Annotated in this window: 51 protein-coding genes and 1 other RNA gene (1 of these 52 cut by a window edge); 33 read left to right on the top strand and 19 right to left on the bottom strand. The window is 68.4% G+C overall.

Going from position 1 to position 56445, the window contains the following annotated elements:
• A protein-coding gene (locus tag Q7W82_RS00495) for an SH3 domain-containing protein (RefSeq protein ID WP_242161191.1) crosses the window boundary here: on the bottom strand, nucleotides 1–1125 show its 5' portion. 270 nt of this gene lie to the left of the window's left edge; 1125 of the gene's 1395 nt are visible here — the first part of the coding sequence; it begins with the start codon at nucleotides 1123–1125; its stop codon lies beyond the left edge, outside the window.
• Between the two features lie 383 nt (nucleotides 1126–1508).
• Here Q7W82_RS00495 and Q7W82_RS00490 point away from each other — a divergent pair, with 383 nt between their 5' ends.
• The 14 genes from Q7W82_RS00490 to Q7W82_RS00425 all read left to right on the top strand — a co-directional run bounded on the left by Q7W82_RS00490 (nucleotide 1509) and on the right by Q7W82_RS00425 (nucleotide 17247).
• Nucleotides 1509–4253, top strand: a complete 2745-nt coding sequence (locus Q7W82_RS00490; protein ID WP_242161192.1) for a TonB-dependent receptor — start codon at nucleotides 1509–1511, stop codon at nucleotides 4251–4253.
• An 83-nt stretch (nucleotides 4254–4336) separates the two neighbouring features.
• Nucleotides 4337–5137 carry an N-acetylmuramoyl-L-alanine amidase gene (locus Q7W82_RS00485; protein ID WP_242161193.1) on the top strand — a complete coding sequence of 267 codons (801 nt, stop codon included), beginning with the start codon at nucleotides 4337–4339 and terminating at the stop codon, nucleotides 5135–5137.
• Nucleotides 5138–5250: 113 nt separating this feature from the next.
• Nucleotides 5251–6177 (top strand): hypothetical protein, encoded by a 927-nt coding sequence (locus Q7W82_RS00480; RefSeq protein ID WP_242161194.1) that lies wholly within the window; start codon nucleotides 5251–5253, stop codon nucleotides 6175–6177.
• A 388-nt stretch (nucleotides 6178–6565) separates the two neighbouring features.
• A complete protein-coding gene (locus Q7W82_RS00475) occupies nucleotides 6566–7351 on the top strand; it encodes a hypothetical protein (protein ID WP_242161195.1) in 786 nt (261 codons plus the stop codon).
• A gap of 155 nt (nucleotides 7352–7506) precedes the next feature.
• Nucleotides 7507–9411, top strand: a complete 1905-nt coding sequence (locus Q7W82_RS00470; protein WP_242161196.1) for a peptidoglycan-binding protein — start codon at nucleotides 7507–7509, stop codon at nucleotides 9409–9411.
• Nucleotides 9412–9875: 464 nt separating this feature from the next.
• On the top strand, nucleotides 9876–10181 hold the full coding sequence (locus tag Q7W82_RS00465) for a lysozyme inhibitor LprI family protein (RefSeq protein ID WP_019801080.1): 306 nt from the start codon (nucleotides 9876–9878) through the stop codon (nucleotides 10179–10181).
• A 69-nt stretch (nucleotides 10182–10250) separates the two neighbouring features.
• Nucleotides 10251–11612 carry a peptidoglycan-binding domain-containing protein gene (locus Q7W82_RS00460; protein ID WP_242161197.1) on the top strand — a complete coding sequence of 454 codons (1362 nt, stop codon included), beginning with the start codon at nucleotides 10251–10253 and terminating at the stop codon, nucleotides 11610–11612.
• Between the two features lie 194 nt (nucleotides 11613–11806).
• Nucleotides 11807–12496 carry a M15 family metallopeptidase gene (locus Q7W82_RS00455; protein WP_242161245.1) on the top strand — a complete coding sequence of 230 codons (690 nt, stop codon included), beginning with the start codon at nucleotides 11807–11809 and terminating at the stop codon, nucleotides 12494–12496.
• Between the two features lie 30 nt (nucleotides 12497–12526).
• Nucleotides 12527–12724, top strand: a complete 198-nt coding sequence (locus tag Q7W82_RS00450; protein WP_242161198.1) for a CPXCG motif-containing cysteine-rich protein — start codon at nucleotides 12527–12529, stop codon at nucleotides 12722–12724.
• A gap of 79 nt (nucleotides 12725–12803) precedes the next feature.
• A complete protein-coding gene (locus Q7W82_RS00445) occupies nucleotides 12804–13193 on the top strand; it encodes a hypothetical protein (RefSeq protein ID WP_242161199.1) in 390 nt (129 codons plus the stop codon).
• 224 nt (nucleotides 13194–13417) lie between these two features.
• Nucleotides 13418–13795, top strand: a complete 378-nt coding sequence (locus Q7W82_RS00440) for an EF-hand domain-containing protein (RefSeq protein WP_242161200.1) — start codon at nucleotides 13418–13420, stop codon at nucleotides 13793–13795.
• Nucleotides 13796–13992: 197 nt separating this feature from the next.
• Nucleotides 13993–14751, top strand: coding sequence for an HAD family hydrolase (locus tag Q7W82_RS00435; protein ID WP_242161201.1), 759 nt, complete (start codon nucleotides 13993–13995; stop codon nucleotides 14749–14751).
• Between the two features lie 150 nt (nucleotides 14752–14901).
• Nucleotides 14902–15492, top strand: a complete 591-nt coding sequence (locus tag Q7W82_RS00430) for a hypothetical protein (RefSeq protein WP_242161202.1) — start codon at nucleotides 14902–14904, stop codon at nucleotides 15490–15492.
• 393 nt (nucleotides 15493–15885) lie between these two features.
• The gene (locus tag Q7W82_RS00425) at nucleotides 15886–17247 is read left to right on the top strand and encodes a VOC family protein (RefSeq protein ID WP_242161203.1); all 1362 of its coding nucleotides are present in this window, start codon (nucleotides 15886–15888) and stop codon (nucleotides 17245–17247) included.
• A 486-nt stretch (nucleotides 17248–17733) separates the two neighbouring features.
• Here the strand turns inward: Q7W82_RS00425 and Q7W82_RS00420 are convergent, their stop codons facing one another.
• From Q7W82_RS00420 to Q7W82_RS00395, 6 genes are all read right to left on the bottom strand, one after another.
• Complete coding sequence (locus Q7W82_RS00420; protein WP_242161204.1) at nucleotides 17734–19104, bottom strand: leucyl aminopeptidase family protein; 1371 nt, start codon at nucleotides 19102–19104, stop codon at nucleotides 17734–17736.
• 49 nt (nucleotides 19105–19153) lie between these two features.
• On the bottom strand, nucleotides 19154–19867 hold the full coding sequence (locus tag Q7W82_RS00415) for an HAD family hydrolase (RefSeq protein WP_160945671.1): 714 nt from the start codon (nucleotides 19865–19867) through the stop codon (nucleotides 19154–19156).
• Nucleotides 19868–19965: 98 nt separating this feature from the next.
• Complete coding sequence (locus Q7W82_RS00410; protein WP_242084778.1) at nucleotides 19966–21078, bottom strand: AI-2E family transporter; 1113 nt, start codon at nucleotides 21076–21078, stop codon at nucleotides 19966–19968.
• A gap of 270 nt (nucleotides 21079–21348) precedes the next feature.
• The gene (locus tag Q7W82_RS00405; protein ID WP_242161205.1) at nucleotides 21349–21831 is read right to left on the bottom strand and encodes a hypothetical protein; all 483 of its coding nucleotides are present in this window, start codon (nucleotides 21829–21831) and stop codon (nucleotides 21349–21351) included.
• On the bottom strand, nucleotides 21828–22304 hold the full coding sequence (locus Q7W82_RS00400; protein ID WP_242161206.1) for a phage holin family protein: 477 nt from the start codon (nucleotides 22302–22304) through the stop codon (nucleotides 21828–21830). The genes Q7W82_RS00405 and Q7W82_RS00400 overlap by 4 nt, the downstream gene beginning before the upstream one ends.
• Nucleotides 22305–22311: 7 nt before the next feature.
• Nucleotides 22312–22683, bottom strand: coding sequence for a hypothetical protein (locus Q7W82_RS00395; protein WP_019801903.1), 372 nt, complete (start codon nucleotides 22681–22683; stop codon nucleotides 22312–22314).
• A 216-nt stretch (nucleotides 22684–22899) separates the two neighbouring features.
• On the opposite strand from Q7W82_RS00395, the gene Q7W82_RS00390 reads away from it, so the two are divergent.
• Both Q7W82_RS00390 and Q7W82_RS00385 read left to right on the top strand, forming a co-directional pair.
• Nucleotides 22900–22974, top strand: a non-coding RNA gene (locus tag Q7W82_RS00390) — sX9 sRNA.
• Nucleotides 22975–22999: 25 nt separating this feature from the next.
• On the top strand, nucleotides 23000–23227 hold the full coding sequence (locus tag Q7W82_RS00385; protein ID WP_160945667.1) for a hypothetical protein: 228 nt from the start codon (nucleotides 23000–23002) through the stop codon (nucleotides 23225–23227).
• A 10-nt stretch (nucleotides 23228–23237) separates the two neighbouring features.
• On the opposite strand, the gene Q7W82_RS00380 is transcribed toward Q7W82_RS00385, so the two are convergent.
• Nucleotides 23238–24674 (bottom strand): Do family serine endopeptidase, encoded by a 1437-nt coding sequence (locus tag Q7W82_RS00380; protein WP_160945666.1) that lies wholly within the window; start codon nucleotides 24672–24674, stop codon nucleotides 23238–23240.
• Nucleotides 24675–25166: 492 nt separating this feature from the next.
• Here Q7W82_RS00380 and Q7W82_RS00375 point away from each other — a divergent pair, with 492 nt between their 5' ends.
• The 3 genes from Q7W82_RS00375 to Q7W82_RS00365 all read left to right on the top strand — a co-directional run bounded on the left by Q7W82_RS00375 (nucleotide 25167) and on the right by Q7W82_RS00365 (nucleotide 29142).
• Entirely contained in the window at nucleotides 25167–27320 is a 2154-nt protein-coding gene (locus Q7W82_RS00375) for an adenosylcobalamin-dependent ribonucleoside-diphosphate reductase (protein ID WP_242161207.1), read from the top strand.
• 190 nt (nucleotides 27321–27510) lie between these two features.
• Nucleotides 27511–28215: a hypothetical protein gene (locus Q7W82_RS00370; RefSeq protein WP_242084785.1), complete on the top strand. Its 705-nt coding sequence runs from the start codon at nucleotides 27511–27513 to the stop codon at nucleotides 28213–28215.
• An 87-nt stretch (nucleotides 28216–28302) separates the two neighbouring features.
• Entirely contained in the window at nucleotides 28303–29142 is an 840-nt protein-coding gene (locus Q7W82_RS00365) for an NrdJb (protein WP_242161208.1), read from the top strand.
• Nucleotides 29143–29597: 455 nt separating this feature from the next.
• Here the strand turns inward: Q7W82_RS00365 and Q7W82_RS00360 are convergent, their stop codons facing one another.
• The 4 genes from Q7W82_RS00360 to Q7W82_RS00345 form a co-directional block, all read right to left on the bottom strand.
• Entirely contained in the window at nucleotides 29598–29798 is a 201-nt protein-coding gene (locus tag Q7W82_RS00360; protein ID WP_242161209.1) for a hypothetical protein, read from the bottom strand.
• 615 nt (nucleotides 29799–30413) lie between these two features.
• A complete protein-coding gene (locus Q7W82_RS00355) occupies nucleotides 30414–30797 on the bottom strand; it encodes a hypothetical protein (protein WP_242161210.1) in 384 nt (127 codons plus the stop codon).
• Between the two features lie 4 nt (nucleotides 30798–30801).
• The gene (locus tag Q7W82_RS00350) at nucleotides 30802–31017 is read right to left on the bottom strand and encodes a hypothetical protein (RefSeq protein WP_242161211.1); all 216 of its coding nucleotides are present in this window, start codon (nucleotides 31015–31017) and stop codon (nucleotides 30802–30804) included.
• Nucleotides 31018–31025: 8 nt separating this feature from the next.
• Nucleotides 31026–35537: an RHS repeat-associated core domain-containing protein gene (locus Q7W82_RS00345; RefSeq protein ID WP_242161212.1), complete on the bottom strand. Its 4512-nt coding sequence runs from the start codon at nucleotides 35535–35537 to the stop codon at nucleotides 31026–31028.
• Nucleotides 35538–35764: 227 nt separating this feature from the next.
• Here Q7W82_RS00345 and Q7W82_RS00340 point away from each other — a divergent pair, with 227 nt between their 5' ends.
• The 3 genes from Q7W82_RS00340 to Q7W82_RS00330 all read left to right on the top strand — a co-directional run bounded on the left by Q7W82_RS00340 (nucleotide 35765) and on the right by Q7W82_RS00330 (nucleotide 39554).
• Complete coding sequence (locus Q7W82_RS00340) at nucleotides 35765–37093, top strand: pyridoxamine 5'-phosphate oxidase family protein (protein WP_242161213.1); 1329 nt, start codon at nucleotides 35765–35767, stop codon at nucleotides 37091–37093.
• A 325-nt stretch (nucleotides 37094–37418) separates the two neighbouring features.
• Nucleotides 37419–37931 (top strand): CPBP family intramembrane glutamic endopeptidase, encoded by a 513-nt coding sequence (locus Q7W82_RS00335; protein WP_242161214.1) that lies wholly within the window; start codon nucleotides 37419–37421, stop codon nucleotides 37929–37931.
• 420 nt (nucleotides 37932–38351) lie between these two features.
• Complete coding sequence (locus Q7W82_RS00330) at nucleotides 38352–39554, top strand: EAL domain-containing protein (protein ID WP_242161215.1); 1203 nt, start codon at nucleotides 38352–38354, stop codon at nucleotides 39552–39554.
• 43 nt (nucleotides 39555–39597) lie between these two features.
• Here Q7W82_RS00330 and Q7W82_RS00325 read toward each other — a convergent pair whose 3' ends face one another.
• Nucleotides 39598–40302: an SDR family NAD(P)-dependent oxidoreductase gene (locus Q7W82_RS00325; protein WP_242161216.1), complete on the bottom strand. Its 705-nt coding sequence runs from the start codon at nucleotides 40300–40302 to the stop codon at nucleotides 39598–39600.
• A gap of 156 nt (nucleotides 40303–40458) precedes the next feature.
• On the opposite strand from Q7W82_RS00325, the gene Q7W82_RS00320 reads away from it, so the two are divergent.
• The 3 genes from Q7W82_RS00320 (at nucleotide 40459) to Q7W82_RS00310 (ending at nucleotide 43575) form a co-directional block, all read left to right on the top strand.
• A complete protein-coding gene (locus tag Q7W82_RS00320; protein WP_242161217.1) occupies nucleotides 40459–41379 on the top strand; it encodes a LysR family transcriptional regulator in 921 nt (306 codons plus the stop codon).
• A gap of 352 nt (nucleotides 41380–41731) precedes the next feature.
• Complete coding sequence (locus Q7W82_RS00315) at nucleotides 41732–42466, top strand: hypothetical protein (RefSeq protein WP_242161218.1); 735 nt, start codon at nucleotides 41732–41734, stop codon at nucleotides 42464–42466.
• A gap of 272 nt (nucleotides 42467–42738) precedes the next feature.
• Nucleotides 42739–43575, top strand: a complete 837-nt coding sequence (locus Q7W82_RS00310; protein WP_242161219.1) for a DUF6348 family protein — start codon at nucleotides 42739–42741, stop codon at nucleotides 43573–43575.
• Nucleotides 43576–43626: 51 nt separating this feature from the next.
• Here Q7W82_RS00310 and Q7W82_RS00305 read toward each other — a convergent pair whose 3' ends face one another.
• Nucleotides 43627–44409: a lysophospholipid acyltransferase family protein gene (locus tag Q7W82_RS00305; protein ID WP_311195522.1), complete on the bottom strand. Its 783-nt coding sequence runs from the start codon at nucleotides 44407–44409 to the stop codon at nucleotides 43627–43629.
• A 395-nt stretch (nucleotides 44410–44804) separates the two neighbouring features.
• Between Q7W82_RS00305 and Q7W82_RS00300 the strand changes: the two genes are divergently transcribed.
• Nucleotides 44805–45194, top strand: a complete 390-nt coding sequence (locus Q7W82_RS00300; RefSeq protein ID WP_242161221.1) for a ribonuclease domain-containing protein — start codon at nucleotides 44805–44807, stop codon at nucleotides 45192–45194.
• A 354-nt stretch (nucleotides 45195–45548) separates the two neighbouring features.
• Here the strand turns inward: Q7W82_RS00300 and Q7W82_RS00295 are convergent, their stop codons facing one another.
• Together Q7W82_RS00295 and Q7W82_RS00290 are read right to left on the bottom strand one after the other, a co-directional pair.
• Nucleotides 45549–46043 carry a hypothetical protein gene (locus Q7W82_RS00295; protein ID WP_242161222.1) on the bottom strand — a complete coding sequence of 165 codons (495 nt, stop codon included), beginning with the start codon at nucleotides 46041–46043 and terminating at the stop codon, nucleotides 45549–45551.
• A gap of 98 nt (nucleotides 46044–46141) precedes the next feature.
• A complete protein-coding gene (locus Q7W82_RS00290; protein WP_242161223.1) occupies nucleotides 46142–46348 on the bottom strand; it encodes a hypothetical protein in 207 nt (68 codons plus the stop codon).
• 74 nt (nucleotides 46349–46422) lie between these two features.
• On the opposite strand from Q7W82_RS00290, the gene Q7W82_RS00285 reads away from it, so the two are divergent.
• The gene (locus Q7W82_RS00285; RefSeq protein ID WP_242161224.1) at nucleotides 46423–47589 is read left to right on the top strand and encodes an exodeoxyribonuclease III; all 1167 of its coding nucleotides are present in this window, start codon (nucleotides 46423–46425) and stop codon (nucleotides 47587–47589) included.
• A gap of 87 nt (nucleotides 47590–47676) precedes the next feature.
• On the opposite strand, the gene Q7W82_RS00280 is transcribed toward Q7W82_RS00285, so the two are convergent.
• Together Q7W82_RS00280 and Q7W82_RS00275 are read right to left on the bottom strand one after the other, a co-directional pair.
• Nucleotides 47677–48495 carry an HDOD domain-containing protein gene (locus tag Q7W82_RS00280; RefSeq protein ID WP_160945652.1) on the bottom strand — a complete coding sequence of 273 codons (819 nt, stop codon included), beginning with the start codon at nucleotides 48493–48495 and terminating at the stop codon, nucleotides 47677–47679.
• Nucleotides 48496–48652: 157 nt separating this feature from the next.
• Nucleotides 48653–49126: a DUF1456 family protein gene (locus Q7W82_RS00275; RefSeq protein ID WP_242161225.1), complete on the bottom strand. Its 474-nt coding sequence runs from the start codon at nucleotides 49124–49126 to the stop codon at nucleotides 48653–48655.
• Nucleotides 49127–49268: 142 nt separating this feature from the next.
• On the opposite strand from Q7W82_RS00275, the gene Q7W82_RS00270 reads away from it, so the two are divergent.
• From Q7W82_RS00270 to glpK, 4 genes are all read left to right on the top strand, one after another.
• A complete protein-coding gene (locus tag Q7W82_RS00270) occupies nucleotides 49269–50126 on the top strand; it encodes a DeoR family transcriptional regulator (RefSeq protein ID WP_311195519.1) in 858 nt (285 codons plus the stop codon).
• Between the two features lie 301 nt (nucleotides 50127–50427).
• A complete protein-coding gene (glpD, locus tag Q7W82_RS00265; RefSeq protein WP_242161227.1) occupies nucleotides 50428–51942 on the top strand; it encodes a glycerol-3-phosphate dehydrogenase in 1515 nt (504 codons plus the stop codon).
• A gap of 160 nt (nucleotides 51943–52102) precedes the next feature.
• Nucleotides 52103–52924 (top strand): MIP/aquaporin family protein, encoded by an 822-nt coding sequence (locus tag Q7W82_RS00260; protein WP_017916383.1) that lies wholly within the window; start codon nucleotides 52103–52105, stop codon nucleotides 52922–52924.
• A 100-nt stretch (nucleotides 52925–53024) separates the two neighbouring features.
• Complete coding sequence (gene glpK, locus Q7W82_RS00255; protein ID WP_242161228.1) at nucleotides 53025–54524, top strand: glycerol kinase GlpK; 1500 nt, start codon at nucleotides 53025–53027, stop codon at nucleotides 54522–54524.
• A gap of 112 nt (nucleotides 54525–54636) precedes the next feature.
• On the opposite strand, the gene Q7W82_RS00250 is transcribed toward glpK, so the two are convergent.
• Entirely contained in the window at nucleotides 54637–54855 is a 219-nt protein-coding gene (locus Q7W82_RS00250) for a hypothetical protein (protein ID WP_242161229.1), read from the bottom strand.
• Nucleotides 54856–55021: 166 nt separating this feature from the next.
• Here Q7W82_RS00250 and Q7W82_RS00245 point away from each other — a divergent pair, with 166 nt between their 5' ends.
• Both Q7W82_RS00245 and Q7W82_RS00240 read left to right on the top strand, forming a co-directional pair.
• Entirely contained in the window at nucleotides 55022–55729 is a 708-nt protein-coding gene (locus tag Q7W82_RS00245; RefSeq protein WP_242161230.1) for an HAD hydrolase-like protein, read from the top strand.
• Nucleotides 55726–56184, top strand: coding sequence for a hypothetical protein (locus Q7W82_RS00240; protein WP_242161231.1), 459 nt, complete (start codon nucleotides 55726–55728; stop codon nucleotides 56182–56184). The genes Q7W82_RS00245 and Q7W82_RS00240 overlap by 4 nt, the downstream gene beginning before the upstream one ends.
• Nucleotides 56185–56445 lie beyond the last annotated feature (261 nt).

The following is a 56445-nucleotide window of genomic DNA, read 5'->3' as shown; positions in this document are numbered from 1 at the left end:
CTGCGGCAGCGGGTCGGTGGCGGTGTAGGGCACCGACGCCAGTGCCGGACTGCGCGCCTGGTCGCCGGTGTTGCGCGGCAGCTCGATGCCGAGGCTGCGGTGGAGGTCGACCACGAAGCCGCTGCAGTCGCGCGCGTCGTAACTGTTGCCCCAGCCGTAGCGCTCGCCGAGGAACTTGAACGCCTGCTGCAGCAACATCTGCGGCGTGGCCGGCAGCGGCGCCTCGGCGACGTCGGCGCTGCGCGGCACCAGTGCGGGCGCCAGTTGCAGCCGTCCGTCGCGGTCGCGCAGCGGCAACTGCACCACGTAGGCGGCCAGCGGTGACTGGCCGTTGACCGCCTGCAGCGGCGGCCAGTCGCGCAGCAGCGGCAGCGCGCTGCCCATGTCCAGCGCCACCTGCGAGGCTGCCGGCAACTCCGGGGTGAACACGGTGGCCGCGCGCGCGCCGGTGACCAGCAGTCGCGGCGTGCGCTGCGCGTAGGCCAGCACACTGGCGCGGTCGCTCTCGGCGATGCGATCGCGGGCGATCCAGGCGGCGTAGTTGTTGGCCAGCACGAACAGCCACTGCCCATCGGCACTGGCATGCAGGATCGCCACCGGGCTGCCCGGAGACAGCGCCGATTCCTGGAAACGGTCGATGTCGCGATCGTCGCGGTCGCTGAACACGCGTTCGGCGGTGGGGAAGCGCCGCAGGTCGGCGCGTTGCACCACCAAGGCGTAGCGCGGCTGCACCTGTGCCGGCAGCGCGTCCAGCGCCAGCGCGCGCTGCAGCGCCTGCAGATGCACAGCATCGAGTGCGGCACCCCGGGTGTCGTAGAGCGAGCGCGTCGGCGGTGCCGACAATGCCAGGATCTGCGCGCGCACCTGCGCGCCGGGCAGTTGCGCCGGCAGCGTGGCCAGATCGTGCATCGACGGATCGTCGTGCAGCAGTCGGGCGTTGAACACGGCGCGCTGCGACGCCTGCAGCAGCGGCGGCGATGCCGCCGGCAGCCGTGCGATCCAGTGCGCGGCCTGCAACTGCGCCGGCTGTGCCTGCAGCGGCATGGCGTCGGTGGCGCGTGCTGGTGCGATGCCGCCGCTCGCCGCCACGGCGAGCAACAGGCACAGGCCGCGCATCGTGATCATGGCATCCCGCTGTCTGGAAAGAAGGCCGGCGCGTGCTGCGCGCCGACGCCAGGATCTTCGATTCCCGGTTTTTTCCTGTCAAGGCGCTGCGTTGACAGGTTTTGCGAGCGCGTGGTACATCCGACTGCACAGGGGGAGAGCGGCGATGGCGCTGGGGAACGTGCAGGCACCGCACGGCAGCGCCGCGTCCGCTCGGCAAGATGCAGCACCGCAACACGATGGCCGCGTGCCGTGCACGCGTCATCGCCGTGTGCGTGGACGCCAGGGACAGGCGCGCGGCCGTGGCCACGCCCGCAGCGTTCGCGCCATCCACCCGCGCCATGCAGGAGAGCCGCGTGCCCATGCGAATCGTTCGTCGTCCCGTTTCCTTGCGACCCGTGCGCATGGCGTTGGCGTCGCTGACGACGCTGGCCGCGGCCTTGCCGGTATTGGCGCAGGAACAGGCGGCGACGCCACGCGATCTCGACGCGGTGCTGGTCACCGGCTCGCGCATCGCCCGCGCGCAGGTGGAAGGCCCGGCGCCGGTCACCGTCATCACCGCCGAGGACATCCGCAAGCAGGGCTTCAGCACGGTATGGGAGTCGCTGGGCACGCTAACCCAGTTCAGCGGCAGCACCTTCAACGAAAGCGACCAGACCGGCAGCTCACCCAACGGCCAGTACCTCAACCTGCGCGGGCTGGGGCCGGGCTACCAGCTGATCCTGCTCAACGGCAAGCGCATGGCCGATTATCCGCAGTCCTACGGCGCCAACGGCACCGCGGTCAGCCTGGGCAGCATTCCGGCGGCGGCGGTGGAGCGCATCGAGGTGATGAGCGGCGGCGCCTCGGCCATCTACGGCTCCGACGCGGTGGCCGGCGTGGTCAACATCATCACCAAGCGTGATTTCCAGGGCGACAGCCTGCGCGTGCGCGCCGGCACCACCACCCGCGGCGGCGGCGATACCGGGCAACTGCAGTGGACCGGCGGGCGCCGCGGCGAGGGCTGGAGTGTCACCTACGCCTTCGAGCGGCTGGACCGCGAACCCATCGTCGCCCGCCAGCGCGGCTTCATGGATTCCTACGACGACCATCCGGCCAACAAGGCCGATCCCAGCTCGCCCAACGTGTCGATCTCCGGCGTGTACCTGCGCCGCGGCACCACCTATCTGTGGCCGCAGGCGGGCACACTGTCGACCTCGCCGCAGGCGCTGGCCGCGGCCTGCGCCGCGACCAATCCGGCGTTCCGTCCCTACCGCACCAGCGACAGCCTGGCCGCGCCCAACCGCTGCGGCGCGTTCGACTACTACGCCGGGCGCTCGGTGCAGAACGGCTACGGCAAGACCTCGGCCTACCTGGCCGGCGATGCCGAGCTCGGCCACGACATGGTCGCCTACGCGCAACTGCTGGCCAACCATTCGCAGGACAAGAGCTCCAGCCAGACCCACTACTACATCGGCGAGGGCGCGTTCACCGCCTACGATCCGGACCTGGGGCTGGTCACCGCGCAGCGCATCTTCCTGCCCGACGAGGTCGGCGGCATCAAGACCATCGACTACGACGAGCGCAGTTGGAATCTCAACGCCGGCGTGCGCGGCAAGGCCTTCGGCGGGCGGTTCGACTGGGATGCCAGCGTGTCGCTGTCGCGCTACGACATCACCACGCGGCGCCCGCGCTTCCTCACCAATGCGGTGCGCGATTACTACTTCGGCCCTGTGCTGGGCTATCGGCCGGACGGCACCGAAATCCGCCGCGTGCGCCCGGACCGGCTGTTCGCGCCCGGCAGCCCGGCGCTGTACCAGCAGCTCACCACCGAAGTGGTCAGCCGCGGCGAATCGGCCACCGACCAGGCCCAGTTCGTGGTCAGCGGCGACCTGTTCGAATTGCCGGCGGGCATGGTGCAGGTCGCCACCGTGCTGGAAGCGGCGCGGCAGACCTACGACCTGCAGCCGGATCCACGCACCACCGTCGACTACACCGGCAGCGAGCGCATCTACAACCTCACCCAGACCCCGGGCGGCGGCCCGCGCAAGCGCTATGCCGCCGGCCTGGAGCTGCGCGTGCCGATCGCCAGCCGGCTCAGCGCCACCCTGGCCGCGCGCTACGACGCCTACGACGACATCACCGCGGTCGATGGCGCAGCCACCTGGCAGGCCGGGCTGGAGTGGCGTCCGTTCGACACCCTGCTGCTGCGCGGCAGCCATGCCACCAGCTTCCGCGCGCCGGACCTGCTGTGGATCTACGCCGGCACCAGCGCCAACAACCCCACCGTGGTCGACGAATACCTGTGCCGCCGCGACGGCCTGGATCCGCTGTCGGCGGCCTGCGCGAGCGCGCACGAGTACCAGACCTTCTCCACCCAGGCCTCCAATCCGCTGCTGCGCGAGGAGACCGGCAAGTCGACCACGTTCGGCGCGGTCTGGGACGCGCTGCCGGCGCTGTCGCTGAGCGTCGATTACTACCGCATCGAACTCAAGGGCCGGGTCGAAGCCATCTCCAGCGAAACCCTGCTGGAGAACAACGCCAACTGCCTGCTCGGCCGCGACCGCGCCGGCGCGGCGGTGGATACCGCCTCGGCGGCCTGCCGCTTCTACCTGGACGCGGTCACGCGCAGCCCCGGCACCGACCTGACCAGCGAAGGCCAGATCACCGCGTTCAAGACCTTCCCCATCAACCAGTCGCTGATGCGTACCGACGGCATCGACGCCAGCCTGCGCTACGACCTCGACCTCGGCGCCTGGGGCACGCTCGGCCTGCAAGGTGGCCTGACCCGGGTGCTGCGGATGGAGGTGGCGCAGTTCGCCGGTGCGCAGCCGGTGGACGTGATGAACGACGTCGACTACCTGGCGTTCCGCACGCGCAGCAACTGGCGCGCGAACTGGAGCCGCGGCGACTGGTCGGCCGGCGTGTACGGCTACCGCTACGGCTCGCGGCCCGACTACGCCGAGCGCGGCCGGGTCGCGCCCTACCTGGTGTGGAACGTCGACCTCGCCAAGCAGATCACCGACAAGGCCACCGTCGGCCTGAGCGTGCTCAACGTGTTCGACGCGCTGCATCCGCGCGACGACACCTACACCACCTGGCCGTATTTCCCGCGGGTGTACAGCGCGATCGGCCGGCAGTGGTACGTCAACTTCAACTACCGCTTCTGAGCGCGCGTGGCCGTCGACGCGCGTTTGCACGCCGCCGCCGCGCCGATTGCGTACGCTTGTGCGACCCCGACCAGGAAGTGTCCATGACCCGCGTTCCCGTGCCGTTCCTGTCCGCCGTGCGTCGGCTGCTGTTGCTGGGCATGCTGGCGCTGCTCGGGGCCTGCGCGCACGCGCCGCAGCGCAATCCGCTGGCCACCTGGGTGCCGTCGCCCAACTACGACACGCGCCGGCCGATCCTGATCGTCATCCACTACACCGACCAGCACTCGGTGCAGCAGAGCCTGGACACGCTGCGCTCGCACAACAGCAAGGGCAAGGTCAGCGCGCACTACCTGATCGGCCGCGACGGCACGCGCTACCAGCTGGTCGCCGACCAGGATCGGGCCTGGCATGGCGGCGCCGGGCGCTGGGGCACCATCACCGACATCAACTCCGCCTCGATCGGCATCGAACTGGACAACGACGGCAAGACCCCGTTCGCGCCGCAACAGATCGCCAGCCTGCTGGTGCTGCTCGAAGACCTGTGCACACGCCTGCGCATCCCGCGCACCCAGGTGGTCGGGCACGAGGACTTCGCGCCCTCGCGCAAGGTCGACCCGGGCCCGCTGTTCCCGTGGAAGCGACTGGCCGAGGCCGGCTTCGGCCGCTGGCCGGCCGCCGACACGCCGCCGGCCCCGCCCGGCTTCGATCCGTGGCAGGCGCTGGCGCTGATCGGCTATCCGGTCGACGACCGCGCCGCGACCCTGCGCGCCTTTCACCACCACTACCGCGGCAACGACGCCACCGCCTTCGATGCCGAAGACCTGCGCATCCTGTACGCGCTGACCCAGCCGCTGCTGGCGCGGCCGCAGCCGCTCCCGGCGATGGAGCCGGACGCGCCCTGAGCCGGTGCGCCGCGCCGCCAGCGTCGGTCTTGGCGGCGTGCACGCCTGTCACTTGGCGCCGCCGCGGTTCTTGATAGCATCGCGCGCCAACGGACTTCAAAGGACGCAGTGCGATGAGGCGAGGAACCACGGCCCTGTGGGCGGCCACCTTCCTGCTGTTGGGTGGGTGCAAGGACAAGACTGCCGATGCGCCGGCCACGCAGACCCCGGCGACGGCAAGCGCGGCCGCGCCCGCAGCGCCCGCCGACGCGACTGCGGCGGCACAGCCGGTCGCCGCCGAGGTGCCGGCGCCGGGCCAGGTGTTGGCCGACATCTACGGCGCCAAGGGCGACGGCTCGGCGTCCTACGCCATCGACAATGGCGCGGTGGCCAGCTTCTGGTACGGCTACCGCTTCGACCTTGGCGGCAAGCAGTACTACACCGGGTTCGCCAACGCCACCGGCGGCAAGTACGCCAAGCCTGGGGACCAGGGCAGCGACCAGGACATGCCCGACCCGGCCGCCACCGTCAGCATCAGCCAGGCCACCTACGTGCTCGACAACGCCGGCGGCACGCCGACCTGGACCCTGTTCCATGCGCAGCGCTGGGCCGGCGATTTCGGGGCCGACGGCAAGGCCGACACCCTGGACGAACAGCGCAAGCCGCAGAGCACCACCACCCAGGACGGCCACCTGCTGCTGGCGCTGCCGACCACCCGCTTCGCCGACGGCATCACCAGTGCCGGCTTCGCGATCTTCACCTTCGACCCGAACAAGAACGACCTGGGCGACTACAAGGGCTGGGTCTACCTGGGCACGGTCGCCGCCGGCGAGGACAACAGCGCCGCCTGCGACGACCAGGGCACCATGAAGTGCGCCACCAGCACCGGCACGCTGAGCTTCGTGCCGCCGGCCAGTGGCAACGTGCCGTCGCTGCGGATCGCCCTGCAGGGCACGGCGGTGGACGGGCCGGGCAAGGTCCGCACGCTGGGCCCGGCCGACGCGGTCACCTACACCTACGACCCCGCCAAGCAGCAGTACACCCCGCCGCTGGACCGCTGACGGACGGCGCGGGGAGCGGGCGCGGGCGCGCGTCGCCGCGGTGGTGTCGGGCGCGGGACCTGGTTTAAGATGCGCCCCACGGGGCCTGATGATCAGGCGAGTCATTCGCGAGCGGCATGGGATGCTGCACTCGCCCGAAATGCCGGTGTGGATTGCCGGCGTGCGGTTCGCCATGCGCGACCGCCATCACCGCCCCTGCTCGGGGCCGCAGTGCACGTCACCGTCGTTCCGTCCGAAACCGCGCCAGCGGGGCGTGTTCGCGCTCCGCCCCAGGCGTCGCGTCCGCCTCGTGCGCCGCCTGCGTCAGGGCGGACACGGCGGCGGGATGCGTCGGAATGTGGCAGGTGGGTTCTTCCGGCTTCTTCACCGAATACAGGATGTTCTGGACATGTCGAACGACAACACGCGCGCCGCCGCTCCCGAAGTGCCACCCGATGCGGGCAGCGTGCTGTACCTGATCTACGGCTGGGACGGCGATGGCGCCGTGTCCTACGAGATCGACAACGGCGCGGTGGTGAATTTCTGGGGCGGCCAGCATGTCGAACTGGACGGCAAGCGCTACTACACCGGTTTCAGCTATGCCACGCCGGGCCGGTACGGCATCGACGATGCGGAAACCTTCCCGAACCCGGGCGAGGGCGTCTCGCTCGGTGCCGCCACCTTCCTGCTGACCACGCCCGGCGGCGAGCGGCCGTGGATGGTGCTGCACGCGCAGCGCTACGTCGGCAGCTTCGGCGCCTACGCGCGCGCCGATGCGTTCGACACCACGCGCGCGCCGCAGCAGCATGCGCTGGACGACGGCCGGTTGCTGCTGGCCCTGCCCACCACGCGCTTCGGCAATGGCATCACCGAGGCCGGCTTCGCGTTGTTCGTGTTCGACCCGAACCGGCATGACCTCGGCGATTACCGCAGCTGGGTCTATTGCGGCACGGTGGCGGCCGGCGAGGACAACGAAGCGGCCAGCGACCCGGACGGCGTGGTACCGCACGTGTCCAGCACCGGCACCCTGGAATTCCAGGCGGTCCCCGGCCAGCGCATGCCGGCGCTGCGGGTGGCGCTGCACGGCACCGCGATCGCCGCTCCCGGCCGCGCGCGCCTGCTCGATGCCGGCGACGTGCTGCAGTACGCCTTCGACCCGGACAGCGGCCAGTACCAGCCGACGCCCGACGCATGACCCCACGGCGCGCGGCGGCGCGCCGGTGGACGCAGCACCCGATGTTCCGCAGTACGCAATCGTTCTGTTGACCGCGCACTAACAAGCTCACGGACGAGCTCGGTTGACCCAGGCGGCCGCGATGGCCGTACCTCAACCTCCAGGAGTTACACGAGATGGCACGCGATACCACCAAGGCAGAGAATCTCGACATCATCGAGCGGGAAGCCAGGCAGCGGCAGATTCCGGTCGACGACTTCATGCGTTTCGCCTACATCGAAACCGGCGGCCGCTTCGACGAGCAGGCCAGTCGCGGTCCCAACAGCGCCAAGGGCCTGTTCCAGTTCACGCCCGGGGCCGCCAGCGCCTACGGCATCCGCGGCCGCGAACTCGACGCGGTGGCCAACACCGATGCCGCTGCGCGCATGTACCAGGACAACCGCAACAGCCTGACCCGCCAGCACGAACGCGACGGCCGCGCCTACCTGTCCGGCAAGGCGCAGCCCGACGGCCTGGACATGTACATGGCGCACCAGCAGGGCGCCGGCGGCTACCGCTCGATCCAGGCCGCCATCGCCACCGGCCACTTCGAGCTGAAGGGGACCCGCGCCAACCTCCTCAACAACGTTCCCGGCGAAAAGGACGCGCAGGGCGCGCGCCAGTTCCAGGCCTACACCGGCACCTCGCTGGCCGACTTCAAGACGCTGTCCGACCAGGACATGGCCAAGGCCTTCGTGAAGTACTGGGACGCCAAGTACGACCACATCGCGATCCCGGAAAAGGGCATCAAGCCGCTCGCCGAGGGCCAGGCCGCGCCGGCACGCACGCCGACGCACGCTGGCGGCAAGCAGGGCGGCCACGACGGCATCGCGCTCAGCGCCGCGTACGACCTGGGCGTCAAGCACGACGACGTGAAGTACGCGATCAACGTCAAGAACAGCAAGTACTATCACCCCGGCGTGGACGGCAAGCACCTGTCGCAGGGCTACATCGATTGCTCCGGCTGGGTGACCGAGCTGCAGAACGCGACGATGAACGAGATCAACCGCAAGGCCGGGCGCGACGTGTTCACCCAGAAGGACATGCTGGCGCAAGGCATGTCCGGCTCCGGCGAGATCGTCAAGAAGGCCTTCGACAGCTCGGGCGTGCTGCTGCAGGGCAAGGACGTGTTCAAGCCCGGCGCGCTGAAGGAAGGCATGGTCATCGGCGTGGACTCGGGCAAGACCGCGCACGAACACTGGAAGGGCATCGACCACATCATGATGGTTGTGCGCGATCCCAAGAGCGGCGAACTGCTGGTCAGCCAGTCCACCGGCAGCAAGGGCGTCAACACCATGCCGCTGGACGACTACCTGGCCACGCACCAGAACGCCAAGCTGTTCGCTTCCGATCCGCTGGCCAAGGGCCGCGACCTGCTGCAGGACCGCCAGCAGACCCAGGCGCAGACGCAGGGTGCGCAGGAGCCGCGCACGGCGCTGAAGCCGGGCGAGCAGGGCGCCGACGTCAAGGCGATGCAGCAGCGCCTGATCGAACTGGGCATCAAGGACGACCAGGGCAAGCTGCTCAGCGGCACCGGCTACTACGGCGATCGCACCAAGGAAGTGGTCGCCAACCTGCAACGCGAGAAGGGCCTGGCGGCGACCGGCATCGCCGACAAGGCCACGCTGGAGGCGATCGCCAAGCAGCCGGCGCCGGCCAAGGCCGACGCGGCGGCGTTGGCCGACAACCCGCTTTACAGGCAGGCCATGGACCACCTGCAGAAGCAGGGACCCAACGGCGGCTTCAAGAGCGCCGAGGAGATGCAGCGCGCCGCCGGCCAGGTCGCGTTCGAGGCCAAGGTCAGCGGCATGAATCGCATCGACGACCTGGTGCTCAGCGGCGACCGCCGCGGCCTGATCGCGGTGCAGCGCAATCCCGACAATCCGCACGACGTCAATCGTGCCTACGTGGACAGGCAGCAGGCCGCGACGGTGCCGCTGGAACGCAGCCAGCAGCAACTGGCCGCCGAAACCCAGCGGCAGGCGCAGGAGCAACCGCAGCAGCCGGACCCGCAGCGCGAAAAGGCCCAGGCGCCGCGCTGATCGGTGCTTCCGGCCGCGACCGCCGTCGCGCATGTCGCGCGGCGGCGGTGGTGCGTGGCGATGGCGGCGGCCCTTGCCACGCATGCGTCGGCGCGACATTGCCCAACGCCGGCCAAACACGATCACCCGCCATCGCGGCGCGCGATGGACAGCGTGCGTCACGATCGATTAGAACCTCGCCTTTCCGCTCGCGCAAACGACAAGGACGCAACCCGACCATGGCCATCGCCAAGGCTTTCCACCGCTCTTCCCTGCTGCTGTTGTGCGTGGCCACTGCCGCGTGCAGTGCGCCGTCTTCCACGCCCAGCCAGACGCAGGCACCGGCCGCTCCGGCTGCGGACGCCGCTGCCGCGGCGGCCCCTGCCGCCGCGCACGAGGCCGGCACCCAGGCCGACGCGGGTGCCGCCACGCCGGCCGCGGCGCCGGCAGCGCCAAGCCCTTCCCACGCTTCAGGAGATTCCCCCGTGCTGCGACCGTCCTACGACACCTGCATCACCGCCGCCGGCGGTGCCACCCCGGCGATGCTGGACTGCATTTCCGACGAACACGCCTACCAGGACCAGCGCCTCAACACCGCCTACAAGGCGGCGATGGCCAAGCTCGGCGAGGCCGAACAGCACGCGCTGCGCGAGCGGCAGCGCAAGTGGATCGCCGAACGCGACGAGAAGTGCGTCGCCGATCCGGACGGCGGCCAGGCCGAGCGCGTGGATGCGGCCGAATGCCGCCTGGAAATGACCGCACGCCGCGCCGACGAACTCGAAGCGCACTGATTTCACCCTCTGCATTGAACCCCGACGCGCGGCGCCTTCCACGCCGCGCGTCCTGCCAAGGAGAACGCGATGAGCGACAAGGATTGGGAACTGGGCCAGACCTCCAAGCACTACGAGACCGGCGGCCGCGGCGCGTCGACGGTGTCCTCCGGCGTCGACGACCCGGGCGGCGTGTCCTACGGCTCGTATCAGATGACCTCGCAGACCACCACCCGCGAGGGCAAGGTCATCAACGGCGGCACCGTCGCCGCCTTCGTCAAGGACAGCAAGTACAGCGACGACTTCGCCGGCCTCAAGCCGGGCTCGGACGCCTTCAGCGCCAAGTGGAAGGAGCTGGCCAAGACCGACCCCGGCTTCGGCCAGGAACAGCACGACTACATCAAGCGCACCCACTTCGACAAACTGGTCGACCGGCTCAAGGACAAGGGCCTGGACCTGTCCGATCGCGGCCCGGCGGTGCAGGATGCGATGTGGAGCACCGCGGTCCAGTACGGCCCCGGCAGCGACAAGAAGCCCGGCGGCTCCGGCGTGTTCCTGCGCGCCATGGAGGAGAAGTTCGGCAAGCAGGCCGACCTGTCGAAGATCTCCGACAAGGAGATCGTCAGCGCGGTGCAGGACTACAAGGCCGAGCACGTCAAGGAGCTGTTCCCGCGCGTGCACAAGCAGAAGACCCTGGATTCGCTGCAGAACCGTGCCGAGAACGAGAAGGCCGACCTGCTCAAGCTGGCCGACCTCGGCAAGACCGTGGCCAAGCCCGGCGAGCAACGCGACGGGCACACGGCGCCGAAGCCGCAGGACGGCCATCGCGAGCCGGCCGCGCACGGCGTGCTGGCGCGCAATGCGCAGGGCGAGGCGGTGAAGGGCCTGCAGGAGAAGCTGGCCACGCTCGGCTACCTGGAGGCCAAGGATGCGATCGGCACCTACGGCCCCAAGACCGAAGCGGCGGTGGAAAAGTTCCAGCAGGACCAGCACCTGAAGGGCGTGGACGGCAAGGCCGGCCCGGAGACGCTGGCGGCGATCGAGCGCAGCGTGCAGCGGCAGCAGGGCGTGGAGCAGTTGCGGCGCGACAATCCGTTGTTCGACCAGGCGGTCGCGCAGTTGGAAAAGCAAGGGCGCAACGGTGGCTACGGCGACCGCGAGTCCATGCAGCGTGCAGCGGGGCAATTGGCGTTCGAGGCCAAGGTCAGCGGCATGTCGCGCATCGACGACCTGGTCGCCAGCACCGATGGCCGCGGCATGATCGCGGTACAGCGCAATCCGGAAAACGCGCACGACGTGCACCGCGCCTACGTCGATCGCCAGCAGGCGGCGACCGTGCCGCTGGAGCAGAGTCAGCAGCAGCTGGCGGCCGAAACCCAGCGCCAGGCGCAGGAGCGGCAGGTGCAGGACCAGCAGCGCACCCAGACCCAGGCGCAGACGCCGGGGCGTTGATGCGCACTGCGCAGGGCGGTCATCGGCACGCGCCGCTGGCCGCCCTCATTGCGCAGTTCGCATCGCGCACATCGCAGAAGCGCGGCAGGACAGCGGCAGCGGCCATGGCCTATGCTGCGCAGATGCCGCATGACCGCCGCTCACGCCACCACCATTCCTCGCGCCCCTGGCGTCGGCCTGGCGCGCTGCGCGCGCTGGGCCTGGCGTTCGCGTTCGTCGTCGCGCCCGCCACGTTCGCTGCGGAACCGATCACCTCGCCGGCGACCACGCCGGAGCAGGCGGGACTCGTGGACGTGCACGCGCTGGCGCCCGAGATCGCGATGGACATCCGCTACGCCGGCCACGACAACTTCACCGGTCGCCCGGTGCCGGGCTACGACGCGCCCAAGTGCTATCTGCTGGCGCCGGCTGCGCAGGCCCTGGCGCAGGTACAGCGTGATCTGCAGGCCAAGGGCTACCGCCTGCAGGTGTTCGACTGCTACCGGCCGCAGCGGTCGGTGCGTGCCTTCGTCGCCTGGGCGCGCGATCCGCAGGATCAGCTCGCCAAGGCGCGCTACTACCCGAACCTGGACAAGGGCGTACTGCTGGGCGACTACATCGCCGAGCACTCCGGCCACAGCCGCGGCGCCACCGTCGACCTGGGCTTGCTGGACTGCCGCCAGGGCGCATGCCGCGCGCTGGATATGGGCACCGGCTTCGACTTCTTCGACGCCAGCGCGCACACCGACACGCCGGCCATCGACGCCACCCAGCGTGCGCACCGTCGGCAACTGTTGAAGGCGATGGCCGCGCGCGGCTTCGTCAACTATCCGATGGAATGGTGGCACTTCACCTTCCAGCCCGAGCCCAGCCCCGGCGTCGCCTTCGACGTGCCGGTGCGCTAGCGGCGCCTCACCTTCGCCACGGACCCCTCCATGACCGGCACGCACCCGTTCGTCGACCTGCAATGCCCTTACTGCGGCGAATGGATCGACGTCGCGCTGGATCCGTCGGTGGACGTGCAGCAGTACGTCGAGGACTGTCAGGTCTGCTGCAAGCCGATGTTGATGACGGTGCGCTGGGACGAGGATGGTGCGCCGGTGGTGAGCGCGATCGCCGAAAACGCCAGTTGAGCCGCGCGCCGGCGCGCCATGCCGCACGCCGATGCGCGACACCCTCTAGACTTGTGCCCTTGCCGACCGAGGACACCCGATGAACCTGCCGCTGCACTTCGGCCTGCTGGGCTCGCTGGAAGCCGGGCTGATCGCCTTGGCGGTCGGCTTCCTGGTCTATGCGCTGTGGCAATGGTTGGGCCGGCGATGGGGCTGGTCCGAGGGCCAGCAACTGGGCGGCGCGTGCCTGATCGCGGTGGCGGTGTCGGCCGGCATCGACTGCTGGAACCTGTTCTACACCAGCATCGTCCGCCTGGAGTCGCCGCTGTACGCGCGCATCGCCCTGGCCAGCATCCACGACCCCGACGAACTGGGCGCGCGCGTGGTCCTGGAAGTGGCCGGTGCGCTCGCTGGCGTGGCGCTGGCCTGGGTTGCATTCAGGGGGCGTTCAAGCGAAAACGCTGGCGACGGCGGTCACGAAACACGCTGAAACAGACGTTTTCTTTCTGCAATCCAAACGTCTCGAATGGACGCCTTACCGCGCGCTGACGGAACCCTAACCATTGCGGTAGCGCGGCGTGCGCACGCCGTGGTTAACGATCCGTTTGGCGGCGTTTTTCGACAGGGAATGGATTCAGTCTGAGACCGGCACGGTAGCGCCGTGTTCCGGAATCGACCGGACATGCCACACCGAGAGCCAAGGAGAATCCACCCATGAACATTCGCACCCGCACCCCGCTGATCGGTACCGCCGCCCTCCTCGCCGCCGCGCTGGCCCTGCCGGCGTTTGCCCAGGATGCGCAGGCCGACGCCGCTGCGCAGGCGCAGACGCAGTCGTCCACCAGCGCCACCGGCCAGAGCGGGCAGGCCGGCGCGGCCTCGGGCGGCGGCCAGACCTGGGCCGATGTGGATGCCGACAAGGACGGCGCCATCAGCAAGCAGGAGGCGCAGGTCAACGCCGGCCTCAGCCAGATCTTCGCCCAGGCCGATGCCGACCATAATGGCAAGCTGACCCCGGACGAGTACAAGGCCTACGTCGCCAAGCAGCAGGGCGGCGCGGCGACCGGCAGCGACAGCAACGGCGGCCAGTAACGGGAGCGGTGCCGGCGCTGGCGGTTGCGCGACGATGCGCGCACCGCCTCGCCGGGACCGGACCTCCAGCGCATCACCGCGCGCGTCTTCCGATCGACGCTCCACCACGACGGCGGCCATGGGCCGCCGTCGTGCGTTTGCGCGGTGGGGCAGGGGTGTGTCTGCGGGTCGGGAGGCGCTGCTATGCTTGGGGGATGATGCCGACGCCGACTGCCTTGCGTGCTTCCCCCATCGCCCTGGTCGGTTTCGACGGCGACGACACCCTGTGGAAGAGCGAGGACTACTATCGCGATGCCGAGGCTGCGTTCGAAGCCATCCTCGGCCAGTACCTGGACCTGCACGACGCCCGCACCCTGCAGCACCTGCTCACGGTGGAGCGGCGCAACCTGGCGGTGTTCGGCTACGGCGCGAAGGGCATGACCCTGTCGATGATCGAGGCGGCGATCGAGCTGACCGATGCGCGGATCTCCGCGCGCGACATCGGGCGCATCGTCGAGATCGGGCGCAGCACGTTGCAGCATCCGGTGGAGGTGATCGCCGGCGTGCGCGAGGCGGTGGCCGCGATCGCCGCCGAGTTCGAGATCGTGCTGATCACCAAGGGCGACCTGTTCCACCAGGAAGCCAAGATCGCGCAGTCCGGCCTGGGCGACCTGTTCCCGCGCATCGAAATCGTGTCCGAGAAGGACCCGAAAACCTACGCCAAGGTGTTGTCCGAGTTCGGCATCGGTGCCGAGCGCTTCGTGATGATCGGCAACTCGCTGCGCTCGGACGTGGAGCCGGTGATCGCGCTCGGCGGCTGGGGCATCCATACGCCATACACCACCACCTGGGCGCACGAGGCCGAGCATGGGCTGTCGGCCGACGAACCGCGCCTGCGCGAAGTCGCCGCGGCCGCGGACTGGCCGCAGGCGGTGGCGGATCTCAACCGGCATGCGGCGAGCCTGCTGCAGGCCTGAGTGGATCCCTTGCCCAGCGGCGTTGGCATCACCGGCCGCTGGCCTTGTCGTGTAGGAGCGGCTTCAGCCGCGACACCGCCGAGGCCACGGCGTGCATACCTGCTAGCTTGCCGCGCTGACAGCGCTCACTGCCTCCGGCAGAATCGACGCATGCCTCTGCGTCCGTCTCCTGCCGGTCTGTTCCTGTGCGCCGCCCTGCTGACTGCCGGCCCGGCCATGGCGCAGGGGGCGGCGGCGCCCGCGCGCGCCCCTGCCTCTGACAGCGGGGAGACGGCACCGGTCGAGGTGCCCGGTACCGACGATGCCTGGATCGACCGTCAGTTGCTCGACATCGACCGCTACGCCGCGCGCTACCCCGACAGCTTTCTCGACGAGATCGCGCGCTACGCGCAGATGCCGCGCGGCTATGCCGAGGTCCTGCTGCGCGATCGGCGCTGGCCGCCGCGCGATGTCTATGTCGCGGCGTTCCTGGCCAAGGCGGCGGGGCGCCCCTACCGCGAGGTGGTGCGCGCACGCACGGCCGCCGGTGTCCCCGCCGGCTGGGCGGCGGTGGCGAGCGACATGGACGCGCCGCCCGGTTCGCTGGCCTATCGCACCCTGCGCCATGCCATCGTCGCCAGCTACGATCACTGGGATCGCCCGATCGTGCTGGACGCACTGTTGCGTCGGCAATTGGGCGACCGCGCCGCCCGCGACCGCGCCGAGGCGCAGCCGCAGGACGGATCCACGCGCACGCAATAAGCGCGGGGGAGCACAACGACACAGAGCGGCCGCCTGTACGTTCGCCCATGTCGTTGCGCGAACGTCCCGTTGTCCTGCACGGCATGCAGGCACCGTTATGCATCAACGTCAGCGCATCCCTAGCCCCTCTCCCCCCGGGAGAGGGGTTGGGGTGAGGGTCGGGGCGCGCAGCGCCTCATGCAGTTTGGGTGCACGAGGCTGCGCCCGGACCCTCACCCGCCCCTGCGGGGCACCTTCTCCCGGCGGGAGAAGGAGACAGCGGTGCAGGCCACTTCCGTGCCGCACCGATACGCGCCGCGCACCCCCCCCACACTGGCCGCGCCGCCGCCGCGGCGCGAGAATAGGCGTTCTGCCGGTCCTGCCGCCGGCGCCACTGCCGCTCCGGACCGCCCGATGACCAACGCCTTCGTTTCGCCCGACGCTATCCGCAGCCTGTTCGCGCAGGCCATGTCCGACATGTACCGCACCGAGGTGCCGCTGTACGGCACGCTGATGGAGCTGGTGGCGCAAGTCAATGCGCAGACCCTGGCCGCGGACCCGGCGTTGGAGGCGCAGCTGCAGCGCAACGACGAACGCGCGCGGCTGGACCAGGAGCGGCATGGCGCGATCCGCGTCGGTACCGCCGAGGAACTGGCCACCCTGCGCCGCCTGTTTGCGGTGATGGGCATGGCGCCGGTGGGCTATTACGACCTGTCGGTGGCCGGCGTGCCGGTGCACTCCACCGCGTTCCGCCCGCTGGATGCCGCGGCGCTGGCGCGCAATCCGTTCCGCGTGTTCACCTCGCTGCTGCGGCTGGAGCTGATCGAGGACCCGGCGCTGCGCGAACAAGCGGCGCAGATCCTCGCCAAGCGGCGCATCTTCACCGATGGCGCGCTTGCGTTGATCGCGCACTGCGAACGCGACGGCGGCCTGATCGAGGCCGATGCGCAGCGGTTCGTCGCCGAGGCGCTGGAGACCTTCCGCTGGCACAGCGACGCTACCGTGAGCCTGCCGACCTACCGCGCGCTGAGCGAGGCGCACAAGCTGATCGCCGACGTGGTCAGCTTCCACGGCCCGCACATCAACCACCTGACCCCGCGCACCCTGGACATCGACGCGGCGCAGGCGGAAATGCTGCGCCGGGGCATCGATGCCAAGGCGGTGATCGAAGGCCCGCCGCGCCGCGCCTGCCCGATCCTGCTGCGCCAGACCAGCTTCAAGGCGCTGGAGGAAACCGTGCGTTTCCCTGCGGGCGCGGACAGCGCCGAGGCCGGCACCCACACCGCGCGGTTCGGCGAGATCGAACAGCGCGGGCTGGCCCTGACGCCGAAGGGCCGCGCGCTGTACGACGCGCTGCTGGAGCGCGCGCGCGCGGCCGAGGGCAGCGCCGGTGCCGACTACGCCACGCGCCTGCAGGCCGCGTTCGCCGATTTCCCCGACGACTACGCCACCCTGCGCCGCGAGGGACTGGGCTACTTCCGCTACGCGCTGACCGACGCCGGTCGCGCTGCCGGCGCCGCCGCCCTGGCCGGCAAGCCGGCCGAAGCCTTGATCGCCGACGGCCTAGCCAGCGCCGATCCGATCGTCTACGAGGATTTCCTGCCGGTCAGCGCCGCGGGCATCTTCCAGTCCAACCTCGGCGGCGGCGAACAGCGCGCCTACGCCGCGCACGCCAACCGCGCCGCGTTCGAGCAGGCGCTGGGCGCGACGGTGCACGACGAATTCGCGATCTACGCCGGCATCGAACGCGATTCGCTGCAGGCGCTGGCGGGTTGAAGCGGGGATTGGGAATGGGGATTGGGGAATCGCAACAGCGGTTTCCCTTCGCCGTGTCCCCTCACGCACACGACCGATGTGGCGGTGCTGCGTGAGGGGACTTTAGGCCCGAGGGCGTCCGAAGACAGCAATGCTCACACCCCGGCGCGTCGCGGCTGAAGCCGCTCCTACAAGGGCGCGGTCGGCATGGTGCTGCATTGTGGGAGGGACTTCAGGCCCGGCGGCTTCCGAAGACAACAACGCTGCTCACACCGCCGCGTCGCGGCTGAAGTCGCTCCTACGAGTGCACGATGGGCATGGTGCTGCATTGTGGGAGGGACTTCAGTCCCGACGGTGTCCGAAGACAGCAATGCTCACACCCCCGCGCGTCGCGGCCGCAGTGGCTTACAAGGAATACGCGCGAGGCGCTGCACCGCCCGATGCCGCTCGACACCAGCCCTGCGCCTGCCTGCGCGATCTGGGGCGCGCAGGCAGATCGACCGCGGTTCACCCCGCGTAGCGCGCCTTGAGCATCGCATACGCCGAACGCAGCGCCAGCGCTTCGCCGCCGGCGGGGCGGCCGGGGCGGTCGCTGTCGTTCCAGGCATACACGTCCAGGTGCGCCCAGGCCTGCCGCGCCGGCACGAAACGCTCCAGGTACAGGGCGGCGGTGACCGCGCCGGCCATCCGCGAGCCGGCGTTGGCCAGGTCGGCGACCGAACTGGTCAGGTAGCGCAGGTAAGGGCGCCACAGCGGCATGCGCCAGACCGGGTCGCGGGTACGCTCGCCGGCGGCGATCCAGGCCTGCGCCAGCGTGTCGTCGTTACTGAACAGTGCCGGCAGGTCCGGGCCCAGGGCGATGCGCGCCGCACCGGTCAGGGTGGCGAAATCCAGGATCGCGTCCGGGCGCTGCTCGCCGGCATAGGCCAGCGCATCGCACAGCACCAGGCGGCCTTCGGCGTCGGTGTTGTCGATCTCCACGCTGGTGCCCTGGCGGGTGGCGATGACCTCGCCGGGGCGGAACGCGTCCGGGCCGACCGCATTCTCCACCGCCGGCAGCAGCACGGTCAGCCGCAGCGGCAGGCGCTGCGCCATCACCAGCCCGGCCAGCGCCAGGGCGTGCGCGGCGCCGCCCATGTCCTTCTTCATGTTGCGCATGCCGTCGGCCGGCTTCAGGTCCAGGCCGCCGGTGTCGAAGCACACGCCCTTGCCGACCAGCGCCACGTGCGGATGCGCCTCCTCGCCCCAGCGCAGCACCAGCAGCCGCGGCGCGCGGTGCGAGGCGCGGCCGACCGCGTGGATCGCCGGGAAGTTCTGCGCCAGCAGCGCGTCGCCGACGATGCTCTCGAACTGCGCGCCGTGTTCTTGCGCGATCGCGCGCGCGGCGTCTTCCAGTTGCTCCGGCCCCATGTGCTCGGTGGGCGTGTTGACCCAGTCGCGCACGCGCAGGCTGGCGGCGATCAGGTCGCGCACTTCCGCCTGCGGTGTGGCCAGCAACTGCGCCGGCAGCCGCGCCGGTTGCTTGTAGCGGGCGAAGCGGTAGCTGCCCAGGCCCCAGCCCAGGTGCAGCGCCGCCAGCGTGTCGGCGTCCAGCGCCGTCTCCACCCGCCAGGTGCTGCCGGCCGGCAGCGCGTACGGCGCATGCGCATAGGCATACGCATCGCCGCGATCGCCGACGCCCAGCACCGCGGCGGCCACGCCGTCGGCGCCCGGCAGCAGCAGCACGCTGCCCGGTGCGGCCACGAATTGCTGGGCGTCCATCCACGCCGCCCAGGCCGGCGCTTGCGCCGCGCGCCATTCGGCCAGGTGGTCGCGGTCCAGCACGTACAGCGGCAGCGCGTGGGACGAGGCGTCGGTGAAGCCGGTCGGCAGGGACATCAGCGGATCCTTGGAAGAGGGAGGTGGCCGGCGGGCCAGCGCGCGCGGGTCATGCGCGCGCGACGGCCGGCTGGGTCGCGTCCAGCCAGTCGGCCAGGCCGGTGAGGGTGTCGAAATGCAGGTCGGGTGGCGTCGGCGGATGCCAGGCCTGCGCATCGCGGTTGATCCAGCAGCCGCGCAGCCCGGCCTGCATCGCGCCGACCACGTCGATCTCGATGTGGTCGCCTACGTGCAGCACCTGCGCGCAGGGCAGGCCCAGGCGTGCGCAGGCGGCGCGGAAGATGCCCGGGTCCGGCTTGGCCGCGCCGTGCTCGCGGGCACTGAGCTGGAAGGCGAAATGCTGGTCCAGGCCGATCGTGGCCAAGTCGGCGTTGCCGTTGCTCAACGCCACCACCGGCACGCGCGCGGCGATGCGCTCCAGCGCGGCGATGCTGTCCGGATAGCACTCCACCTGGTTGCGCGCGGCATGGAACACCGCATAGGCCGGTTCCAGCAGGGCGGCGTCGGCGCCGCTCTCGTGCAGCGCGCGGCGCAGCGTCAAGCGGCGCAGTTCGCTGAGGTCGTGATGCAGGTGCGGATGCGCGGCGAACACGTCTTCGCGCAGCTGCCGCATCGCCGCGACCGGGAAGCGCGCGGCCGTGGCCGGGCTGTGCTGCAGCAGCCAGTCGTGCAGCACCTGCTCGATGCGCGCGCCGATCGGCGCGAACGGCCACAGCGTGTCGTCCAGATCCAGCGTGATCGCGCGGACGGGGAAGGAGGGCATGGAAGTCACCGGCGCATTTTACGCCAAGCGCCGCCGCCGCCGCGGGCCGCATCCGGTAGACAGCACGCCGTGGCGCTTCCGACTCCCGAATCCCCGCCTCACTCCAGCAGCCGTGCCCAGCGCTGCATGCCCTCCACCCGCGCCAGCACCATCTTGATGCACACCAGCAGCGGCACCGCCAGCAGCAGGCCGATCATGCCCCACAGCCAGCCGAACAGCATCAGCGCCAGGATCAGCATCAGCGGCGAGATCGCCATGCGCCGGCCGAGCACGATCGGCGTCACCACCTGGCCCTCGAGCGTGTGCAGGGCCAGGTACAGGATCGCCGGCAGCGCCGCGCTCAGCGGATCGCGGAAGGCGACGAACCCCATCAGCAGCATCAGCACCGCGCCGATCAGCGGCCCCACGTACGGCGCGAAATTCAGCAGCGCCACCACCGTGCCCCACAGCAACGCTTCCTGCGGCGGGATCTTCAGCAGGATCAGGATGCCGGCGAAGATCAGGCCGACCAGCGTGTTGATCACGGTGATGGTCAGGACGTAGCGCGAGACCTCGCGTTCGATCGAGCGCAGGATCTCGGTGGTGAACTTCTGTTGCTGGCGGTTGGGCAGCAAGGCGATCGCATGGCGCTGCAGGTTCTCGCCGAACACCATGAAGAAGAACGTCAGCAGGACCACCGCCAGTACCGAGGCGGCCAACCGCGGTGTCCGCACCAGCGCCTTGTACGGATCGTCCATCTGCGTGCGGATCACCTGCACGCGGCGCCCGCTCTCGCCGCCGGCAGCGCGGGCGAAGTTCTCCGCGGCCTGGTTGGCCTGCTGCATCGGCTTGGTCAGGTCGCGCACCTGGGTGGCGAGGTGGCGCAGCTGCGCCGGCGCCTGCTGCGCCCATTCGGCGGCGGGGCCGGCCAACTGCACGGTCAGGGTCGTCGCTACCGCCATGCCGGACAGCAGCACCAGCAGCGCGGCCAGGAAGCGCGGCAGGTACAGCCGTTGCAGCACGCGCAGGATCGGGTTGCCGATCAGGGCGAAGAAGGCCGAGAGCAGGATCGGCAGGATCACGTCCTGTGCCGCCCACAACGTGTAGCAGACCGCCAGCGTCGCCAGCACCACCAGCGAGACCGGGCCACGCGGGCGCGGTGCGGGCGGCGGGGGCAGGGCGTCGTGCGGCGCGTCGTCGGCGACGGCCGCGGAATCGGAAACTGTACTCATCGGACCTGCGAGACGGGGGCCGCGGCGCGCGCAGCAGTGCACGCTCCGGACGGCGTCGAAAAGGAAGCGAAGTGTAGGCCGATCGTGGCCGGGGCGGTATCAAGACCGCGTGGCCGCCGCGTGCGCGTGGCGTGGCGCCCATTGATCACACCGGCTGCAGCGTCCGTCGTAGGAGCGGCTTCAGCCGCGACAGCCTTTTGCGCGGGCGCCCGTCGCGGCTGAGCCGCGCCTACACCCGACACCGGGGCTCGATGTGCCTGGCTTGGCGCCCTAGCGCTCGGACAGATCGGTGGCCGCTTCCGCGGCGGCGGGGTGCCCGGGCCGCGAGGCCGTCGGCGGCCGCACCGCCTGCGGACGAGCAGGGGAGGGGGGAACCGGTGTGGCGGGCGGCGGTGTCTGGGTGGCGGCATCCACCGCCGCATCCTGCGCGGTATCCGCCGCCTCCTCGGCATCGTCGGAGGCGCGCTCGGCGTTGTCCGAGGCGCTCTTGGCGGTGGTGGCGTTGATCAGGCTGGAGACCGCGCTGAGCATCTGCAGCCAGCGTGCGCCGCCGAGCTTGCCGACCACGGCCGCCGGTTCGGCGCGCCCGACCAGGAAGCCGGTGCCGAGGCCAACGATCACGATCCGCCACGGCGTCCAGCCTTCGCGCCAGACCTGCTGCAGGGTCGTCCAGTGCGTGCGCACCTGCTCCTGGCGTCCTTCCAGCACCGATTCGGCGCGGGCGATGCGGTGCTGCAATTGCCGCAGGGTCATGGCGTGGCCTCGCGCTTGGCGACGTCTTCGTCGTTGTCTTCGTCATCGCCGCCGATGCCGAGCTTGGCCAGCTGGCGGCGGGTGGCGTCGAGCTTGCTCATGTCGAAGTAGCGCAACGCCTGCCAGGCACCGAGTGCGGTGACCACCAGGCTGAAGGCGGCCGTCGCCGAGATCGAGGCCAGCCACGACCAGCCCATGCGCTGCAGCAAGGCGATCATCGCGCCCATCAACAGCATCCAGGCCGAGGCGCCGAACGCCACCGACACGGTCAGCCACACCAGGGCCCGCGCCAACGCGGCGCGAGCCAGGGCCAGATCCGCGGCCACCAGCTTGCGCAGCGCGCGGCCGGTGTCCAGGGTGGCGGTGAGTCCTTCGCGGCCGGCGGTGCCGAGCGCGCGGAAGGATTCCTCCAGCGACGGTGCGGCCGCGGCGTCCGCCGCGGCACCGTCGGCGCGGGCCTGCTCCTCGCTCACGTGCGGCTTACTTGTCGCCGCCGCTGCGCGCCAGCTTGGCGATGATCCAGCCGGTGGCGAAGGCCACGCCGAACGAGGCCAGCGGACGCTCACGGATCAGTTCGGCAGCGCTGTCGATCAGGTCGCGGCCCTTGTCCAGCAGCACGTCCACCTGCTCCTTCGCCGCCGCGCCACCGAACTCGGCCGCGGCCAAGCCGGACAGGGCGCTATCGGACAGCTCGGCCTTGACGTTGGCCTTGCCCAGCTTCAGTTCTTCGCCGGCGGCACCGGCAGCGCCCTTGATCGCCTCGCCGGCGTAGCTGGCCGCGGACTTCAGGTGCGCGCCGGCTTCGCTCAGGTTGTCCTTGAGGTTCTCGGTATTGGTCGGGCTGGCATTCATGGGCATGTCTCCTCTGGGGTTTGGGGGCCTGCCGTCCGCCGATGCGGACGCTGCGCAGAACGGGGGCGACACCAATACCATCGGCGGGGTGTACGGGGTGTTAGCTCGTCGCCGCAGGTGATGCGCCATAGTGTCGGCGCTCGCCGGCGAACAGCCAAGAGCGGCCAACGAAACGACGGCGCAGCCACCGCGGGCGTGCACGTGCGCGGAACCGGCATGTAGCACGCGTACAAGGCGGCCCTCCGCGCCGTCCGCACCCACCTGGCGGCGGCTCGCGACGTGGTGTCAGCCACCCTGAAGCCCTGGAGGACCTGTCATGCACGCATACGGCAACCGGAGCGGCCATGCCGGGGTGGTCGCCTACGACAGCGGTCCGGACTGGATCGTGCTGCGCTTCGCCGATGGCGCCACCTACCGCTACGACCGCCATCATCCCGGCCTGCTCCACGTGCTGGAGATGCAGCGCCTGGCCGCGGCCGGGCGCGGCCTGACCACCTATCTCAACCAGCACGTGCGCGACGACTACGCCGCGCGGCTGGACTGAGGGCGCCGGCTCACTGCATGACCAGGTCGGCCTGCGCGCCGCCGCGCACCACACGCAGCACCAGCTGCGCCGGCTTGCGTGCGAAGTTGGCGCGGTAGCTGGCCAGGTCGGCGAACTCGCCGACCGAGGCGGCCACCACGATGTCGCCGCCGGCCAGGCCGTTGCGCGCCGCGCGGCTGCCGCGCGCCACGTTGCCGATCAGCACGCCGGAGATGCCGGACTGGCGCAGCGATTCGGGCAGGTCGGTGAAGGTGGCGCCGCTCAGCCGCGGGTCCAGCGATTCGCCGCTGACCGCGCGCGGCTGTTCCTTGAGCGCGACCTTGAGCTGCAGCGGCTTGCCGTCGCGGCGCACGTCCAGGGTCACCGTGCTGCCCACCGGCTGCAGGCCCTCGTAGTTGTGCAACGCCTCGGCGCTGTCCAGCCGCTCGCCGTTGGCGCCGACGACCACGTCGCCCGGCTGCAGCCCGGCGGCCGCGGCCGACGACCCGGCCAGCACCCGCGTCACCAGCGCGCCGCGCGGCGCCGACAGGCCCAGGCCCTGCGCCATCTGCGTGGTCAGGTTCTGCGTCTCGATGCCGAAGGTGCCGCGGATCATCACCCCGTTGTTCTTGATCAACTGGTCGACCACCGCGCGCGCCAGGTTCGACGGGATCGCCAGGCCCAGGCCGATGTTGCCGGCCATGCTGCCCTGCGGATTGAAGCTGGCGGTGTTGATGCCGACCAGTTCGCCGCGCAGATCCACCAGCGCGCCGCCGGAGTTGCCCGGGTTGATCGAGGCGTCGGTCTGGATGAAGTTCTGGTAGCCCAGGCCGCGGATGCCGTTGCGGCCCATCGCCGAGACGATGCCGGAGGTGACCGTCTGGGTGAAGCCGAACGGGTTGCCGATGGCGGCGACGAAATCGCCCACGCGCAGCTTGTCGCTGTCGCCCAGGCGGATCTCGGTAAGGTTGTCGGCCTTGATGCGGATCAGCGCGATGTCGGTGTCCGCGTCCGAGCCCATGAACTCGGCCTTGAAGCTGCGCCCGTCGGCCAGGGTCACCTGCACGTCGTCGGCGTTCTCCACCACGTGGTGGTTGGTGAGCACGTAGCCGTTCTTGGCATCGATGATCACGCCCGAGCCCAGCGACTCGTTGATGCGCTCCTGCGGGATGTCCGGGAACAGGCGGCGCAGGATCGGGTCGTTGAAGAACGGATTGCGTACCCGCACCACCTGCTTGGTGTTGATGCTCACCACCGCCGGCATCACCTTCTGCAGCATCGGCGCCAGCGACGGCAGCGGCTCGCCGGCCACCGAGGAGGGCAGCCGCGCGGCCCCGGACAGCGGCGGTGCCGCCGCCACCGGCGCGGCCTCGGCGCGGTTGTCCAGTTGCGCGTTGATCGCGGTGGCGGCGAAACCGCCGAAGGCAGCGGCGGCGGTCAGGGTCAGCAGCGTAGGCAGCGGTCGCATGGGTGGTTTTCCGGGGACGCGGGAGACGTGGGGCAGATGGGCGCGCGTGCGCGTAAATCAAGATGAACGCGCGCCGTTTAACCGCCAGTGAAAGCGCGCCGATGCCGCTTGCACAAGGCCGTGTACGCGCCCCGTGCGCGCTGCGTCTCGATGGCGTGCAATGGGCGTGCGGCGCCGTTGACAGTCGGCCTGCCCGGGGTTAGCGTTCACGCGTGCCGCAGCCACAACATGTAGCGGTAGCGCATCGGGATGGCACTAGACGTAGGGTTTTCTTCACCAGGGCTTCACATCCAGGGGCGCGCTCGGCGGTGCATGACGGGACGGTGACAGGAAACGTCGCGGATTCGGGGAATGTCGAACGGTCGAGGGCGGGCGCCGCGTGCGCTGCCGCGGCCGTCTCTGCCGTGCAGCGCAAGTGCGATATAGACAAGACACACGGCGGGTGACCACCCATCCGCCCCATCGGGACAGGTTCGAGGAGAACACAGCAGAATGAGTACGGTGCGCCTGGAAGTCGTCCAGACCGGATCCAAGCACGACCCCATCCCGATGCAGCCGGCGTCGCAGGACATCTGGGACAAGAAGTATCGGCTCAAGACCAAGCAGGGCGAGCCGCTGGATGCCGACATCGATGGCACCTACCTGCGCGTGGCGCGGGCGCTGGCCGATGCCGAATCCACCGACGAGTTGCGCGCCTACTGGTTCGAGCGTTTCGCCTGGGCGCTGCGCCGTGGCGCGATCCCGGCCGGGCGCATCACCTCCAATGCCGGCGCGCAGGAACACAAGCCGGCCACCAGCACGATCAACTGCACCGTGTCGGGCACCATCACCGACTCGATGGACGGCATCCTGGAGAAGGTCCACGAGGCCGGGCTGACCCTCAAGGCCGGCTGCGGCATCGGCTACGAGTTCAGCACGCTGCGCCCGCGCGGCGCGTTCGTGGCCGGCGCCGGCGCCTACACCTCCGGGCCGATGTCGTTCATGGATATCTTCGACAAGATGTGCTTCACCGTGTCCTCGGCCGGGGGCCGCCGCGGCGCGCAGATGGGCACCTTCGACGTGTCCCATCCGGACGTGAAGGACTTCATCCGCGCCAAGCGCGAGGACGGGCGCCTGCGCCAGTTCAACCTGTCGCTGCTGATCACCGACGGCTTCATGCAGGCGGTGGAGCAGGACGCCGACTGGCCGCTGGTGTTCCCGGTCAACCGCAAGGAAGAGGCCGACATCGACCTGGCCGACGCCAGCGCCGTGGTGTGGCGCGACTGGCCCACGCACCAGGACTACATCGTGCGCGACGACGGCCTGGTCGCGTGCAAGGTGTACGGGCACATCCGCGCCCGCCACCTGTGGGACATGATCATGGTCTCCACCTACGACTACGCCGAGCCGGGCTTCATCCTGATCGACCGCGTCAACGAAATGAACAACAACTGGTGGTGCGAGAACATCCGCGCGACCAATCCTTGCGGCGAGCAGCCGCTGCCGCCCTACGGCGCCTGCCTGCTCGGCTCGATCAACCTCACCACCTTCGTGCGCGACCCGTTCACCGAGCGCGCCCGCTTCGACTGGGAGGAATACAAGGAAGTGGTGCGGGTGTTCACTCGCATGCTCGACAACGTGGTCGAGGTCAACGGCCTGCCGCTGCAGCAGCAGCGCGACGAGATCATGCGCAAGCGCCGCCACGGCATGGGCTTCCTCGGCCTGGGGTCGACCATGACCATGCTGCGGATGAAGTACGGCAGCGCCGAGTCCTGCGAGTTCACCGAGGCCATCGCCCGCGAGATGGCCGTGGCCGGCTGGGAGACCGCGCTGTCGCTGGCCAAGGAAAAGGGTCCGGCGCCGATCATGCAGGAGACCTTTGAGGTCACCGCGGCGATGCTGCGGCAGCGCCCGGAGATGGTCCGCGACGGCTGGCGCGTCGGTGAGCGCATCGAGGGCCGGCTGCTGCACGCCAAGTACAGCCGCTACATGCAGCGCATCGCCGAGGTGGCGCCGGCGCTGGTCGAGGAACTGGCCGAGGTGGGCGCGCGTTTCACCCACCACAGCTCCATCGCCCCCACCGGCACCATTTCGCTGAGCCTGGCCAACAACGCCTCCAACGGCATCGAGCCGAGCTTCGCCCATCACTACAGCCGCAACGTGATCCGCGAAGGCAAGAAGAGCAAGGAGAAGGTGGACGTGTTCTCCTTCGAACTGCTGGCCTATCGCCACCTGGTCAACGCCAAGGCGATGCCGTTCGCCGAGGACGCCGCCGCGCGCCTGCCGGACTACTTCATCGCCGCCGACGACATCCACCCCAAGGAACACGTGGACGTGCAGGCCGCCGCGCAGAAGTGGGTGGACAGCTCCATCTCCAAGACCGCCAACGTCCCCACCGACTATCCCTACGAGCAGTTCAAGGACATCTACCGCTACGCCCACCAGCAGGGGCTGAAGGGCTGCACCACGTTCCGCTTCAACCCGGCCGCCTTCCAGGGCGTGCTGGTCAAGGAGGCGGACCTGGAGAACACCACCTACCGCTTCGAGCTGGAAGACGGCAGCGTGGTCGAGGTCAAGGGCAACGAGCAGATCGAATACGACGGCGAGATGCATACCGCCGCCAACCTGTTCGATGCGCTGAAAGAAGGGTATTACGGCAAGTTCTGATGCCGTCCCGTCTCCTCTCCGCGCCGGCGGAGGGGAGGGCGGCGGCGGGAGCCCGGGAGCGCGGCGCGCCGCGCTTCCTCAACGCTTCCCCACCGTCCGCCGCCTGTCGCCGTTTCCGGCTCCCCGCTTCGCTGCAATCGGTATAGCATCGCCCGCGTTACATAAACACTGACACCCTGAGGAGGGTTTTATGAGCACTGGGAATGGAGTCACGGCGACGCTGACGCAGGTCGCCGAGAACGTGAAAGAAACCGCCACCAACGTGGGCGAGACCATCGCCGCCACCGCCAGCGAGGCCGTCGCCAGCGTCAAGCAGACCGCCGAGAACGTGCAGAAGCGCGTGCAGGACCAGGTCGCCAAGACCCGCAAGGTGGTGAAGCAGGCCGAGAAGGCCGTCGCCAAGCGCGCCGAGAAGGCCGGCAAGGCCGTCAAGAAGACCGTCGCCAGCGCGCGCAAGAAGCTGGAAGCGGCCAAGGCCAGCGCCCAGGCCGAAGCGGCCTCGCTGAGCAAGGGCGGCAAGAAGACCGCCAAGAAGGCGGCTGCGAAGAAGGCGCCTGCGAAGAAGGCCGCCGCCAAGAAGACGGTCGCGAAGAAGGCCGTCGCCAAGAAGGCCCCGGCCAAGAAAGTGACCGCGAAGAAGGCCGCGCCGAAGAAGGCGGTCAAGAAGGTCGCCGCCAAGAAGGCCGTGACCAAGAAGTCGGTGGTCGCCAAGAAGAGCGCGGTGAAGAAGAGCGTGGGCGCGCGCAAGGCCGTGGCCAAGAAGGCCGTGGGCAAGGCCGCCAAGGCGGTCAAGAAGAGCACCGCCAAGGTCGCCAAGAAGAGCGCCGCGGTGAAGAAGACCGCCGTGCGCAAGGCCGCCGGCAAGAAGGCCGCGGCCACCCGCGCCAAGAAGTAAGCCGTCCCGTCGCACCCTCTCTCCCGCACGCGGGAGAGAGGCCGGGCCCACGCCCGTCCCGATCCGCATTCCAGGAACGCACGCCTCATGGCCATCAAGATCGACCAGAAAATCAAGGGCTACGCCGTCGTCACCCCCGAGGACAAGGCGCGCGACGCCGCCGCCGCGGTGCCCGCCTCGTCGATCGACCGTGCCACCGCCGAGGCCGAAGCGCCGGCCGACAACATCATCCACATGCACGAGCGCATCGAGCGCCCGGACGTGTTGATCGGCAGCACCTACAAGATCAAGTCGCCGTTGGTGGAACACGCCATGTACGTGACCCTCAACGACATCGTGCTCAACGCCGGCACCGAGCACGAACTGCGCCGCCCGTTCGAGATCTTCGTCAACTCCAAGTCCATGGAACACTTCCAGTGGATCGTGGCGCTGACCCGCATCATGTCCGCCGTGTTCCGCAAGGGCGGCGACGTCACCTTCCTGGTCGACGAAATGAAGGCCGTGTTCGACCCCAAGGGCGGCTACTTCAAGGCCGGCGGCGTGTACATGCCCTCGCTGGTCGCCGAACTGGGCAGCATCGTCGAAGAGCACATGAAGTCGATCGGCCTGCTGCACGACCCGGAGATGAGCGACCACCAGCGCGCGTTGATCGCCGAGAAGCGCAAGCAGTACGAAGAACGCTCAAAAAAAAACAGTGAAGTGAGCAAGACGGTTGCTTCTCCTGCGGGAGAAGCTGCCCGCAGGGCGGATGAGGGGACGGTTTCCGCCGACTCCACCGCCGACCACGAAGAGGACATCGCCGTCACCGGCGACGGCGCGAGCTTCCCGCCGTCGGCCACGATGTGCCACAAGTGCAATACCAAGGCGCTCGTCATCATGGACGGGTGTGCGACGTGTTTGAATTGTGGGTATTCGAAGTGTGGGTGAGTGCTGGGATTGGGGGGGGGCGGCTAGTTCCTGTAGCCCGAACTACTTCTTCGGGATAAACGTCATCTTGAGGCTCTCGTAGAGTTCCTTGTCCTGGCTGCTGCCCTTCTCAGCAGCCAATTGCCCCAGCGCAAAGCCTCTGGTCCATTGTCGTGCAAGACGCAATCAAGGCAATAGTCGCGCATCCCCCTGATCGCCGAAAGCTCGCCGCTCTCTGCCTTTGCACGAGTGGAATCAACATCAAAAGTCCTGCAGCTTTCGTCGCCTGAAACAGGGGGCGCCTCGATCTTATGATCGCTTCTGCTGCAGGAAATCAAAAGAGCCAAAAAAACCTAAAATCGAAATTTTCGACATTGCGGTCCATTTAACTGGGCCGTCAGTCCGAAGGGCCAAAATGCTGTATTTGCGTTCATATGGGTGGCGCGCGAATCATGACGATGATCTTAAAGCGGTGCTCATGGTCCCAATCCAACCGACATTGCGGTCACTTCATCGCCTTTCAAGAAAAAACAGATGTTTGAACCGCCTTCGGAGAATGCGCAAACGCGTTCGAATTCGTGCCCCCTGATTTTCTCTTTCGTTGTATCCACCGCGCCATAATCTTGAGCCGCTTTGATTGCCTTGGAGGTGGATTCGCCGATGGCCACGCCTTTCAATTTTAGTCCTTCCAGACTTTCTATAGTTCGAGGCGCGGTTTTATCCGTATTGCCTGATGAGATGCGAATCTCATCGATCGTCCTAAAGTGCGACGCGACGTCAGGATTAGATGTGATTACTACCTCCATTCCTGTAAATGTATCTCGATAAGTTCTTCGAATCAGGTCGGAACTATCGACCGTTTTGCTGCCTTCGCCATAGCGGTGAATGACATCGGATTCCTTATAAGCATTCGGAATGTAGGTGCCATCATGGAAGACTTTGGATACATAATAAAAATTTGACTGCCTCGCTTACAAATTGAAGATGGCTATGCACATGCTAATAAAAATCATACATCCGCATTTATTCATGCCATTGCACGCGCTTTTGAAGAAGGGATAGTCTCGGGCCTTTATAAGTGAGTCGGTAGCGCTATGGTGACGCCGGCCCGGAATATTAGATTGAACGCGAAGGCGGTAACGTCGTTATTTGGATCTCGAGAGTTTTTAAGGTAGGCGAGTTGCTTGGGTAATGGGAGAACGGTGCCCTGAGAAACCCATTCTTCGACCACTTGAGTAAGCGCCTCAATATCGAAAAAGTCCCGTACAAACTTAGAATTTCCTTCACGGCCTTCACTTCCTACAGGCCAAAAAAGCTTTTTCCTCAAAATGGTCATCTAGTTGAACGATCTTTTTCAGCTTATCAATCGCGCTGCAGTCTGGGGTCAATGAATTCGCTGGGAAAGAGTAAATCGCTTGGTCTTTATTTAACTGATTCAGCGCCCACCAAACACGCCCTCCCTCCGCGCGGAAGCGAACAGCGCTTTCATCCCCAACCTTGGCGACGAGTAGATCACTTTTGTCTTGTGCATACTGGAGATCAAGCGCCTGCAAGTTTCCATATACAGTCTTCTCGCTGATCGAGCAGCCAGCTCCACCAAGCAAAATTGCAACGGTCGCAGTCGCCATTGAAATTTCTAAAACCCAGCCAGCCAGATTGTCAGAGGACAAATTCAAGTATTCATCCTTTATATACAACAATGTCAACAGCCAGCTTAGACGATTTCAAAAAATCCTGAAGATGTGCGTGTTCCCATTGATCATTTGATTTCATCTCTGAATCACATTTTTCAAGAAAATTTATTACCTCTCTTAGTTCAGCTTTAGAAACTTGCAGCGTAACCTCAGCAAGCGAGAGTGGCAGTGCTTCCAGTTCACTCTTTCCGTATAGTTTCATGTTTGGTCCTAAATTTTAATAGTTGGATCTTCAATCACTTCGCCGCCCAATGACTTAAATATTTCGCACATCGAAAAATCACCTTTCATACATCTATCTCGCGCCACTCCCTTTGCGAGAAAAGTGGCGCCACCGCAAACGCTGACATTGAATCCATAACCTCTCAGAAAGGCGCGGACTCTATTCTTCAACTCTCGTGGATCTGTGCCATGACTGCCAGAGCCATCTTCGTTCACAACAATCTCCCTGCATCCGCGCTCACAGACATGTGCATGCCGCTGTTGGCCGTCCACGTGGGGAGCGTCAATTCTTACCGTTGTAGGGGTTCCGCCTGGAACTTTCGTAGTGGGAAGGGTTTTAGCCAAGCCAAACATATCAATTTGAGATAAGGAATTGGAGCCGGCGTAAGCAAAAGTCGAATTTCCACCTAGTAGTCCAAGCGGATCACTCTCCACATAGCGGCCAATTTGGAAATCATAATCTCTAAAGTAGTTCTGATTGAGTCCCGTGGCGCTGTCGTAGAACTGTCCCGGGAAGCGCAGGTTGAACACGAACGCCGCGCCGTCGTTGTCCGGGTCCTGATTCGGTGGCGTGTTGCCGAAGGCCTCGCCCTTGATGTCCCAGGTCCAGATGGCAACGTCGCGCGCCGGGTCGATCACTGCACGTGGCGTGCCCAGATGGTCCGGCTGCACGTAGTTCAGCGCGGTCCCCGCCAGCACGCCCACCGGTAGGTCATCGAGCCAGATCGCCTGCTGGAGGGCCTTGCCGTTGGTGTCGTAGTCGCCCATCCAGTGGCCGGCTTCGTCGTAGACGGTGTAGGTGTTGGTGGTGCCGAGGAACCGGCGCACCTGCTCGCCCCGGTCGTTGTAGCGATACTCCATCGCCAACGTGCCGCTGCGCGTGGCTTGGCTCATGCGCCCCGTCGCGTCGTAGACGAAGGTGCGGGCCGTGCCATCGATGGCCGTGGTGTTGCCCATCGCGTCGTAGCTGCGCGCGGCGCCGGCCACACTCGCCAGGCGGTGGCTGTCGGTCGGGTAGCTATAGGTCTGGCTGCTGCCGTTGACCTGGGCGCTGAGGCGATTGCCGGTGGCGTCGTAGCTGTAGCCGTCGATGACCGTGCCGGTCGGCCCGTCCTTGAAGGCGGTCAGCCGATTCAGGTTGTCATAGCCCAACTTCACCACGGGTGCGGTATTGCCCGGCGCGGTCAGCGCAGTGAGGTTGCCCGCCGGGTCGAAGCCAAAGCCGACGTTGAGGCCATCCTTACGACCGTCCTGTATCGCTAGCGGGCGGTAGTTCTTGTCCAGCACGCGCTGCAACGGCCGGCCGTTGCCATAGGCCCAGCCAGCGCTGGGGCCAAACGGGTAATAGGTCGCGCCGCTCAGCAGTTTTTGGCGCAAGCCGCCCGCGGGCGTGACGCCCACTTCCGTCGCCTGCCCCAGCGCGTTGCGTACGTAATCCACCACCGCGCCGTCCGGATAGGTAACCCGGCTGAGGCGATCGCCCTTGGTGTAGGCGTAGCGCAGCGCGAACGCCTTGCCGTTGGTGGTCTGCACCTTGCGTACCACGCGCCCGAACCGGTCATAGCAATATTGGGTCGTGCCGCTGCCGTCCTGCAGCCTGCTCAAGCGGCCCAGCGCGAAGGTTTCCCCAGCCGCGCACACGTTCTGGCTGGCATCGTAGGTGTAGGTGGCGATCAGCGCCTTGTCGGCATAGGTGGTCTTGGTCAGGCGCCCCAGCGCATCGTAGATGTAGTTGGTCTTGGTGCCGCGCGCATCGGTCTGCGTGACTGGGTCGCCGGCGCTGTTGTAGGTATAGCTGGTTACGCCCGTGTCGGGGCTGGTCAGCTTCAGCAGGTCGCCCAGGCCGTTGTATTGGTAGACCGTCGCCAGGCCCTTGGGATCGGTGACCTTGGCGATGCGGTCCAGCGCGTCGTAGTCGAACTGGGTCTTGGCGGCGATGCCGCCCACGTCTTGCGTGGTCTGCTTGACCCGGTTGAGCGGATCGTAGTCGGCCTGGGTCTTGTGCTTGAGCGCGTCGGTGACCAGTTGCACGTTGCCGTTGTCGTCGTAGCTGAAGTCGGTCGGATCGGCTTCGGCCGTGGCTTGCGTCGCCAACTGGCCAATTCGGTTGTAGATCCGCGACAGCGTGTGCGTGAGGGTGCCCGACGCGTCCTTGATGTCTTCCTTGGCCCGGTTGCCCGACGCATCCAGCGTGTAATGGATGGTGTTGCCGGCGCCATCGGTCACGTCGGTCAAGCGATGCGCAGCGTCGTAACTGTAGGTGACGAACGTGCCGTCGGGGTCGGTCACCTTTTTGACATTCCCTACTTCATCGTAGGCCACGACCGTCGTCTGGTCCTGGTCGGACGGCGTGCCATCCGCGTTCGCGCGAAGCGTGCTCGAGTCCGCCCAGCCGCGCGGCGTGTAGGTCAGGTCCCGGATCAGGCCGTTGGCATCCTGGGTGCGCGTCGGGCGCCCATTTCGGTCGTAGGCCACATAGGTGGTGGCCCGGCCCAGCGCATCGATGACCTGATACAGATCCCCCGCGCGGTGGCAGGCGCCGCCGATAGTGGTGCAGCCGGATTCGTCGGTGGTCAGGTAGTAGCGATAGGTGATGGTGTCCGCCACATCGGTGCGCGGGCCGTCCTGGCTCAGCACCAGGCCGATTTGCGGGCACTGCGTGCCGTCCACGGTGTCGCAGTAGCTGGTCAGCCACTGACGAACCCCAGTCGGGGCGCTGGCAGTGCTACCGCAGTTGTAGCTCATGGTGGTGGATACGGCCGGATCAACCTCGCAACGTGCCGTCTGCTGACCGCGGGCGTTGTAAGCCCACATCGTCTTGGCGGCCGTGGCGCCGGCCGCATCGAGCACCGTGCGCGTCAGCGGCACGCGCAGGCCGGTGTTCCAGGTGATGTTCATCGTTCGCTGCTGCGCAGTCCCTGACGCATCGATCTGCTGGGTCAACAGGCCGCTGGCCGTGTAGGTGGTCTTGGTGACCGTGCCTTTGAAGTCGGTCCTCGACGCCGGATACCCGTTGTCGTCGTAGGTCAGCGCCTTCCAGGGCTGATTGCATTGTTCACCGCACGGGACGCTGGCGCCGGTCGGCTTGAGCGAGCCGTAGCCGGTGTCCGTGTAGGTCAAAAAGGTCCTGAATCCCAGCGGCGAGGTGACTGCAGCCGGGGTGGCCCAGTTGGAGGTGGAGGCCGAATACTCGACCGAGATGGCATCGACATTGCCGGCGAAGCTCGACGCAATCGCATCGCCACTGCTGGCATAGCGCGTGGTTTCGAAGCGCACGCCTTTCTCGTCGATGACGCCGGTCAGCGCCGTCGGCTGACTCTTGTTGGAGGTGAGCGAGGCCTCGTTGTAGACGTATTGGCGCGTCTTGCCGTCCGGATACTGCACGGAGGTCAGGTTGCCGATGCTGTCGTAGCCGTAGGTCAGCGCGCCGCCGTCGGGCAAGGTGACGGTGGCCAAGCGGTTGTTGCTGTCGTAGGCGAAGCTCAGGGACCTGCCACCAGCATCGGTGACCCGCTGCAGCAGGTTCGGCGGCGGCTTGGTGCCGGCGACTGGCGGCAGGTCGCTGTAGTCCAGGGTTAGCACCGTCTGCCCCATGCGATCGAACACCGAGCGCAGCAGGCCGGCGGTGTCGTAGAGCTCGGTCTGCTGGGTCGCCGCGACCGCCAGGGAGTAGCCGAGCAACACGCCGGCGCTGTCGCGGCGCTCGGTCAAGGTATCGGCGATGTCCGGATCCGGCGCCCACGCGCCGTTGCTGGGACGAAACCGTTCCACCACACCGTCAGGCCGTTGGACATCGATAAAGCTGCCGCCATTGGCGACGCCCGACAGCATCAGATCCAGTCGACGCTCGAAGGAGTGGCGCCACTGCTTGCCCAGCGTCACCGCGGTCACGAAGGTCTTGCTGTTGTAGAAACGGCGCAGGGTCAGCCAGGTCGGCGAGTCGTAGTCGGTGTCCTGGCGGAACATGTTGCCGGTGGACGTGTTGATCGGGTCGCCTTCGAAGGCAGTTCCCCGATGCACCCCACCCTGCTTCAGCGCTGCGTTGCCGCTGCTGCCATGCGGGCCGGTGTTGTCGCCGGCCTGGCCCAGCCCGCCGGTGCACCCGGTGTTGCAACTACCCGTGTTCTTGACCGGCTGGCCTTCGCCCACAATCTTGTCGTTGGCGTAGACATCGCCCCACCAATGCCCGTTGGAATACACGCTCGCGGCCGAGAAGCCGTCGTTGTAGGACACGGTAAAGACGGGCGGTTTTTCGCAGCCATTGGATTGGCACACCCGCATGGCGCCATCGATGACGAACTGCACCGCCTCGTTCACGGTGGCAAACGATTGCGACCCATTGCTGGAATCCCCGACATACGGCGGCCCATACTGCCGCTTCGGGGTGACCGCCACACTGGGGAAGGCCGCCAGCGCGCCGGTAAGCAGCAACAGGCAGGCACCGCCGAAACGGCGGGCGGCACGAACGTGGGGGTTCGGCATAGCTTCGTCCTTGAGCATCGATTGAGTTGTGGGGCCCGCAGCCGCAACGTGCGGCTCCTTGGCGGCGCCAATCTTACCGGTCCTTGTTGCAAATTCTGAGACAGACGTTGGCTTTTCGTCTGCGGGGTCCTCGCCTGAAGGACAGAGCCAAACAGTCCTTTACCGATCTGGTCGCAACACCTTGCAGCAGTGCGATCATGCCGCCGGAGCCGGCTCTTCTAGCCTGGCCGAAGGAGGTCGCCGCCATGGATGCCACCAAGCCATCTCTGACGTTCGCGCTGTTGGAGCAGAAGATCGAGGCGATGCCGGAAGGGCCAGTGTCTGCCTTGTCCTCGCCGCGCTGGGTGCGGGTGCTCAATACGGTGGGATGGGCGGGAATCGTCATCGGCTTGCTGCCGTCGCTGCTATTGCTCTGGTTTGCACCGCAGCTATGGATGGTGACCCTGTCGCGGGTTGGGTTGGTCCTCACGTTGGCTTTTTTCCCCTATTTGCTACGTACGGTTTGGTTGGTCATTTACGAATTCGTCAATTCGCGTCAGCAGTTCGTCGAGCAGTTCGATCACGATGTGGCTCAACTGCGTCGGGTGTCGCAGTGGTTGCTTGCCTATCCGCGCGACGTGCTGGAGGACCAGTTGCGTTACGCCAAAATGGCGCAGGAACGTCTGGTCTCTAAACTTGGTCTGTTAGTTGGCGGCATGGACAAGCTGGGCTTGCTGCCGCTATGCCTGTCGTTGTTCGTCGTCCTGCGCAATTGGCGCGATCTGCTGGCCTTGCCCGCGTGGCTTTCGATTCTGGCGCTATTCGCTGCCATCTTGTGGATGATCAGCTGGCTGGGTGCGCATTTCCGTCTGCGTCTGCACCTTTACGAAAGCGTGCTCGCCGCTGCGCTCGCCAATGTTGGCGCTGCCAAGGCGGACGTGCCGACCGAGACGGCATTGCCTACCTCGCCGGCGGGGTACACCGCGCATCGCATCACCAGCCTCGACTCCCTCGAAGCCCTGTACGGCCAACCCGTCGAGCGCGCGCTACGCAAACAAATCGACCAGTTGAACGCCGACTATCAGGCGTTCGTGCACGCGTCGCCGTTCGTGGTGCTGGCCTCGGCCGGCGATGAAGGACTGGACTGCTCGCCGCGCGGCGACGCGCCGGGATTCGTGCAGGTGCTGGATGCGCGCACGCTGGCGCTGCCGGATCGGCCGGGCAACAACCGCGTCGATACGCTGCGCAATCTGCTGCAGGACCCGCGCCTGTCGCTGTTGTTCCTGATTCCCGGCATCGGCGAAACCTTGCGGGTGAACGGCCGCGCCGAGATCCGCGTCGATCCGGAGCTGCTGGCACGGTTCGCGGTCGGCGAGCGCTTGCCGCGCAGCGTGATCGTGGTACACATCGAGGCGGTGTACTTCCACTGCGCCAGGGCGATCGTGCGGTCGCAGCTGTGGGATCCGGCGCGGCACCTGCCGCGCGATCGCCTGCCCAGCCCTGGCACCATGCACGCGCATCTGGCCGATGGCGCATTCGACGCCGACGCCTACGACCGGGAATTGCCGCAGCGCACCCGCGACTCGTTGTACTAACGCGACCGGATCGGACGTGCGGGCGAGGCGTGCGCAGCGCCTCGCTGCGGGGAGCTGCATGCCGTCGGTATTCGACCACCGATGTTCCCGGTCACGCCGCCCTGTTACGGTGCGCCCCTGGTGGAAAGCGGCGGCGACGCCATTTCCTGGGCGCAGCGAACGGTAGGGGAGTGTGGATGCGGGGACGTGGGCAGCCGTCAGGCGGTTGGGGCGAGTTGCTGCTGGTCGTAGCGGTGGCGTTCGGGTTGCCGATCTATTGGAGTGCGCTGGCGGTGCTGGCGCCGGTGGGGAGCCTTCGCTCTCAGACGCGAGCCTATGGGGCACGGTGTTCTACGAACTGCTGGTGTTGGCGTTGTTGCTGCCGACGCTGTGGTTTCGCGGCTGGACGCCACAGGCGCTGGGGCTGCCGTGGCAGGCGCGCGACACCGGACTGGGCGTGGCACTTTTGGCCGCCTGCCTGGTGGCGACCTATCCGTTGCATCTGTTGAACGACAGCGTGGCGGCCGAGGTGAATCCGTCGATGGACGCGATGGTGGCTGGGCCGCTGTCGGTCGGCGTGGTCGTGCTGGTCTCGCTGCTCAATCCGATCTTCGAAGAGGTGTTCGTCTGCGCCTACGTGATCCGCGCGCTGGAGCGGCGGCACAGCCCGGTGTTCGCGGTGAACGTCAGTGTGGCGATCCGCGCGTCGTACCATCTGTACCAGGGGCCGGTCGGGACCATCGGCATCATAGTGGTGGGGCTGATCCTGGGCTGGTGGGTCGCGCGCACCGGGCGGCTGTGGCCGGCGATCGTGGCGCACGCCGGGCTGGATCTGCTGGGATTGATGGTCTACGCCTGATGTGCCGGACGTGTAGGGCAAGCTGACGTGCGCCAGCGGATCGCAGCGTCGGTAGCGCTCGACCGGGACCGACCATTGCACCCATTGAACTGCAGTCGGCCACGATGCTTGACCGACCGGCACCGCCGGTCATCCACCCGGTAGCTGAATTCGCGGCGGCGACCTCGCCGGTATGGTCGCCGCCGTAGACAGCTAGCTTCCTGAACACGCGGGTGCTTTCGCTGCTGTACATCACGCTTTACAGTCGAACGACAAGGACGTGTCGCCCGCTGGATAGCGCGGGGAACGTCCGGGGTTCCCCGTTGCTCGATCAGGTCGGTCACGGCTCGGCGCCGTGCGCGGCGCGAGCCGCGTGGGCCGCAACGCTTTCGGGGGAGAAGCGGGATGTCGTCGAGCGAGGGTGCGTCGGAATCTCATCCGTTGTTCGAGCTGTTGTCGGGCGAGATCAGCGACCGCGAGCTGCGCCGCTGCCTGCGCGTGGTGCGCCAGCACCTGGGCATGGACGTGGCGTTCCTGTCGCGCTTCCGCGCGACCGATCGCGTGCTCGACCACGTGGACGGTCCGCCCGGGTGCCCGATCCATGAAGGCCAGATCCTGCCGTTGGCCGACGGCTACTGCATGGGCGTGGTGCGAGGCGAGTTGCCGCAACTCATTCCGGATACTTCCCTGGTGCCGGCCGCGCAATGCATCCCGGCGACCTTCTCGATCCCGATCGGCGCGCACATGAGCGTGCCGATCCAGGTCGGTGGCCGGGTGTACGGCACGCTGTGCTGTTTCAGCTTCCTGCCCAGGCACGGCCTGGGCGAGCGCGACATCGGCATGTTGCGCGCATTCGCCGAGATTCTCGCCCTGCGCTTGCACGAAGTGGAGGCGCACAAGCTGGAGCGGCAGGCGATGATCGACGAGATCGACGGCGCCTTGGCGGCGGGCGCGCCGCGCATCGTGTTCCAGCCGTTGTTCGCGCTGGACGGCATGCGCCTGCATGGGTTCGAGTGCCTGTCGCGTTTCGACATCGCCCCGCAGCGTGGCCCCGACAAGTGGTTCCAGCAGGCTGAGCTGGCCGGCGTCGGCATGCGCCTGGAACTGCACGTGGTGGCCAAGACGCTGGCCTATCTGCGCCAGTTTCCCGCGACGTTCCGGCTTAATCTCAACCTGTCGCCGGAACTGCTGACGTCCGAGGCGCTGGCGGTGCTGCTCGGGGACGACATCGACGTCGCGCGCCTGACCCTGGAGATCACCGAGCACGCCATCGTGCGCAACTACCTGGAGCTGGCCGATGCGCTGTCGCCGCTGCGCGCGCGCGGCGCACGCCTGGCGGTGGACGACGCCGGTGCCGGCTACGCCAGCATGCGCCATATCCTGCGGCTGCAGCCGGACGTGATCAAGCTCGACATGAGCATCACCCACTGCATCGACAGCGACCGCAAGTGCCGCGCGCTGGCCAAGGGACTGACCAACTTCGCGCACGAGATCGGCTCGCACGTGGTGGCCGAGGGCGTGGAGACGGCCGAGGAACTGGAGACCCTGCGCGCGCTCGACGTCGATTTCGTGCAGGGCTATTTCCTGTCGCGGCCGCTGCCCGAGCAGGAAGCGCTGGCCATGGCACAGGCCGAAGGGGCGTGAGCGGGCGCCGCGCGCTGGCGCGTCACTGGCCTGCGGCGACCGGTTACCACGGCACCACGCGGCCCAGGTAATCCAGGTAGTGCAGGCCGCCCTGGCCGTGCGCAGCGTCGATGGTGTCGAGCAGGGGCGGGATGCTGTCGTCGATGGACAGGCGCGCCTCCGGGCCGCCCATGTCGGTCCGCACCCAGCCGGGCGCCATCAGCAACAATGTGTGCGTGCTCTCGCGATGGCGCGCGGCGAAGCTGCGCATCAGCATGTTCAGCGCCGCCTTGCTGCTGCGGTAGATCTCGTACTGGCCGTTGTTGTTGTTGGCGATGCTGCCTTGCCCGGACGACATCACGCCGATGGTGCCGGTGTCGCGCACCAGGCCGCGCAAGGTCTCGATGGCGCGCATCGGACTCAGCGCATTGGTGACCATGATCCGGACGAATTCGTCGGTGGCGACATCGGCGACGGTCTCGCGGTCGTCGTTCTTGACGCCGGCGTTGACGAACAGCAGGTCCAGGGTCTCGCCGTCCAGGCGTGCGCGCAGCGCGGCCAGTTGCGAGGGAACGGTGATGTCGACGCACTCGATGCGCAGCGCCTGCGGATGTGCGTTGGCCAGGCGGTGTAGCGCACTGGGCGTGCCGGTGCGCTCGGTGGCGATGACGCGCCAGCCGCGTCTCAGGTAGCCTTCGGCCATCGCCAGGCCCAGGCCGCGCGAGGCGCCGATCAGCAGGACGGTTTTGCGTGCAGGGGTGTCGATCATGGTGGGTCTCCTCGTGGCCGGCGCAGCCTCGGCACGCGAGGCCCACCGGCGGTCTGCGCACTCTAGGCGCGCGTGTCGCCCCGCGGAACGCGCGTCGGATGCATTGACGCCTTGCGTCGGACGCCTGTGTCCATTCGCCACTGTCGGGAAGCGCATATGCCGGAACCGGATCTGAATCTGTTGATCGCCCTCGACGCCTTGCTGGCGGAAGCCAGCGTCGCCGGCGCTGCGCGGCGGCTCGGGCTGAGCGCGTCGGCAATGAGCCGGACGCTGACCCGGCTGCGCGAGGCGACCGGCGATGCCTTGCTGGTGCGGGCGGGCGGCGCGATGGTGGCGACGCCGCATGCCTTGCAGCTGCGCGAGCGCGCCCGCGACGCGGTGGAGGCCGCACGCGCCGTGCTGCGCCCGGCGCCGGCCGCCCTGGAGTTGGCGGCGCTGCAGCGCACCTTCATCGTGCGCGCCAACGATGCTTTCGTGGAGGCGTTCGCGGCGATGCTGGTGGCCGCAGTGGCGGCGTCGGCGCCGCAGGTCCGCCTGCAGTTCGTGGCCAAGGCGCAGAAGATCGCGGCGCCGCTGCGCGAGGGCTTGGCCGATCTGGAAATCGGGGTGCTGAGCGAGATGGGGCCGGAACTGCGCGTGCAGGGGCTGTTTCGCGATCGCTTCGTCGGCGCGGTGCGCAGCGCTCATCCGCTGGCGCGCGACGGAGAAGTGAGCGCGCAGCGCTACGTGGCGTTCGGCCACGTCGTGGCCTCGCGGCGCGGGCGGGCGCACGGGCCGGTGGACGCGGCGCTGCAGCAGCTGGGCCTGGTGCGTCATGTCGCGACCGTGGTACCCAGTTTTTCCGCCGCGCTGGCGGTGGCACGCCACTCGGACCTGATCGCACTGGTGCCGGCCTCGTTCATGGCGGCGCAGCCCGACACGCTGCGCGCGCCGGCGCATACGTTCGCGCTGCCGGTGGTGACCGCGCCCATCACTGTGTCAATGCTGTGGCATCCGCGCCTGGAGCACGACGCCGCGCATCGCTGGCTGCGTGGACTGGTGCTGACCGAGTTCCGCGCACGGATGCCGCTGCGCTGAGCTGGAAGGCGGCAAGCGCAGGAAAGGAAATACTTGGCCCGCGCGCGGAACGCGTTGCGCCCGCGCCCGTAGTCCCGCAGATGCGCGCGCTGCCGCGATGGGTTGCGTCTGTCGCAAGGCCCGTCGGACGTTTCCAGTCCACTCTTTTCGCGTGTTGTGGCCAAGCGCATGCCCTGGTGCAACTGCGCCATGAAGTGCACAGCGCGATACACCGCCGCGCCTTGGCCAGGTCGATGTCACCGGCGCGGCCGCCGTGCACAGGCCGTCGCTGCAGGGATGCGACATTGGCACTGGTTCGCCGCCGCGGCGATGGCGCACACTTGCCGGCTCTGATCGAAAGCAGGAACACGTAATGGTACGGCGATACGGATGGAGCGCGATGCTGGTGTGGCTGGTGACGTTCGGCGCGGCGGCAGCCGGCCCCACGCCCGGCGAATACAGCACCAAGGAAGGCTGGGGCAGCATGCGGGTCACCGAGAAGGGCGGGGTGCGCCAGTTCGACCTGTTGTCGGTCGGCGCCAATGGCCACACGTGCACGCTGTCGGGCACGCTGCAGGGCGACAAGGCGGAGGTGAACGACGCCGGCGACGTGCCCTGCAAGCTCGCCTTCAAGCCGGTGCCGGGCGGGTTCGACGTGGCCGCGTTGACCCAGGAAAGCTGTCGCGACTACTGCGGCATGCGCGCTAGTTTCGAGGGCGACTACCTGCGCTTGCCGGCCGGCTGCACCGCCGCGGCCAGCAGCCGGCGGCGCGAGGCGTATCTGCAGGACTACCGTGGCAAGCGCTATGACAAGGCGCTGGCCGGCATGCTGGCGTTCCAAGGCGAGTGCGGCGGTTTCCTCAACTGGCTCGATCGCGACCGCTTCGCCAACGACCGTGCCATCACCCTGCTGCGCCTGGGTCGGCCGCAGGAGTGCCTGGCGGCGCTGGACGGCACCATGGCCGGCCGCAGCCACGACGAGGCCTCGTTCCAGGCGGAACTGGAAAAGCAGAGCACCATGCTGCCGCCCAGCGACTGGGACGCCTACCTGCCCATTGCCAAGTCCACTTGGTTCAACCGCAAGCTGTGCGAGGCGGCCAAGGACTGAGCAGGCGCCAGCGCCAGGCGCGCGGCAGGACGCGCTGCGAGGGTGCCGCCTGCGTGCGGCGCGTGCAGCAGGGCCGGTGCGAGAGGCGATGCGATGGCGCTGCTGTGCCTGCGATCGATGGCGGCGCACGCGTGCAACGGCCGCCGATGCGATCGCGCCCGCCCGCGATCCGTCGCTGGCGATAAGGCGTGTCGCGTCTCCGGTTGCCGTCGCCGCGGGCGCCTGCGCATACTTCCGGCGGCCGATGGCGCGTTGGACGCTTTGGAGCAAGGATGATCGATCGACTGCGACGCCTGTTGTCCCGCACCCCGCCCCGCGGGGTCGACCCTGCCTCCGATACCCCAGGGTCGGAGCCCGCGCCCGACCCGCAACCGGGCCACGCACTGCAGCAGCTGTTGCTGCAGGTGCTGCAGCGCGAGGGCCATGCGGCGACCTTGCACGAGGATGGCGTCGTACTCGGCAATGGGCTGCACCTGCTCACCGAACTGGTGGACCTGGCCGAGCTGCGTCGCGGCGTGCGCACGGCCAGCTGCATCCGTGTGCATCACCGCAGCCTGTTCCCCGACGGGATCGTCGAGTTCCAGCATTCCATCGGCGAGGATACCGAGGCGAGTCTGGCCTCGGGCTTCACCACCTGGGCGCGTACCGATCTGGTGGCGCTGTCGGAGGCGGTGAGCGCTCCCGCCGAGGCCCGCTGCATGACCTTGCAGATGGAATTTCCTGTCAAGGCCGAGGCGCAGGCCGCGGTGCGGCGCACGGTGGTGCTGGGGCCGGTGGCGCATATGAACGGCGACGCGGCCCGGGCCGCGGCGGGCGACGACACCGAACACGCGTTCTGCCCGTGCTGCCTGTTCACCAACAGCCTGGATGCCTTGATGCCGCTGCTGCAGCGGGATCAGCGCATGCTCGGGATCCGCCTGTTCGCCTCGCGCGATGCCGACGGCGAGGTCGCGGCCGATTGCCGGGTCAACGGCGAGGACTTTCCCGACGGCGTGGCCTGCCTGCGCCGCTACGCCGAGACCTGGCCGGCGCTGGGCGCCATGGAGTTCCGCAAGCAGTACGCGGTGGTGCGCCTGCCGGAGCCGGTGGTGCCGGATACCATGCACTGACGCGCCAGTGGGCGTTGCCCGGGCGCGCGCCCATTCTTGCGCCGCCCTGGTCTAGGCCGCAGCGGCGTCCGCCGGCGCGGCAGGCAGTGCCGAGGCCACGATGCCATGCAACTGCGCAGCCAGCGCCTTGCGGTCGCTGCCCGGCGCCACCGCGATCGGAGCGTGGAAGGTCACCCTGACCACCGCACCGGACAGGCGCAGAAAGTGCGCGACGTGCGCGCCGGCCTGCATCTCGCCGTAGAAGGCGTAGGCATCGCGATCGCCGCTCTGCGCCAGCGGCTGCCCGTCGACGCTGCGCAACTCCAGCGTGAACGGCTGCAGCGTCCAGTGCCGCGCGCCGGGTTCGGCACTGAGGAACAGGGAGAACAGGCTGGACTTGAACGGCGCCACCCGTTCGCCGGAGGAAGTGGTGCCTTCGGCGAACAGCACCACGTCGTGATCCGGGCGCAGTTGCGCGGCGACCGCGGCCGCCACCGCAGCGGCATCCTGGCGGCGCCGGCTGATGAACACGGTCTGCGCCAGCGCGCCGATGTGGCGCATGCCCGGCCAGCGCTCCATGTCGTTCTTGGCGATGAAGCGTGCGCGCAGCAGACTGCCCAGCACCACGATGTCGAAGTGGGAGATGTGGTTGCCGACGAACAGCGTGCCGCCCGCCTCGCGCGGCACGCCCACTACCTCGACGCGGATGCCCAGGGCGCGCCGCAGGCAACCGAACCACAGCCGCGGCAGCACGAACGCGCCGCGGCCGTAGGTGAGGCGCATCAACAGCCACTGCGGCGGGATCAGCAGCACGCTGGCGACCAGGCAGATGGCCACGCGGACGACGGTGCGCAGGCGGCCGACGAGGGGGGCTGCGGCGGGGCGGGGCGAAGCGGCGTCGGGCATGGGCGGTGGCGGCTGGGGAGACGGTCGGCGCGCGCGCTGGCGTGGCCGCGGCGATGGTAGCCGAGGCCTGCGTCTTCGGCATCACACCGCCACCTCGTCCATGGCGTGTCGCGTGAGCGCATCAGGCGTCACGCCGTTTCCGCCTTCCCGATCCCGATGCCGTGCTTGCGCTCACGTCGTGCCTTCGCAGGTGTTTCAGATCCATGCCGCACCGGGGAATTGCATCTTCCGCAGATCAGCCAGCGCCCGATGGGCGTGGCGGTGACGCTTGCGCATTGTGGCTGCGTCCGCCGCGGCGCCGTTCGCCGTGGGGGCCATCCCGACCACTTCCAAGGAGCATGTCCATGCATCGTCCGATTTCCTATGCCCTGCTCGCCGCGCTGCTGGCGTCCACGCAGGCGCAGGCGCAAAAGGCGCCGCCCGCCTGCAGCGCACTGCCGGCCTACGTGCGCGATGCCGCGCGCGACATGGCGTACTGCATCACCATGGCCAACCCGATCGCCGCCTGCGGTTCCACCCAGGTGGACGTGCAGGTGTTCGGCAATGCCGAAGGGCGCCTGCCGAAAGCCGGCAAGGGACAGACCTACTACGAAGGCAAGGCGCGGCGCGATCCGGGCGGCGCGGCCGGCACCTATCGCCTGGTGTTCCTGGCCACCGACGGCAAGGCCAAGTCGACGATCGCGCAGCGCTACTACTCGGCCGATCACTACACCACGTTCTGCGCGGTGCAGTGAGGGCGTTCGGCTGGCGCCAGCCGCCACGGTGGGTGCCAGCCGATGCGACGCGCCAGCGGTGCGCGAGCATCAGGAGCGTCGCGTCAGATAGGCGGCGGCTGTGGTGCTTCCGCCCACGGATGCGTGACACCGAGGGGCGCGATGCTGTCGTTCGTGGCGGCTGAAAAGGGGTTCCAAACAGCACGACGAGGCGCACGCGTAGGAGCGGCTTCAGCCGCGACGAGGCGTTACCGGGGCAGCCGGTCGCGGCTGAAGCCGCTCCTACAGGGCAAACGTGTGTCGTGCCGAGGCGTAGCAAGGGCGAACGGCGATGCGACGCGGAGCCTGGCATACGCCGCGATGGCGACTGCAGCGTCAGTGCGTGCTATCGGCCTGCTTGCAATCCTCAGCTTGCGAGGTAGCAAACGACGTCAGGACCCACGCACCCTCAGGGCGTGCCTCGACGCCGTAGCGCCACGACTGGCGCACGTTGTCTGAGCAACTGGTAATGGCGATGCTGTCGCTGGTCGCGCCGTTGGCCGGCAGTGGCACGGGCGCGGGAAGCCGCTCGCTGGCGGGCGGCAGCGCTCGCGCGTAGCTCAGGACGATGGGACCGAGCTGGTCGAGATTGCCCATGCGCGCGCCGTCGCTGCGCGTACGGTGCTGCGCCAGCCAGTCGCGCACTTGCCGCCACTCGGGCGTGCCTGCGGCGTAGGTGTTGGTGCTGGACACGCGCAGGCTGTCTGGCGTACTCGGCGCGGCGTAGGCCGCTAGCGACGGCAAGGCAAGCAGCAGTGGGATCACGAGCCATCGCGCATGCCGGGGGCGCATCTGTCCGTTTTCGACCACAACATCGTTGCGCCTGTGCATCCGTCCGCTCCCTGCTGGTTGCCGATGGCGCGACGATAGCACCATCGGCGGCCACGTCCGCCGGCGTGCCGCCGCCAAGCCGCCCGCCGTGCCCGCGCTCAGCGTTTGCCGGGGCGATCGACCAGCGAGGCCTGCAAGGCGGTGGCCAATGCGGCGTCGCCGCTGACCAGGGCGCTCCAGCGCAGTTCCAGGCCCTTGCGTCGGCCCTTCTCGGTCAGCTTCAGGCCGTCCGGGTCCACGGTCAGGGTGTAGTGCACGCCGTCGATTTCCAGTTCGCGGCGCAAGGGTTTGTCGAGCGGGGTCATGCGGCGGCTCCCGTTTTCACGATGCGACGAGGGTAGCGGCGCCAAGGTGATGGCAGGTTCTGCAGGCGCGCCGGATGAAGACGCTCAAGATCGCCACCTACAACGTCAACGGCATCCGCAGCCGCTTGCCGCAGCTGCTGCAGTGGCTGCAGCGCGAAGCGCCGGACATCGTCGGGCTGCAGGAGCTCAAGAGCGTGGATGCGGGCTTCCCGCTGGCCGAGTTGCATGCCGCCGGCTACGGCGCGGTGTGGATGGGACAGTCGAGCTGGAATGGCGTGGCGTTGCTGGCCAAGGGTTGCGATCCGGTCGAGAGCCGGCGCGGCCTGCCTGGCGACCCGCGCGACACCCAGAGCCGCTACATCGAGGCGATGGCGCACGGGGTGCTGGTCGGCTGCCTGTACCTGCCCAACGGCAACCCGCGCCCGGGGCCGAAGTTCGACTACAAGCTGGACTGGTTCGCGCGCCTGCAGCGGCATGCGCAGCAGCTGGTGGCGTTGCCGCATCCGGTGGCGCTGATCGGCGACTTCAACGTGGTGCCCACCGATGCGGACATCTACAACCCGGCCTCGTGGCGGCGCGATGCGCTGCTGCAGCCGGAAAGCCGCCAGGCCTATGCCGAGCTGCTGGCGCAGGGCTGGACCGACAGCCTGCGCCAGGTGCACGGCGAGCGTCGCGTGTACACGTTCTGGGATTATTTCCGCCAGCACTGGCAGCGCGATGCCGGGCTGCGCATCGACCACATGCTGCTGAATCCGCCGCTGGCCGCGCGCCTGCGCGATGCCGGCGTGGACCGCTGGGTGCGCGACCTGCCGCATGCCAGCGACCATGCGCCGACCTGGGTCGCCGTTGGCGCATCGTCGGCCCGCGTTGCCACCGCGGCGTCGGCCAAGCCGAAGCGCGGTGACCGGAGCGCCGGAGGCAAGCCCAAGGGCAGCAAGGCGAAGAAGACCCCACGCACCGCCGCATCTGGCGCGACGGCGTTGGCGGAGAAGGCCGCAACGCGGGCCAAGCGCAAGACGACGGCCAGCGCCGCGGCGACATCGTCGACGCCAAAGCAGGCAACAAAGACGACACGCGCAACGAAGGCGACGAAAGCGACAACGCCGAAAGCGCAGACACCAAAAGCGCAGACACCAAAAGCGCGCAAGCCGCGTGCTGCGACCGAGGCGCCGCCGAAGCCCACGCGCGGCACCAAGCGCCGCAAACCACCCCTTCTCCCACCGGGAGAAGGTGGCGCGTAGCGCCGGATGAGGGGGCGGCGAAGCGGGGAGGGTGCCGATCCCCTGGCTACCGCCGCGCGGCGTGGCCGACGCGGCGTATGTCTTCCCTTACTTGAGCATCTCGGTAAAGGCGCGATCGGCCTCGATCACGTCGGGCAGCGCGGCGAACAGGGCGTCCAGGTCCACGTCGTCCATCAGCGGGCCGGTCACCGCCTGCCGTGCCTGCTCGTTGGCGCCGCCATGGCGTTCCAGCGCGTCGGCAACCAAGGCGGCCTGGGCGACGACCTTCGGCATCGGCTCGCCTTCCGGCGCCTGCAGCGGCCGCGCCTGGAAGGCGATGGCGGTCTGGATCACCTGCGGCAGGTGCCAGCGCCGCGCCAGCTCGGCGCCCACTTCCGGGTAGCCGAAGCCCAGTTGCACGGTCTCGTCGGCGGCGCGGCCGCTGGACGAGGCGTCCGGGTGCAGTTGCGCGGCGTAGTCGGGCGCGCCGGTCTGGATCAGTAGTTCGCCGATGTTGTGCATCATGCCGCAGGTGAACGCGGTCTCCGCGTCCAGGCCTTTCTGCCGCGCCAGCAGCCGGCACACGCCGGCCACTTCGAAGCTGTGCAGCCAGAACGCGCGCAGGTCGAAATGCGCCGGCGCATGGAAGGCGCCGGTCACCGAGGAGGCCAGCACCAGGGTGCGCAAGGTGTTGAAGCCCAGGCGTAGCGCTGCGTCTTCCACCGTGGTGGAATCGCGCGCGCCGCGGAAGCGCGCCGAATTGGCCAGCCGCAGCACCTTGGCCGCGATCACCGGGTCCCGTTCGATGTTGCGCGCCACCGCGTCCAGGCTGGTGCCCGGCGCATCGAACTGCAGGATCAGGTCCTGCGCCACCTGGGGAATGGTCGGCAGGGTGTGCAACTGGTCGAACAGCGCCTCTAGCTTCATGGGGACCCTCGGAACGGAACGGGAGGCGGGCAGGGCCGGCAGCCGGCCGCGCCGCCACGGTGGCGGACTGCGCGCATCCTACCGATTCGCGATGGCCGGCGTGTGGAAAACCGGCCTCGCGGCGACGGCCGCGCCCTGGTGCCGCGATGCGTGCGGCTCAGCCGGCGCCGCGCACGCGCAGGGTCAGGCCCTTGAGGAAGTTGCGCAGCAACTGGTCGCCGCACAGGCGGAAATTCTTGTGCTCCGGCTGCCGGAACAGCGCCGACAGCTCCGGCTTGGACACCGGGAAACCGGCCGCGTCGAAGATCTGGTGCATGTCCACGTCCTTGAGCTGGAACGCCACGCGCAGCTTCTTCAGCACCACGTTGTTGGTGACACGCGCTTCCACCGGGCGCGGCGGCAGGCTGTCGTCGCGGCCGCGGTAGTGGAACACCAGCCCGTCCAGCACGTGTGCGAGCACCGCGTCGCTGCATTCGACGAAGCCGTCCTCGTCCTCCTTCTTCAGCCACGCCGGGATCTGCGCCTTGTCGATCGCGAACGCGGGATCGGCGAGGTGCGCCAGATCGACGATCTTCTGGTCGCTCAGGTCGAGCATGTAGCGGATGGAGCGCAGGATGTCGTTGTTGAGCATGATCGGTGCGGGAGTGCCGGCAGGCCCGGCGAGGGGCGCTAGTCTAGGCGCTGGTCCGCATCAGTGCGTAGACCGCGCAACCCCGGGCCATGGCTGCGGTTCACCGAGGGTGTGCACGCGCTGCGGTTGCATCCACCGACGCATGCGCCATCATCGGCGCATGGACCATCCGATTCCCAAGCCGAACGCAGTCTCTGCGCTCAATCCGCGCCAGGAGCAACTGGTGGCGCTGGTGCGCCAGCAGGGCTATGCCGAGGTGGAAGGGCTGGCGGCGCGTTTCGAGGTCACGCCGCAGACCATCCGCCGCGACCTGACCCTGCTGTGCGAGGCCGGCGTGCTGCGCCGCTACCATGGCGGGGTGAGCCTGCCCTCGAGCGTGGAGAACCTGGCCTATGCGGCGCGCAAGTCGCTGCAGGCGCAGGAGAAGCGGCGCATCGCCACGCTGCTGGCGCAGCACATACCCGACGACGCCTCGCTGTTCATCAACATCGGCACCACCAACGAGGACGTGGCGCGCGCGCTGATGGGCCACAGCGGCCTGCGCGTGATCACCAACAACCTCAACGTCGCGGTGATGATGAGCGCCAATCCCAGCTTCGAGGTGATGGTGGCCGGCGGGCGCGTGCGCGGCCGCGACCAGGGCGTCACCGGCGAGGCCACCATCGAGCTGATCCGCCAGTTCAAGGTGGACTTCGGCGTGATCGGCATTTCCGGCATCGACCCCGATGGCACCCTGCTGGATTTCGACTTCCATGAGGTGCGGGTGGCGCAGGCGATCATCGAGCACTCGCGGCAGGTGTTCCTGGCCGCCGACCACAGCAAGCTCGGCCGCAACGCGATGGTGCGGCTGGGGCCGATCGGGCGGGTGCACGCCTGGTTCACCGACCGCGCGCCGCCGGCCGAGCTGGCCGCGGTGCTGGACGCGGCCGGCACCCGGGTGTTCGTCGCCGACGGGGCTGCCGCCGATGCGGCCGCGCGGCTGGACGCACCTGCGGACTGAGCCGTTCCGGCCTGGATCCGCACCCGGGTACAGGCTGGCGCCTTTGTTCGGATTGTTTCGTTAATGTTGCGTGACGTGGCGCGTTTGGCACGCCGCGCCGGCGCCGCTCTGGCGTTCTGCTGTCTGACGTACTGTCTGACGTATAAGCCATATAGCACTCCTGCCGTATTTCTACGGCACCGTCGACGCCACGCTGCACTGCAGCGTGATATGTTCGGAAATGTTCGTTTACGATCTTTTCGTCCTCAGTGCCGTGCCTGGCGCCCCCGCCGGCCCGGACACGACATTTCCGGAGTCGGCTATGCGTGAGACCTACGATGTGCTGGTGGTCGGTGGCGGCATCAACGGCGTGGGCATCGCCCGCGATGCGGTGGGTCGCGGCCTGTCGGTGTGCCTGTGCGAGCGCGACGACCTGGCCGCGCATACCTCCAGTGCCAGTACCAAGCTGATCCACGGCGGCCTGCGCTATCTGGAGCAGTACGAGTTCGCCCTGGTCGGCAAGGCCCTGGCCGAGCGCGAGGTGCTGCTGCGGCTGGCCCCGCACATCATCTGGCCGCTGCGCTTCCTGCTGCCGCACCAGCCGCACCTGCGCCCGGCGTGGATGATCCGCACCGGCCTGTTCCTGTACGACCACCTCGGCCGCGGCCGCCGCACCCTGCCGGGCTCGCGGCGCCTGGCGCTGCGCACGCATCCGGTGGGCGCGCCGCTGCGCGAGGAGTTCCGCACCGGCTTCGTCTACTCCGACGCCTGGGTGCAGGACGCGCGGCTGGTGGTGCTCAACGCGATGGACGCCGCGCAGCGCGGCGCGCGCATCCTCACCCGCACCCGCTGCGTCGGCGCGCGCCGCGTGGATGGCCTGTGGCAGGTGCAGTTGCAGCACGCCGACGGCCGCCGCGAGGAACTGCGCGCGCGGTCGCTGGTCAATGCCGCCGGGCCGTGGGCGGTGCAGTTCCTGGACGAGGTGGCGCATGTCGGTCACGACCACGCGCTGCGGCTGGTCAAGGGCAGCCACATCGTGGTGCCGCGGCTGTTCGAGCACGACCACGCCTACATCTTCCAGCAGCCGGACCGGCGCATCGTCTTCGCCATTCCCTACGAGCAGGACTACACCCTGATCGGCACCACCGACGTGGACTACCGTGCCGATCCGGCCGCGCCGCGCATCGACGGCGAGGAGACGCGCTATCTGTGCGAGGCGGCCAACCGCTATTTCCGCAAGCAGATCGCCCCGGACGACGTGGTGTGGAGCTACAGCGGCGTGCGCCCGCTGCTCGACGACGAGGAGGACAACGCCGCCGAGGTGACCCGCGACTACCTGCTGGAACTGGACGCGCGCGACGGCGCGGCCCTGCTCAATGTGTTCGGCGGCAAGCTCACCACCTACCGCAAGCTGGCCGAAGAGGCGGTGGACCGGTTGACCGCACACGCCGGGCGCAAGGTGCCGGCCTGGACGGCGCATGGCGCGCCGCTGCCCGGCGGCGAACGCAACGACATCGCCGCGTTGGCGCGCGAACTGCGCGCGGCACGGCCGTGGCTGGCCGAGGCCACCGCGCAGCGGCTGGCGCGCAACTACGGTACCCGCGCGGACACGCTGCTGGGCGAGGCGAGCTCGCTGCAGGACCTGGGCCAGCATTTCGGCGCCGACCTGTACCAGGCCGAGGTCGACTACCTGCGCCAGCACGAGTGGGTGGTGGAGGCCGACGACCTGCTGTGGCGCCGCAGCAAGCTCGGCCTGCGCGTGGACGCCGCCGGCCGCGAGCGCCTGGTCGCCTACCTGCAACAGGCGCCGGCCACCCTGGCCGCGGCACCGGCATGATCAAAACGCTGCCGCCGGCCCGGTTCGGGCCGCGGCGGCGCGTGCACAATCGCGCTGCGCCCGGCCCCCGCCGCGGCGCAGGAACCTGGACGCAACCGTGGAGGGTGGCAGGCATGGGTGGATCGACAACGGCAACGACGGCAGGCCGGGAGGCATGGGCATGAGCCGGCAACTGGTGGGTGAACTGATTTCCGAGGCGATCGCGATGCTGATCATCATCGCCTTCGGCTGCTCGGTGGCGTGCATGTACGTGCTCTACGACCCCAGCCCCTACCAGCACGCCTACTGGGGCGTGTGCATCGCCTGGGGCCTGGCGGTGACCATCGCCATCTACGTCACCGGCTCGGTGTCCGGCACCCACGCCAATCCGGCGGTGACCCTGGCGCTGGCGCTGTACCGTGGCTTTCCCTGGCCCAAGGTGCTGCCGTACTGGGTGGCCCAGGTGATCGGCGCATTCCTCGGCGCGTGGATCGTCTACCTGCTGTTCGCGCCGGTCATCGACCACTACAACCAGGCCCAGCATCTCACCCGTGCCGGCGGCGGCGCGGCCGGGGTGTTCTTCACCGCGCCGGGCCTGGCGATCACGCCGATGCACGCGCTGCGCGACCAGGTGATCCTGACCGCGTTCCTGATCTTCGGCATCTTCGCCATCACCGAGCGCTACAACGAGGCCGCGCCCACCGCCAATTCCGGTGCGCTGATCATCGGCCTGCTGGTGGCCACCATCGGCGCGTCGATGGGCTATCTGGAAGCCTGGGCGATCAATCCGGCGCGCGACTTCGGCCCGCGCCTGTTCGCCTACGTCGCCGGCTGGGGTTCCTCGGCGTTGCCGTCGGCCGACAACTACTGGTGGATCCCGATCGTCGGCCCGCTGATCGGCGGCGTGATCGGCGGTGCCGCCTACCAGTGGCTGATCTATCCGTTCCTGCCGGCACGGGTGAAGGCGCTGGAAGAGGAACAGGCCGCCGCGCGCCGCGGCTAGCGCCCGCCGGACGTTCGTTTCCGCGCGCTTTGCGCGCATCTCCCCATTCCCCGTTGGCGCCGCGCCCGTGCGCGCGGCGTGCATCCCGCAGGAGTCTCCGATGGAAAAGCAGTTCATCCTGGCCATCGACCAGGGCACCACCAGTTCGCGCGCGATCCTGTTCGACCGCCAGGGCCGCATCGTCGGCATGGCCCAGCGCGAGTTCTCGCAGATCTTCCCGCAGCCGGGCTGGGTCGAGCACTACCCGCGCGAGATCATGACCAGCGTCTACACCACGATCACCGAGTTGCTCAACAACCACCAGGTGGACGCCAGCGCGATCGCCGGCATCGGCATCACCAACCAGCGCGAGACCGCCGTGGTGTGGGACCGCGCCACCGGCCAGCCGATCTACAACGCCATCGTCTGGCAGTCGCGGCAGACCAAGGACATCTGCGACCAGCTCAAGGCCGACGGCCACGAGGACCTGGTGCGGGCCAAGACGGGCCTGCTGATCGATGCGTATTTCTCCGGCACCAAGGTCAAGTGGATCCTCGACCACGTCGAGGGTGCGCGCGAACGCGCGCAGCGCGGCGAACTGGCCTTCGGCACCATCGACAGCTGGCTGATCTGGAATCTCACCGGCGGCAAGGTCCACGTCACCGACTACACCAACGCCTCGCGCACGCTGCTCTACAACATCCATGAACTGCGCTGGGACGAGGAACTGCTGCAGCTGCTGGACATCCCCGCCTCGATGCTGCCGGAGGTGCGCTCGTCCAGCGAGATCTACGGCAATACCCAGGGCCAGTATTTCTACGGCCATGCGGTGCCGATCGCCGGCATCGCCGGCGACCAGCAGGCGGCGCTGTTCGGCCAGGCCTGTTTCGAGCCGGGCATGGCCAAGAACACCTATGGCACCGGCTGTTTCATGCTGATGAACACCGGCGAGAAGGCGGTGGCGTCGAAGAACGGCCTGCTCACCACCATCGCCTGGGGCGTGGACGGCAAGGTCGAGTACGCGCTGGAAGGCGCGATCTTCGTCGCCGGCTCGGTGGTGCAGTGGCTGCGCGACGGCCTGCGCATGCTCGGCAAGGCCAGCGATTCGCAGGCCTATGCCGAGCGCGCCGGCGACAACGACGGCGTGTACTTCGTGCCGGCCTTCGTCGGCCTGGGCGCGCCGTACTGGCGCAGCGACATCCGCGGCGCGGTGTTCGGCCTGACCCGCGGCACCACCAAGGAGCATTTCATCCGCGCCGCGATCGAGTCGATGGCCTACCAGACGCGCGACGTGCTGACCGCGATGCAGGTCGATTCAGGCATCGAACTGAAGGAACTGCGCGCCGACGGCGGCGCCATCGCCAACGACTTCATGGCGCAGTTCCAGAGCGACATCCTGGACGTGCCGGTGCTGCGCCCGGAAGTGGCCGAGACCACCGCGCTGGGTGCGGCCTATCTGGCCGGCCTAGCCACCGGGTTCTGGAAGAACCGTGCCGAGATCGCCCAGCAGTGGGCGGTGGACCGCCGTTTCGAACCGGACATGCCGGCCGAGCGCCGCGAAGCGCTGTACGCCGGCTGGCAGCAGGCGGTGGAGGCGACGATGGGGTTCCGGATTCGCTGAGGCGAACAAAACGCGTAGGAGCGGTTTCAACCGCGACCGTGCGTTCCTGGGAAAGCCTGGTCACGGCTGAAGCCGCTCCTACGACGGTGGGTTCTCTCTGATCGGCGATGGTTCAGACGTATTGCGTCGGCCCACGCGGACCCGGCACTGGCGCGTCCACGCCGCCGACCGGATCCTGGATCGGCGGGATGGTCGGGTCGGTCGGCTGGTCGGGGATCGGATCGATCGGCCGGTCCGGGGTCGGGTCCACACCGGGGTTCGGCACCTGGCCCGGCACTTCGTTCGGTGGCTGCTGCGGATCCTGGCCGGGATTGGGGGATTGCATGTGCATGGGCGTCTCCGTGCGATGAGCGGTCAGCGTGCGCGCTGGGCCGGTGGTTGTGGGTGAAGCGCACGGCAACGGTGGATGAAAGGCGGGCCAATCCGCGCGCCTGGCTGCCGCGATCGGCACGCATGCCGCTGGCGTGGATGCCAGCGCTCCGGCATGCTGCCGCCGCATGTGCCACTACGACCTGGTCATCTTCGATTTCGACGGCACCCTGGCCGATTCCTTCTCCTGGTTCCTGGCGACCATCAACGGCGTCGCCGACGAGTTCGGCTTCCGCCGCTTCGACGTGGCGCGGCTGGACGAGATCCGCAGCCTGAGCGCGCGCGAGCTGATGGCGCGCAGCGGCCTGCGCTGGTGGCGGGTGCCGGCGGTGGCGCAGCGCATGCGCACGCTGATGAGCGCGCAGATCGCGCGTATCGCCTTGTTCGACGGTGTCGCCGAGCTGCTCATGCAGCTGGCGCAGGCCGGGGTGCAGCTGGCCCTGGTCACGTCCAACAGCCACGCCAACGTCGAGCGCGTGCTCGGCCCCGCGTTGCTCGCGCAGTTTCGCGACGTGCGCTGTGGCGCGGCGGTGCTGGGCAAGCGCCGCAAGCTGCGCGCCAGCCTGCGCGCCTGCGGCGTTCCCGCCGCGCGGACGCTGTGCGTGGGCGACGAGATCCGCGATGCCGAGGCCGCGCGCCAGGCCGGCATCGCGTTTGCCGGCGTGGCCTGGGGCTATACCTTGCCGGCGGCCTTGCAGCCGCACACGCCGCTGCCGTTGCTGCAGCGGCCGGACGCGCTGGGGGCGCTGGTGCTGGGTACCGGTGCCTGCACGCAGTCGCGTCCGGCGCAGGCAGGCGCGCGCGGCGCCTGCGCGGTCGTGGGCGGTGACGCATGACGTGGCTGCCCTACGCGATCAGTGCGGTGATTGCGATCGTCTTCTTGGGCAGCGCCGCCCTGTCGATCGGTGCGCTGTATCGCATGGGGCGCAGCCAGGTGACGGACCTGCTGGAGGCTTCGTTTCGTAAGCAGGCGTTTCCGGGCGAGCACCGGCCGTTGCGTGGCAGCGACCTGACCGTGGTCAAGCGATCCAAGCAGACCATCGAGGGTAGCTACAGCCATGTGTATTCGATCGCGCCGGGCGCCCCGCTGCAGACCGCCGATGCGTTCTGGTACTGCGTCGGGCCGGGACCGAACTGGTTCCTGGCCATTCCGGTGGTGACGTCCGGCTTCGGCAAGGCGCAGGTGCATTGGATCGTGCGGCCGATGACCGAGGGGCGCATGCGCGTGGCGCTGCAGTTCGACCGCAAGGCGACCCGCCTGGCCTTCGGCACGCGGCCGGCTGCGCACTGAGCCTGTCGGCGCAAGCAGAGTGGTCGGAGGCGCACGGGGCGAAGGGACCTGTCGATCGCGTCCTTGCGCCATCCCACTGTCCTCGGCGTGCCAGGGGCATGCACCGCTATCGACGCTGCGGAACCCAGCGGCGCATCGAGTGCCATCTGGCGGAGGTCGGCCCCGCCATGCGCCGGCTGGCTCGGCCGGACGCCGAGCGGAATTGCTGCGCTGCAGGTTGATTGTTCACTTGTGATTGCTATATTCATATGCGAAAAGTCG

Source organism: Xanthomonas indica, assembly GCF_040529045.1.
GTDB lineage: Bacteria > Pseudomonadota > Gammaproteobacteria > Xanthomonadales > Xanthomonadaceae > Xanthomonas_A > Xanthomonas_A indica.
This window is presented reverse-complemented; position numbering and strand designations above follow the sequence as displayed.

Bases quoted from the DNA above. Each gene is read 5' to 3' on its own strand.
- Q7W82_RS00475 (WP_242161195.1), top strand. From the start codon at position 6,566: ATGTCGAACGACAACACGCGCGCCGCCGCTCCCGAAGTGCCACCCGAT.
- Q7W82_RS00315 (WP_242161218.1), top strand. From the start codon at position 41,732: ATGGTACGGCGATACGGATGGAGCGCGATGCTGGTGTGGCTGGTGACG.
- Q7W82_RS00435 (WP_242161201.1), top strand. From the start codon at position 13,993: ATGCCGACGCCGACTGCCTTGCGTGCTTCCCCCATCGCCCTGGTCGGT.
- Q7W82_RS00440 (WP_242161200.1), top strand. From the start codon at position 13,418: ATGAACATTCGCACCCGCACCCCGCTGATCGGTACCGCCGCCCTCCTC.
- Q7W82_RS00245 (WP_242161230.1), top strand. From the start codon at position 55,022: ATGTGCCACTACGACCTGGTCATCTTCGATTTCGACGGCACCCTGGCC.
- Q7W82_RS00270 (WP_311195519.1), top strand. From the start codon at position 49,269: ATGCGCCATCATCGGCGCATGGACCATCCGATTCCCAAGCCGAACGCA.
- Q7W82_RS00415 (WP_160945671.1), bottom strand. From the start codon at position 19,867: ATGCCCTCCTTCCCCGTCCGCGCGATCACGCTGGATCTGGACGACACG.
- Q7W82_RS00375 (WP_242161207.1), top strand. From the start codon at position 25,167: ATGAGTACGGTGCGCCTGGAAGTCGTCCAGACCGGATCCAAGCACGAC.
- Q7W82_RS00340 (WP_242161213.1), top strand. From the start codon at position 35,765: ATGGATGCCACCAAGCCATCTCTGACGTTCGCGCTGTTGGAGCAGAAG.
- glpD (WP_242161227.1), top strand. From the start codon at position 50,428: ATGCGTGAGACCTACGATGTGCTGGTGGTCGGTGGCGGCATCAACGGC.
- Q7W82_RS00345 (WP_242161212.1), bottom strand. From the start codon at position 35,537: ATGCTCAAGGACGAAGCTATGCCGAACCCCCACGTTCGTGCCGCCCGC.
- Q7W82_RS00380 (WP_160945666.1), bottom strand. From the start codon at position 24,674: ATGCGACCGCTGCCTACGCTGCTGACCCTGACCGCCGCCGCTGCCTTC.
- Q7W82_RS00425 (WP_242161203.1), top strand. From the start codon at position 15,886: ATGACCAACGCCTTCGTTTCGCCCGACGCTATCCGCAGCCTGTTCGCG.
- Q7W82_RS00445 (WP_242161199.1), top strand. From the start codon at position 12,804: ATGAACCTGCCGCTGCACTTCGGCCTGCTGGGCTCGCTGGAAGCCGGG.
- Q7W82_RS00260 (WP_017916383.1), top strand. From the start codon at position 52,103: ATGAGCCGGCAACTGGTGGGTGAACTGATTTCCGAGGCGATCGCGATG.
- Q7W82_RS00405 (WP_242161205.1), bottom strand. From the start codon at position 21,831: ATGACCCTGCGGCAATTGCAGCACCGCATCGCCCGCGCCGAATCGGTG.
- Q7W82_RS00430 (WP_242161202.1), top strand. From the start codon at position 14,902: ATGCCTCTGCGTCCGTCTCCTGCCGGTCTGTTCCTGTGCGCCGCCCTG.
- Q7W82_RS00285 (WP_242161224.1), top strand. From the start codon at position 46,423: ATGAAGACGCTCAAGATCGCCACCTACAACGTCAACGGCATCCGCAGC.
- Q7W82_RS00280 (WP_160945652.1), bottom strand. From the start codon at position 48,495: ATGAAGCTAGAGGCGCTGTTCGACCAGTTGCACACCCTGCCGACCATT.
- Q7W82_RS00350 (WP_242161211.1), bottom strand. From the start codon at position 31,017: ATGAAACTATACGGAAAGAGTGAACTGGAAGCACTGCCACTCTCGCTT.
- Q7W82_RS00325 (WP_242161216.1), bottom strand. From the start codon at position 40,302: ATGATCGACACCCCTGCACGCAAAACCGTCCTGCTGATCGGCGCCTCG.
- Q7W82_RS00240 (WP_242161231.1), top strand. From the start codon at position 55,726: ATGACGTGGCTGCCCTACGCGATCAGTGCGGTGATTGCGATCGTCTTC.
- Q7W82_RS00275 (WP_242161225.1), bottom strand. From the start codon at position 49,126: ATGCTCAACAACGACATCCTGCGCTCCATCCGCTACATGCTCGACCTG.
- Q7W82_RS00480 (WP_242161194.1), top strand. From the start codon at position 5,251: ATGAGGCGAGGAACCACGGCCCTGTGGGCGGCCACCTTCCTGCTGTTG.
- Q7W82_RS00295 (WP_242161222.1), bottom strand. From the start codon at position 46,043: ATGCACAGGCGCAACGATGTTGTGGTCGAAAACGGACAGATGCGCCCC.
- Q7W82_RS00420 (WP_242161204.1), bottom strand. From the start codon at position 19,104: ATGTCCCTGCCGACCGGCTTCACCGACGCCTCGTCCCACGCGCTGCCG.
- Q7W82_RS00290 (WP_242161223.1), bottom strand. From the start codon at position 46,348: ATGACCCCGCTCGACAAACCCTTGCGCCGCGAACTGGAAATCGACGGC.
- Q7W82_RS00320 (WP_242161217.1), top strand. From the start codon at position 40,459: ATGCCGGAACCGGATCTGAATCTGTTGATCGCCCTCGACGCCTTGCTG.
- glpK (WP_242161228.1), top strand. From the start codon at position 53,025: ATGGAAAAGCAGTTCATCCTGGCCATCGACCAGGGCACCACCAGTTCG.
- Q7W82_RS00365 (WP_242161208.1), top strand. From the start codon at position 28,303: ATGGCCATCAAGATCGACCAGAAAATCAAGGGCTACGCCGTCGTCACC.
- Q7W82_RS00385 (WP_160945667.1), top strand. From the start codon at position 23,000: ATGCACGCATACGGCAACCGGAGCGGCCATGCCGGGGTGGTCGCCTAC.
- Q7W82_RS00370 (WP_242084785.1), top strand. From the start codon at position 27,511: ATGAGCACTGGGAATGGAGTCACGGCGACGCTGACGCAGGTCGCCGAG.
- Q7W82_RS00395 (WP_019801903.1), bottom strand. From the start codon at position 22,683: ATGAATGCCAGCCCGACCAATACCGAGAACCTCAAGGACAACCTGAGC.
- Q7W82_RS00490 (WP_242161192.1), top strand. From the start codon at position 1,509: ATGGCGTTGGCGTCGCTGACGACGCTGGCCGCGGCCTTGCCGGTATTG.
- Q7W82_RS00470 (WP_242161196.1), top strand. From the start codon at position 7,507: ATGGCACGCGATACCACCAAGGCAGAGAATCTCGACATCATCGAGCGG.
- Q7W82_RS00410 (WP_242084778.1), bottom strand. From the start codon at position 21,078: ATGAGTACAGTTTCCGATTCCGCGGCCGTCGCCGACGACGCGCCGCAC.
- Q7W82_RS00450 (WP_242161198.1), top strand. From the start codon at position 12,527: ATGACCGGCACGCACCCGTTCGTCGACCTGCAATGCCCTTACTGCGGC.
- Q7W82_RS00300 (WP_242161221.1), top strand. From the start codon at position 44,805: ATGCATCGTCCGATTTCCTATGCCCTGCTCGCCGCGCTGCTGGCGTCC.
- Q7W82_RS00485 (WP_242161193.1), top strand. From the start codon at position 4,337: ATGACCCGCGTTCCCGTGCCGTTCCTGTCCGCCGTGCGTCGGCTGCTG.
- Q7W82_RS00310 (WP_242161219.1), top strand. From the start codon at position 42,739: ATGATCGATCGACTGCGACGCCTGTTGTCCCGCACCCCGCCCCGCGGG.
- Q7W82_RS00250 (WP_242161229.1), bottom strand. From the start codon at position 54,855: ATGCACATGCAATCCCCCAATCCCGGCCAGGATCCGCAGCAGCCACCG.
- Q7W82_RS00460 (WP_242161197.1), top strand. From the start codon at position 10,251: ATGAGCGACAAGGATTGGGAACTGGGCCAGACCTCCAAGCACTACGAG.